This window comes from Rhizobium subbaraonis, from assembly GCF_900220975.1.
GTDB classification, from domain to species: domain Bacteria; phylum Pseudomonadota; class Alphaproteobacteria; order Rhizobiales; family Rhizobiaceae; genus Mycoplana; species Mycoplana subbaraonis.
Window position 1 is genome coordinate 1 of record NZ_OBQD01000010.1, and the last position, 54978, is coordinate 54978.

General features: G+C 63.9%; 66 protein-coding genes, 1 tRNA gene, 1 pseudogene and 1 riboswitch (1 of these 69 only partly in view). Of the genes and pseudogenes, 37 read left to right on the top strand and 31 right to left on the bottom strand.

The annotated features are described in order from the left end of the window. Positions 1-142: 142 nt before the first annotated feature. The 4 genes from CRO48_RS16030 to CRO48_RS33480 form a co-directional block, all read right to left on the bottom strand. A complete protein-coding gene (locus CRO48_RS16030) occupies positions 143-1492 on the bottom strand; it encodes a TRM11 family methyltransferase (RefSeq protein WP_097140877.1) in 1350 nt (449 codons plus the stop codon). Then, positions 1492-1737: a hypothetical protein gene (locus CRO48_RS16035; protein ID WP_097140878.1), complete on the bottom strand. Its 246-nt coding sequence runs from the start codon at positions 1735-1737 to the stop codon at positions 1492-1494. Before CRO48_RS16035 ends, CRO48_RS16030 begins: the two co-directional genes overlap by 1 nt. After that, the gene (locus tag CRO48_RS16040; RefSeq protein WP_245423547.1) at positions 1737-2222 is read right to left on the bottom strand and encodes a hypothetical protein; all 486 of its coding nucleotides are present in this window, start codon (positions 2220-2222) and stop codon (positions 1737-1739) included. Before CRO48_RS16040 ends, CRO48_RS16035 begins: the two co-directional genes overlap by 1 nt. Positions 2223-2558: 336 nt before the next feature. Further along, on the bottom strand, positions 2559-2768 hold the full coding sequence (locus CRO48_RS33480) for a helix-turn-helix transcriptional regulator (protein WP_097140879.1): 210 nt from the start codon (positions 2766-2768) through the stop codon (positions 2559-2561). A gap of 92 nt (positions 2769-2860) precedes the next feature. Here CRO48_RS33480 and CRO48_RS16050 point away from each other — a divergent pair, with 92 nt between their 5' ends. The 18 genes from CRO48_RS16050 to CRO48_RS16120 all read left to right on the top strand — a co-directional run bounded on the left by CRO48_RS16050 (position 2861) and on the right by CRO48_RS16120 (position 9716). Then, a complete protein-coding gene (locus CRO48_RS16050) occupies positions 2861-3499 on the top strand; it encodes an XRE family transcriptional regulator (RefSeq protein ID WP_097140880.1) in 639 nt (212 codons plus the stop codon). Between the two features lie 193 nt (positions 3500-3692). Beyond that, the gene (locus CRO48_RS16055) at positions 3693-3878 is read left to right on the top strand and encodes a hypothetical protein (protein WP_097140881.1); all 186 of its coding nucleotides are present in this window, start codon (positions 3693-3695) and stop codon (positions 3876-3878) included. 15 nt (positions 3879-3893) lie between these two features. Then, positions 3894-4055 (top strand): hypothetical protein, encoded by a 162-nt coding sequence (locus CRO48_RS32225; RefSeq protein WP_176526782.1) that lies wholly within the window; start codon positions 3894-3896, stop codon positions 4053-4055. 4 nt (positions 4056-4059) lie between these two features. Then, positions 4060-4236, top strand: a complete 177-nt coding sequence (locus CRO48_RS32230) for a hypothetical protein (RefSeq protein ID WP_176526783.1) — start codon at positions 4060-4062, stop codon at positions 4234-4236. Between the two features lie 6 nt (positions 4237-4242). Next, positions 4243-4449 (top strand): hypothetical protein, encoded by a 207-nt coding sequence (locus CRO48_RS16060; RefSeq protein WP_097140882.1) that lies wholly within the window; start codon positions 4243-4245, stop codon positions 4447-4449. Then, a complete protein-coding gene (locus CRO48_RS16065) occupies positions 4446-4781 on the top strand; it encodes a hypothetical protein (protein WP_097140883.1) in 336 nt (111 codons plus the stop codon). Before CRO48_RS16060 ends, CRO48_RS16065 begins: the two co-directional genes overlap by 4 nt. Further along, entirely contained in the window at positions 4778-5530 is a 753-nt protein-coding gene (locus CRO48_RS16070) for a hypothetical protein (RefSeq protein WP_176526784.1), read from the top strand. The genes CRO48_RS16065 and CRO48_RS16070 overlap by 4 nt, the downstream gene beginning before the upstream one ends. Next, on the top strand, positions 5530-5688 hold the full coding sequence (locus tag CRO48_RS32235; RefSeq protein WP_176526785.1) for a hypothetical protein: 159 nt from the start codon (positions 5530-5532) through the stop codon (positions 5686-5688). The genes CRO48_RS16070 and CRO48_RS32235 overlap by 1 nt, the downstream gene beginning before the upstream one ends. Then, positions 5685-5909, top strand: a complete 225-nt coding sequence (locus CRO48_RS16075) for a hypothetical protein (protein WP_097140884.1) — start codon at positions 5685-5687, stop codon at positions 5907-5909. The genes CRO48_RS32235 and CRO48_RS16075 overlap by 4 nt, the downstream gene beginning before the upstream one ends. Then, on the top strand, positions 5896-6939 hold the full coding sequence (locus CRO48_RS16080) for a hypothetical protein (RefSeq protein WP_097140885.1): 1044 nt from the start codon (positions 5896-5898) through the stop codon (positions 6937-6939). Before CRO48_RS16075 ends, CRO48_RS16080 begins: the two co-directional genes overlap by 14 nt. A gap of 40 nt (positions 6940-6979) precedes the next feature. Next, positions 6980-7378 carry a hypothetical protein gene (locus CRO48_RS16085; protein WP_245423548.1) on the top strand — a complete coding sequence of 133 codons (399 nt, stop codon included), beginning with the start codon at positions 6980-6982 and terminating at the stop codon, positions 7376-7378. After that, a complete protein-coding gene (locus tag CRO48_RS16090; RefSeq protein WP_097140887.1) occupies positions 7371-8288 on the top strand; it encodes a DUF5131 family protein in 918 nt (305 codons plus the stop codon). Before CRO48_RS16085 ends, CRO48_RS16090 begins: the two co-directional genes overlap by 8 nt. Continuing rightward, positions 8285-8530 carry a hypothetical protein gene (locus tag CRO48_RS16095; protein ID WP_097140888.1) on the top strand — a complete coding sequence of 82 codons (246 nt, stop codon included), beginning with the start codon at positions 8285-8287 and terminating at the stop codon, positions 8528-8530. The genes CRO48_RS16090 and CRO48_RS16095 overlap by 4 nt, the downstream gene beginning before the upstream one ends. Then, entirely contained in the window at positions 8527-8715 is a 189-nt protein-coding gene (locus CRO48_RS16100; protein WP_097140889.1) for a hypothetical protein, read from the top strand. Before CRO48_RS16095 ends, CRO48_RS16100 begins: the two co-directional genes overlap by 4 nt. Then, a complete protein-coding gene (locus CRO48_RS16105; protein ID WP_097140890.1) occupies positions 8705-8911 on the top strand; it encodes a hypothetical protein in 207 nt (68 codons plus the stop codon). The genes CRO48_RS16100 and CRO48_RS16105 overlap by 11 nt, the downstream gene beginning before the upstream one ends. Further along, the gene (locus CRO48_RS16110) at positions 8908-9210 is read left to right on the top strand and encodes a hypothetical protein (RefSeq protein WP_097140891.1); all 303 of its coding nucleotides are present in this window, start codon (positions 8908-8910) and stop codon (positions 9208-9210) included. Before CRO48_RS16105 ends, CRO48_RS16110 begins: the two co-directional genes overlap by 4 nt. Beyond that, positions 9188-9421, top strand: coding sequence for a hypothetical protein (locus CRO48_RS16115; RefSeq protein WP_097140892.1), 234 nt, complete (start codon positions 9188-9190; stop codon positions 9419-9421). The genes CRO48_RS16110 and CRO48_RS16115 overlap by 23 nt, the downstream gene beginning before the upstream one ends. Before the next feature lie 76 nt (positions 9422-9497). After that, positions 9498-9716 (top strand): hypothetical protein, encoded by a 219-nt coding sequence (locus tag CRO48_RS16120; RefSeq protein ID WP_141402063.1) that lies wholly within the window; start codon positions 9498-9500, stop codon positions 9714-9716. Here CRO48_RS16120 and CRO48_RS16125 read toward each other — a convergent pair. Both CRO48_RS16125 and CRO48_RS16130 read right to left on the bottom strand, forming a co-directional pair. Then, positions 9676-11022 (bottom strand): DUF6538 domain-containing protein, encoded by a 1347-nt coding sequence (locus tag CRO48_RS16125; RefSeq protein WP_176526786.1) that lies wholly within the window; start codon positions 11020-11022, stop codon positions 9676-9678. The genes CRO48_RS16120 and CRO48_RS16125 overlap by 41 nt on opposite strands. Before the next feature lie 124 nt (positions 11023-11146). Further along, positions 11147-11231: transfer RNA gene (locus CRO48_RS16130), tRNA-Leu, on the bottom strand. 193 nt (positions 11232-11424) lie between these two features. Between CRO48_RS16130 and lipB the strand changes: the two genes are divergently transcribed. Further along, on the top strand, positions 11425-12141 hold the full coding sequence (lipB, locus tag CRO48_RS16135) for a lipoyl(octanoyl) transferase LipB (protein WP_097140895.1): 717 nt from the start codon (positions 11425-11427) through the stop codon (positions 12139-12141). A 24-nt stretch (positions 12142-12165) separates the two neighbouring features. Here the strand turns inward: lipB and CRO48_RS16140 are convergent, their stop codons facing one another. Both CRO48_RS16140 and CRO48_RS16145 read right to left on the bottom strand, forming a co-directional pair. After that, on the bottom strand, positions 12166-13437 hold the full coding sequence (locus tag CRO48_RS16140; protein ID WP_097141106.1) for a zinc metalloprotease: 1272 nt from the start codon (positions 13435-13437) through the stop codon (positions 12166-12168). Positions 13438-13563: 126 nt separating this feature from the next. Continuing rightward, the gene (locus CRO48_RS16145; protein WP_245423549.1) at positions 13564-14508 is read right to left on the bottom strand and encodes a DMT family transporter; all 945 of its coding nucleotides are present in this window, start codon (positions 14506-14508) and stop codon (positions 13564-13566) included. Between the two features lie 218 nt (positions 14509-14726). On the opposite strand from CRO48_RS16145, the gene CRO48_RS16150 reads away from it, so the two are divergent. The 7 genes and pseudogenes from CRO48_RS16150 to sugE all read left to right on the top strand — a co-directional run bounded on the left by CRO48_RS16150 (position 14727) and on the right by sugE (position 19285). Continuing rightward, positions 14727-15134 (top strand): helix-turn-helix domain-containing protein, encoded by a 408-nt coding sequence (locus CRO48_RS16150; RefSeq protein WP_097140896.1) that lies wholly within the window; start codon positions 14727-14729, stop codon positions 15132-15134. Positions 15135-15216: 82 nt separating this feature from the next. Then, entirely contained in the window at positions 15217-16344 is a 1128-nt protein-coding gene (locus tag CRO48_RS16155; protein ID WP_097140897.1) for an S-(hydroxymethyl)glutathione dehydrogenase/class III alcohol dehydrogenase, read from the top strand. Continuing rightward, positions 16341-16802 (top strand): GNAT family N-acetyltransferase, encoded by a 462-nt coding sequence (locus tag CRO48_RS16160; RefSeq protein ID WP_097140898.1) that lies wholly within the window; start codon positions 16341-16343, stop codon positions 16800-16802. The genes CRO48_RS16155 and CRO48_RS16160 overlap by 4 nt, the downstream gene beginning before the upstream one ends. Beyond that, entirely contained in the window at positions 16799-17272 is a 474-nt protein-coding gene (locus tag CRO48_RS16165) for a YaiI/YqxD family protein (protein WP_097140899.1), read from the top strand. The genes CRO48_RS16160 and CRO48_RS16165 overlap by 4 nt, the downstream gene beginning before the upstream one ends. After that, positions 17269-17929 (top strand): annotated as a pseudogene (locus tag CRO48_RS16170) (DUF1345 domain-containing protein). Before CRO48_RS16165 ends, CRO48_RS16170 begins: the two are co-directional and overlap by 4 nt. Before the next feature lie 23 nt (positions 17930-17952). Beyond that, entirely contained in the window at positions 17953-18786 is an 834-nt protein-coding gene (gene fghA, locus CRO48_RS16175) for an S-formylglutathione hydrolase (protein ID WP_097140900.1), read from the top strand. Positions 18787-18970: 184 nt separating this feature from the next. Then, the gene (gene sugE / locus CRO48_RS16180) at positions 18971-19285 is read left to right on the top strand and encodes a quaternary ammonium compound efflux SMR transporter SugE (protein WP_097140901.1); all 315 of its coding nucleotides are present in this window, start codon (positions 18971-18973) and stop codon (positions 19283-19285) included. A gap of 12 nt (positions 19286-19297) precedes the next feature. On the opposite strand, the gene CRO48_RS16185 is transcribed toward sugE, so the two are convergent. From CRO48_RS16185 to CRO48_RS16210, 6 genes are all read right to left on the bottom strand, one after another. Next, positions 19298-19690, bottom strand: a complete 393-nt coding sequence (locus CRO48_RS16185) for a DoxX family protein (protein ID WP_097140902.1) — start codon at positions 19688-19690, stop codon at positions 19298-19300. A gap of 156 nt (positions 19691-19846) precedes the next feature. Then, positions 19847-20524 (bottom strand): hypothetical protein, encoded by a 678-nt coding sequence (locus tag CRO48_RS16190; protein ID WP_141402064.1) that lies wholly within the window; start codon positions 20522-20524, stop codon positions 19847-19849. 320 nt (positions 20525-20844) lie between these two features. Beyond that, entirely contained in the window at positions 20845-21633 is a 789-nt protein-coding gene (locus tag CRO48_RS16195) for an ATP12 family chaperone protein (RefSeq protein ID WP_097140904.1), read from the bottom strand. After that, positions 21626-22291, bottom strand: coding sequence for an HAD-IA family hydrolase (locus tag CRO48_RS16200; RefSeq protein WP_097140905.1), 666 nt, complete (start codon positions 22289-22291; stop codon positions 21626-21628). Before CRO48_RS16200 ends, CRO48_RS16195 begins: the two co-directional genes overlap by 8 nt. Next, entirely contained in the window at positions 22291-23283 is a 993-nt protein-coding gene (locus CRO48_RS16205; RefSeq protein ID WP_097140906.1) for an RluA family pseudouridine synthase, read from the bottom strand. The genes CRO48_RS16200 and CRO48_RS16205 overlap by 1 nt, the downstream gene beginning before the upstream one ends. A gap of 114 nt (positions 23284-23397) precedes the next feature. Next, entirely contained in the window at positions 23398-23634 is a 237-nt protein-coding gene (locus CRO48_RS16210) for an Lrp/AsnC ligand binding domain-containing protein (protein WP_097140907.1), read from the bottom strand. Positions 23635-23868: 234 nt separating this feature from the next. On the opposite strand from CRO48_RS16210, the gene CRO48_RS16215 reads away from it, so the two are divergent. The 4 genes from CRO48_RS16215 (at position 23869) to gcvP (ending at position 29108) form a co-directional block, all read left to right on the top strand. After that, positions 23869-24153, top strand: a complete 285-nt coding sequence (locus CRO48_RS16215) for a hypothetical protein (protein ID WP_097140908.1) — start codon at positions 23869-23871, stop codon at positions 24151-24153. A gap of 177 nt (positions 24154-24330) precedes the next feature. Then, positions 24331-24419, top strand: a riboswitch (glycine riboswitch). A 143-nt stretch (positions 24420-24562) separates the two neighbouring features. Beyond that, positions 24563-25702: a glycine cleavage system aminomethyltransferase GcvT gene (gcvT, locus tag CRO48_RS16220; RefSeq protein ID WP_097140909.1), complete on the top strand. Its 1140-nt coding sequence runs from the start codon at positions 24563-24565 to the stop codon at positions 25700-25702. Between the two features lie 182 nt (positions 25703-25884). After that, positions 25885-26247 (top strand): glycine cleavage system protein GcvH, encoded by a 363-nt coding sequence (gene gcvH / locus CRO48_RS16225; protein ID WP_097140910.1) that lies wholly within the window; start codon positions 25885-25887, stop codon positions 26245-26247. Further along, positions 26247-29108 (top strand): aminomethyl-transferring glycine dehydrogenase, encoded by a 2862-nt coding sequence (gene gcvP, locus CRO48_RS16230; protein WP_097140911.1) that lies wholly within the window; start codon positions 26247-26249, stop codon positions 29106-29108. Before gcvH ends, gcvP begins: the two co-directional genes overlap by 1 nt. Positions 29109-29254: 146 nt before the next feature. Here gcvP and CRO48_RS16235 read toward each other — a convergent pair whose 3' ends face one another. From CRO48_RS16235 to CRO48_RS16275, 9 genes are all read right to left on the bottom strand, one after another. Further along, complete coding sequence (locus CRO48_RS16235; RefSeq protein ID WP_141402065.1) at positions 29255-31084, bottom strand: PAS domain S-box protein; 1830 nt, start codon at positions 31082-31084, stop codon at positions 29255-29257. Between the two features lie 191 nt (positions 31085-31275). Then, a complete protein-coding gene (sufA, locus tag CRO48_RS16240) occupies positions 31276-31668 on the bottom strand; it encodes a Fe-S cluster assembly scaffold SufA (RefSeq protein ID WP_097140913.1) in 393 nt (130 codons plus the stop codon). A 131-nt stretch (positions 31669-31799) separates the two neighbouring features. Further along, positions 31800-32180 carry an SUF system Fe-S cluster assembly protein gene (locus tag CRO48_RS16245; protein WP_097140914.1) on the bottom strand — a complete coding sequence of 127 codons (381 nt, stop codon included), beginning with the start codon at positions 32178-32180 and terminating at the stop codon, positions 31800-31802. Positions 32181-32190: 10 nt separating this feature from the next. Further along, entirely contained in the window at positions 32191-33432 is a 1242-nt protein-coding gene (locus CRO48_RS16250) for a cysteine desulfurase (RefSeq protein ID WP_097140915.1), read from the bottom strand. Positions 33433-33445: 13 nt separating this feature from the next. Continuing rightward, positions 33446-34720: a Fe-S cluster assembly protein SufD gene (gene sufD / locus CRO48_RS16255; RefSeq protein ID WP_097140916.1), complete on the bottom strand. Its 1275-nt coding sequence runs from the start codon at positions 34718-34720 to the stop codon at positions 33446-33448. Positions 34721-34739: 19 nt separating this feature from the next. Then, a complete protein-coding gene (sufC, locus tag CRO48_RS16260) occupies positions 34740-35495 on the bottom strand; it encodes a Fe-S cluster assembly ATPase SufC (RefSeq protein ID WP_097140917.1) in 756 nt (251 codons plus the stop codon). Positions 35496-35505: 10 nt separating this feature from the next. Further along, a complete protein-coding gene (locus tag CRO48_RS16265) occupies positions 35506-35700 on the bottom strand; it encodes a hypothetical protein (protein ID WP_097140918.1) in 195 nt (64 codons plus the stop codon). Positions 35701-35731: 31 nt separating this feature from the next. Further along, positions 35732-37201: a Fe-S cluster assembly protein SufB gene (sufB, locus tag CRO48_RS16270; protein WP_097140919.1), complete on the bottom strand. Its 1470-nt coding sequence runs from the start codon at positions 37199-37201 to the stop codon at positions 35732-35734. Between the two features lie 135 nt (positions 37202-37336). Next, complete coding sequence (locus CRO48_RS16275) at positions 37337-38506, bottom strand: cysteine desulfurase family protein (RefSeq protein WP_097140920.1); 1170 nt, start codon at positions 38504-38506, stop codon at positions 37337-37339. A gap of 218 nt (positions 38507-38724) precedes the next feature. Here CRO48_RS16275 and CRO48_RS16280 point away from each other — a divergent pair, with 218 nt between their 5' ends. Then, complete coding sequence (locus tag CRO48_RS16280) at positions 38725-39402, top strand: alpha/beta hydrolase (protein ID WP_097140921.1); 678 nt, start codon at positions 38725-38727, stop codon at positions 39400-39402. A 133-nt stretch (positions 39403-39535) separates the two neighbouring features. Here the strand turns inward: CRO48_RS16280 and CRO48_RS16285 are convergent, their stop codons facing one another. After that, positions 39536-40660 (bottom strand): anhydro-N-acetylmuramic acid kinase, encoded by a 1125-nt coding sequence (locus tag CRO48_RS16285; protein WP_097140922.1) that lies wholly within the window; start codon positions 40658-40660, stop codon positions 39536-39538. A gap of 100 nt (positions 40661-40760) precedes the next feature. Between CRO48_RS16285 and tyrS the strand changes: the two genes are divergently transcribed. Further along, positions 40761-42014 (top strand): tyrosine--tRNA ligase, encoded by a 1254-nt coding sequence (tyrS, locus tag CRO48_RS16290; protein WP_097140923.1) that lies wholly within the window; start codon positions 40761-40763, stop codon positions 42012-42014. Positions 42015-42189: 175 nt separating this feature from the next. On the opposite strand, the gene CRO48_RS16295 is transcribed toward tyrS, so the two are convergent. Next, positions 42190-45585, bottom strand: a complete 3396-nt coding sequence (locus CRO48_RS16295; protein ID WP_097140924.1) for a YhdP family protein — start codon at positions 45583-45585, stop codon at positions 42190-42192. Positions 45586-45734: 149 nt separating this feature from the next. Between CRO48_RS16295 and bcp the strand changes: the two genes are divergently transcribed. From bcp to CRO48_RS16320, 5 genes are all read left to right on the top strand, one after another. After that, entirely contained in the window at positions 45735-46202 is a 468-nt protein-coding gene (bcp, locus tag CRO48_RS16300) for a thioredoxin-dependent thiol peroxidase (protein ID WP_097140925.1), read from the top strand. Between the two features lie 31 nt (positions 46203-46233). Continuing rightward, on the top strand, positions 46234-47052 hold the full coding sequence (locus CRO48_RS16305) for a ferritin-like domain-containing protein (RefSeq protein WP_097140926.1): 819 nt from the start codon (positions 46234-46236) through the stop codon (positions 47050-47052). A 90-nt stretch (positions 47053-47142) separates the two neighbouring features. Further along, positions 47143-48450, top strand: a complete 1308-nt coding sequence (locus tag CRO48_RS16310) for a M23 family metallopeptidase (protein WP_097141108.1) — start codon at positions 47143-47145, stop codon at positions 48448-48450. Positions 48451-48628: 178 nt separating this feature from the next. Then, complete coding sequence (locus CRO48_RS16315) at positions 48629-50149, top strand: DEAD/DEAH box helicase (protein WP_097140927.1); 1521 nt, start codon at positions 48629-48631, stop codon at positions 50147-50149. Positions 50150-50157: 8 nt separating this feature from the next. Then, positions 50158-50586: an NUDIX domain-containing protein gene (locus CRO48_RS16320; RefSeq protein WP_097140928.1), complete on the top strand. Its 429-nt coding sequence runs from the start codon at positions 50158-50160 to the stop codon at positions 50584-50586. 24 nt (positions 50587-50610) lie between these two features. Here the strand turns inward: CRO48_RS16320 and CRO48_RS16325 are convergent, their stop codons facing one another. The 6 genes from CRO48_RS16325 to CRO48_RS16350 all read right to left on the bottom strand — a co-directional run. After that, a complete protein-coding gene (locus CRO48_RS16325; RefSeq protein WP_097140929.1) occupies positions 50611-50943 on the bottom strand; it encodes a TfoX/Sxy family protein in 333 nt (110 codons plus the stop codon). Positions 50944-51053: 110 nt separating this feature from the next. Continuing rightward, a complete protein-coding gene (locus CRO48_RS16330) occupies positions 51054-52685 on the bottom strand; it encodes an NTP transferase domain-containing protein (RefSeq protein WP_097140930.1) in 1632 nt (543 codons plus the stop codon). Beyond that, positions 52682-53383 (bottom strand): XdhC family protein, encoded by a 702-nt coding sequence (locus tag CRO48_RS16335; RefSeq protein WP_097140931.1) that lies wholly within the window; start codon positions 53381-53383, stop codon positions 52682-52684. Before CRO48_RS16335 ends, CRO48_RS16330 begins: the two co-directional genes overlap by 4 nt. Further along, complete coding sequence (locus CRO48_RS16340) at positions 53383-53712, bottom strand: XdhC family protein (RefSeq protein ID WP_097141109.1); 330 nt, start codon at positions 53710-53712, stop codon at positions 53383-53385. Before CRO48_RS16340 ends, CRO48_RS16335 begins: the two co-directional genes overlap by 1 nt. An 11-nt stretch (positions 53713-53723) precedes the next feature. Next, complete coding sequence (locus CRO48_RS16345; protein WP_097140932.1) at positions 53724-54974, bottom strand: vWA domain-containing protein; 1251 nt, start codon at positions 54972-54974, stop codon at positions 53724-53726. Positions 54975-54976: 2 nt separating this feature from the next. After that, positions 54977-54978, bottom strand: partial view of an AAA family ATPase gene (locus CRO48_RS16350; RefSeq protein WP_097140933.1) — a 2-nt sliver only. It continues 928 nt past the right edge of the window; a 2-nt sliver of its 930-nt coding sequence is all that appears in the window; its start codon lies beyond the right edge, outside the window; its stop codon straddles the right edge of the window (only 2 of its three bases are visible, at positions 54977-54978).

Genomic DNA, 54978 nt, shown 5'->3' on the forward strand with positions numbered 1-54978 from the left:
GCCGCGACAGGCGGCTTCCGGCTCTTGCCGGTCTGATGCGCGAAATAGGCGACCGCGCCGCACTCCGCGCAGGTGATCTGCAGCGCCTTCGCGCGCCGCCCGCCGGCCTCGATCGTGGCTTCCGGAAAGGTGCGGCCGATGCTCATTCCGCCGCCTCGCTTTCCGCAGCGACGGGCATGAAGTCCGGCCAGTACACACGCTTGCAAACCGTCGTGTTGCCGTAGCTTCCGTCAGGCTGCCGTTCCCAGACGAACCATTCGGTGTTCATCTGGCTGCTGGCCTTTTCGCCGTCCCAGCCGTCGCGATGCATCATCGGCAGGCGCCGGGAGAAAGCGTACCTGCGCGCGGGCGGGCACGTTTCCATGATGTAGGTGCGATCCGGGTCCTCGAAGCCGAAGTAGGCATTCGAGTTCAGCAGCAGCGCCATCTTGCGCGGCCGGTGCACCCGCAGGGCGTGGGCAATGAAGGAATTCAGCGCCTCGCCATAAGGCGGGTTCGTCACGATGTCGTGGCACTCGCCTTCGCCCGGCTTCGTCTCCCGAAAATCGATGACGGCCTGCAGCTCACCGTTCGCATCCGCCGTGCCGTAGTCGACGAGGTCGGAGAGCACGACGGAATAGCCGGCCGCCTCGAGCATGCGGCTGATGGCGCCCCGCCCGCAGGCCGGCTCCAAGACCGTGGGGGAGAATTCTTCCAGCGCCAGCAGCACATGCATCGCCTCGGCGCCCGTCTCGTAGAGATTGTGCCCGCGCTCTTCCTTCGTCGCCGACCGCGTGCCGATCGCAGCCCGCAGCCCGGCGCGCGTGGGGGCGAGACCGGCGGCAACGCGGGCGGCGATGGCCCGCTCGGCGATGCCCGGCGCCTTTTCTTCCGCCGCTACGAGCTTGCGCGCCTCGTGAATCTCCTGCCGCGTCAGCCCCGCGTCGGCCTGTTTGAAAATGTCCTCACCTGCGACATTTTTCGGCCGGCCTTTTTTCGCCGCGGAACCCGCCTGCTGCGCGGCGTCATAGGCGCGGGCCAGCTCCATCTTGCACCGCGTTTCCATCAGCAGCGCATCGCCCTGCAGCTGCCGGAATTTCGGCACCAGCGCCCGCGTCGCGGCGTACTTGGCGGCAAACCGCGCCTCGGCCTGGCTGAGATCATAGGCGCCGTCGGCGATGACGCGTGCCTTCTGGATGTCGCCTTCGTCGAAGAGCCGGGCCGCCGTCACCAGCATCGAGACAATCTCGACAGAGCCGGTGCGCCGCGGCGCATCCGCCTCCGGCTCGGCGACGACGGCGGGCACTGCGGCAACCGGTTCCGCCGCCGCCGGCTTCACGGCCTCGGCGGGATACCACACGTCCCCGTCCTTCGGATCGCGGCGCAGCAGCCCCTTGGCGTTCAGCGCCCGGCATTTGATCCGCTGCCCCTGCGTCTGCGAACGAAAATGGCCGCCCTTGACGGCGGCATCCAGAATGGCGGTCTGGTCGGGGGAAAGCTTCGGCGCGCCCATCAGTGCGCACCCCTCAACTGGGTGAGATAGTCCTCGCCCCGCGCGGTGATCCGCCAGACATCGGCATGCCCGCGCAGGAGCACGAGATATCCGGCCGCGACCGCCTCGGCGATCGGCTCTTCGTCCTCGACGCTGACGCTGAAAAACGTCTTGTCCGCGCTGGCGCCGGCCCGGCGCACGATGTTGCGCGCACGCAGCGAGATCGGCTGCAGGATGGTCGAACGGGAGGCAGAGGCGGCCCGCATCACAGCGCCTCCAGACGGGCCAGCACGCATTCGGCCGCGCGGATGATGCGGCGGATCTGCTGGCTCAGTTCGCGCCGCTCCATCGCGTCGATCCGGCCATCGGCAAAGGCCGAGCGCGCCATCCGCCAGACGTCGGTCGCCTTGTCCATGATGGCGAGCACGTCCGCCTCGGCGAGCGGCGCCTCGATCGCGATGCGATCGGCCAGCGGCTCCAGCCGGAAGCCCAGGTGCCGCGCCATCTCCGAAGTGATGATCGGCGAGCCGGCGCGAAGATCCGCCTCGACGGCGATATCGACCGGGATCAGCGTGGCGCCGTGTTCATGGCTGCCGTCGCCCCGGCGTTCGCCGAGCGTGGCATACTTGACCAGCGTGGAAACGCCGACGCGGGTCAGCAGGGCAAACGAGGCCACCCCGCCGCCCAGCCGGTAGCAGGCATCGGTCACGCCCTTGAGGGACAGGATCATTTCTTCGGAAATCAGGCGCACGAAAACACCCCGCGAAATGCAAGGAAACATTTGGTTGAAAGGATTCACTGCAGCGCCCGCAATGCGCGCTTAGGGTTGAGCCGTCAGATCACGTAGGCCCGCATGCCAATCGAGAAGGAAAACGGAAGCGCCCGGCGGGCATCGAGGTCCGCCGTCCGCCGGGCGCCGGCTTCCGCGCCAAACGCGGGAGCGCACGGAAGAGCAAAGGTTTGGAAAGACGCGCCGGAGCGGCAGGCAACGCCCGCCAGCTCCGGCACGAAGATGCAAGGCGGCTGGGAGGAGCGCTCCAGAGGGGAACTGCGCCTTGCAGAAATGAGACGTGCGAGAGGGCTGCTTTCATTCGGCCGCCTCTTCGAAGACCAAACCATCTTCCCATGGGAGCTCACGCTCCAACGCGGCTTTTCGGATAGCCCGAATGTCGTCGAGAGATGGCGAAACGCCATTCTCCCAACGCGAGACCGTCGCCTGGGTCACACCGGCGATTTCAGCCATCTCGGCTTGGGTGACCCTGAACACTTTTGTTCGGATAAGCTTCAACGTGCACATGCGCGGATAATATGCGCAAACGGATTATCTGCAAGCGGATTTTATCCGGGAACGGATTTTTCTTCTTCGCCTTCTCGTCTTAGCGTGACGCCATGATCAAGATTGCCGATAAAATCCGCGCGATTATGGCTGCCACTGGCAAGACACAGATGCAGCTCGCCGAAGAGCTTAACGTTTCGCAGTCAACAGTGAACCGCTGGCTTGGCTCGGCTGAACCGGAAGGACATCGCCGAGACGCGATCAACGAGCTGTATGAGACGCTCGTCCAAAAGCAGCACGCGACAGATGAGGGAACGGAGATTCCCGTCATGGGCTTCATAGGAGCTGGCGCGGAAATAATGCCTGAATTCGAGCAGGTGCCGCCGGATGGCATCTCTCACGTGATCGTCCCATTCCCCTTGCCAGCCGAGATGATTGCATTTGAAGTCCGCGGAGATTCAATGCTTCCAGTCTATAAGGACGGGCATGTAATTGTCTGCTACCGGGAGCAAAAGCGTCCGATTGAGGCCTTCTACGGGGAAGACGCGGCCGTGAGAACATCCGACGGGCGTCGGTTTATCAAGACGATCATGCGAGGAAACCCAGGCATCAATCTGATGTCGTGGAATGCCGCCCCTATCGAGAACGTGAGCCTTGAGTGGATAGGTGAAATTTTCGCCACTCTTCCGCGCAACGCGCTAAAGTCGATCGAGCGCAAGGGCGGAATCCAAGGGCGCCTTAAGTTGGCATAGCGCGCCCGGCGCGATATTGGGCACAAAGGAATGCGCAACCGATATCCGCTTGCGCATTTTTTTATGTTGACGAATATCCGTTTGCGCATATTATGCGTCTCGTTCAGGCCGTGAGCAGGGCCGCCGCGTCTCCTCCTCCCAGGCGGCGGCCCACCCTTCCCGGCCTCATTCACCCCAACAATGGAGAATGACGATGCAGACCACACGCACCGCAAAAGAGAAGGCCCGCATTACCGCCATCGCTCGCGACCTCGTCGATATCGGCGACGGCGCGATCGCCAGGGATCTCATCCGCCGCGGCCACTCCCCGCAAGACATCGAGAAGTTCGGCGAGGAGGCCATGGCCGAGGCCGCCAACATCTTCGCCCGCGCAGCCTGATCGGAGGCTGCCGCCATGCACCAGCAACCCCGCGACTACGCCATCCGGCCGCGCAGCGCAGAGCGAGACCTGTCCCGCCTGCGGATCAGAAATCTTGAGATCCAGCGCTTCGCCCTTCTGACGGTTGCGGGGCTGCTGGCCTTCGCCCTCACCGGCGTTCTCGTTCTCGGAGCGTGAGCCGATGCGCACACACCGCTTCCCCCATTATCCGATCGAGCGCATCGAGGCCGACTGGTCTCGCATCGACAGCCTGATCGCCGCCCGCGCCCGCGCCGACCGCATCAGCAACCGGCTCATGTACCTCTTCCTGCCGACGCTCGTCGTCGGCCTCTCCATCTTCATCCTCTTCCGGAGCTGAAATCCGATGACACACATCACCTCAAGGCTCGATGCCGCCACCGAGGCGCGCCTGCGCCAGGCAGCCGAGGAACTGGATCGCCGCGTCGAAGATCTTGCCGAGCTGGCGATTGCCGAAGCCGCCGCCGCGTTCTTCGCCAAGCGCGCCGACGACCCTGCCATCGGCATGGGCGTGCTGCACCCCGTCCTGTTCCCTGCGGAGCTGCACGCATGACGAAGACATCCGCAATCCCCTTCGGCGGCCCGAAGCAGATCTATGTTCCCGCCGCCTACGAGCCCGAGATCCGCAACCGCGTCCTCTCCGGCAAGAGCGTCGCCATGATCGCCGCCGAGCTCGGCGCCGACGAGGCTCGCCTGCGCAGCTATGTCGGCACCCGCCTCGAGCGCTGGCGCACCCAGGGCAAGGCACCCGTCAGGCCAGAGGACGGCAAGATCGTCGTCTATCGCAACGTCCGGAGCAACACGGGCGAACTCGTCATCAAGCCGATCCGCCTTCCCTACGTGACGATGCATGCCCGCATGCTGGAAGCGAGGCGCGGCGCATGATTCTCGTTCCCGAATTGAAGACGATCATCATTCTCGTGCCGCGCACCGGCTCCGGCTCGCTGCGGCGGGCGATAGCCGCGCGCTATCCCCGCTCGATCCTTCTCTATCGCCACATGGAGGCCGATGGCGTCCCGGCGGGTTATGACCGCTGGCAGAAGGTCGGCATCGTCCGTCAGCCGGTCGAGCGCCTGTGGAGCCTGTACAAGTTCCTGCGGACCTTCGCTGGCGACCACGATTCCGCCTATGTCGAGGCCATGCGCAAGAGTGTAGCGATGCCCTTCGACGAGTGGATCGTCGAGAATCGTGTGCCTTTCACGACGCCGTACGATTCCGCTGGCTACGGCCGGTTCTGGCCGGAATACACCGTTCGCCACCCGATGGCGGAAAATCGCAAGAGCCAGTTCATGTATCTGCGCCCCGATCTCGGCACGGATATCATGCAGTTCGACGATCTCGATGCCGTTTCGCGTCGGTTCGATATCGAACTCCCCCAGCACAACCGCACCGATGACACGTCCGCGCCAGAACTGTCTGCCGCAGCGCAGGACTATTGCGAGCGCGTCTTTGCCTGGGACTTCGCTGCGACCATGGTCGCGCGCCTCCCCAAGCTCACCGCCGCCTTTCGCGCGGCCGGCGCCGCGCTCGCTCGGGGCGGTCACATGCCAGCAATTGGTGACGGCGCCCCGGCGCCAAGCAGCCGGCACTACGACCGCGACGGTTATTGCGACAATCCGGCGAGGGGCTACTGATGACCGAAACGCTCCCCACCTTCCGCGTTCACTTTCACGACGGCACCAGCATGGACATTGAGGCCGGTAACAGCCTGATTGCCGAGGCCCGCGCCCGCAAAGAACGCCCCGGCAGCTTCGTGAAGAAGATCAAGCTCGTTCGGGAGGTCCGCTCGTGAGCCAGCTCCTGCTGGAAGTCCAGCACGACGTCGCCCGCCACATGGACGAGATCCTGTCGCACTTCAAACCGGGCGCGCTGATCACCGTCCTCGTCCGCACGCCCGGCAATGATCGCGCCGACTTCTGCATGACGAGCGACACCATCGATGATGCCATCGCCCTTCTCGCTCGCCGGAAGGTAGCCGCAGCCAATGAGGAAAACAATGATGCAGGTCAGTGAGAGGACAATCGAGGACGTGCGCGAGGCATTAAGGCACGAGCCGATCAGCGCATACCCCGATTTCGTAGCAGCCGTTTCGGCGGCGCTGGACGATAGGGAAACCCTCCCCGTGGAGCTGGACGGCGTTGCCGATGCTATCGCCTACGGCAAGGGCGTCTGGCGCAGCTGCTCCGGATGCCACGAGACTAACGAAGGAGTGCCGCTTGGCCCTTATAGCAGCATCCTCAAGTGCCACCTCGGCGGCGGTTGCTTTGAGTGCGGCGGCGTCGGCGCAATCTGGGATACGACCGACTATGAGGAGATGGGGCGATTCCTTTCTGGTGAAGCCCTCGCCACCTCCCCGGCATCGTCGGGGGTGGAGGGGGAGAGATGCCCGATCTGCGCCGAGGCCTTCAAGCCCACCGATCTATGCGCCTCCGACATAGAAATGGGCACGTGCCACGCCGCATGCCTTGAAGGATCACCGGTCGTTGATCTTGAAACCGGCGAACCCAGCGACGGGCCGATCAGCACATACCGTTTCGACGAAGACGCACCCGCAGCACCAACGGCGATTGATAGCATCGCGACCGAAGGCCCTTGGCAATGGTGGGCCGGCAGCACCGAGGAGTGGTGCACGGTCGGCCCCGAGGCCAGCCGGGAGGCGATCATTCAGGCCGCCATCAACGACTGCCTTGGCGAGGGCGAGGATGATGTCGGCGCCTGGACGCTCAATTTCCACATCGTCGAGGCGCGCCAAGACCCGCTTCGGCTCGCGGACTGGATCGAAAGCGATCGACTGATTGAGCGCGCAGAGGACAACGTCGCCGACAGCGATCGCGCCGCCGGCGAGTATGACGACGGCCCATTCTTCAGGGTCGCCCCCGAAATCGAGAAGGATCTCGAGGAGCGCATCAAGCGCGCCTGCGACGAATGGCAGCTTGCCAACGGCCTCACCTTCACGTGTCGGACCTTCAGCCACACGCGCAACGACGAGGACGTCGTCGTCGATCACCCCAACGCGACATCCGAGGGTCCGGTCGATGTCTAATGCAAACCCCAGCGTCAATCGCTATCTCAAAGATAAGGCTATGGACCATATCGACCATGCGCTGGGCCGCCCGGTCGAGCCACTGGCCCCCACTTTCCGGAACCACTTCGCGACTGACGCGACCGGACAGCAAGCCGCGGACTTTTTCGCATCTCCTTACTGGGAGCCGGCCGGCCGTACAGGCGACATGGCTTTCTTCGCTGTGAACGAGGAGGGACGCCGCGCACTTTCCGCCCACCTGAAGGCGATCGGCGATCCGCACCGACCCTACGCCGTCACCTATGAAGGCACGACCTCGATCGTCCCGGCCAAGTCTGCAAGCGCAGCGAAGTACGCCCTCTATCTCCAGATCAGCGACTGCTTCTGCGATCTCCGCTTCCGTGACTTCGTCGGGAAAACCCGAGCCGTCCTCGCCGCCAGGAGCAACGTCTATGGCTGACAACACCAAGATCGAATGGACCGACGCCACCTGGAACCCGATCACCGGCTGTTCCATCGTCTCCCCCGGCTGCACCAATTGCTACGCCATGAAGCTCGCCGGCACGCGCCTTCGCCATCACCCGAGCCGCACCGGCCTGACGAAGGACAGCAAGGCCGGCCCCGTCTGGACCGGCGAAGTCCGCTTCAACCGCGAATGGCTGGACCAGCCCCTGCGCTGGAAACGCCCGCGCATGATCTTCGTCTGCGCCCATGGCGATCTCTTCGCCGAAGGCGTGCCCGACGAATGGATTGACCAGATCTTCGCCGTGATGGCGCTCTGCCCGCAGCACACCTTCCAGGTGCTGACGAAGCGGCCGGAGCGCATGCGGGGATATCTCTACGGCGACAGTGCACGCCAGAGAGTGGCATGGGCGGAAGCGGCGTGCGCGATGAACCGCTTTGCTCCGGATTGGCGGAATGAAGACATCCACGGCAGACATCGTAGTCTCGTAATGGCCGCAGGAATGGAATGGCCACTGCCAAATGTCTGGCTCGGCGCATCGGTCGAGGATCAGAAGCGCGCGGATGAGCGCCTGCCCCTCCTGCGCGAGACACCGGCGCAAGTCCGCTGGACGTCCGCAGAACCCTTGCTCGGGTCGCTCGACCTGTCCCGCCACATAGACATACTCGACTGGGTCGTCGTCGGAGGAGAGAGCGGCCACGGCGCCCGGCCGATGCAGCCGGAATGGGCCGAGAGCCTGCGCGACCAGTGCGCCGCAGCCGGCGTACCCTTCCTGTTCAAGCAGTGGGGATCGCACAAGCAGACGTCCGACTGCAACGGCCGCTACATGATCCCGGCCACCAAGAAGGAAGCCGGCCGCCTGCTGGATGGCATCGAGCACAACGGTTTCCCCGAGGTGCGCCGATGACGACGGAGAAGCATCACATCCTGACGCCGCACCAGCAGGAGATCGCCGCCGCCATCTGCGCCGTTCTCAATGGCTGCGAGCACGTAGACGCTTTCGCCGCAATCATCAGCGTTTCCGCCGCAACGATCAATAACCGCGCCGCCAACCGCGCCGAGGCGCTGTTTGTCGCCGAAGCGCTCGCCGACGACCTGGTCGCCATCGTCGAGGCCGGACAGGACGGCTTGCTGGAGATGGCCCCATGAACCGCATCCTCCGCGTCTTTCTGCGACCAATATATTCCCCCTCCGATCTTTTCTGCTACGGGCTCGCCTATGGCCTTTATCAGGAGCACGGTCTCGCCGCGTGCGCCCTTGGCCTGTCGATCTGGATCATCATCAAGTCCTGCCTCACTGTCTACCTTGCCAAGGGAGGAACGCTTGACGATTGAAGCCCTCGACCGCGAGCGCCAGGTTTGCTGCGACGGCTGCCCCGCCTCCTATCCGAACACCTATGGCGCCGATGACTTCGACGTGATGATAGCCGACGCCAAGGCCGCAGGCTGGCACATCACCCGCCGCGCCGGCAAGTGGCTGCACTTCTGCGCAGACTGCAAGCCCGACCAGATGCGAGGGGCGCTGCTATGACCGACGATCCCATCGACTTCGATATCGTCGTGACGCGGAAGCCCCAGCCGGAGCGCGAGATCCTGTTCGTCTGCCTTCTTTGTGAGAAGGAGATCGAAACACCAACGCGCTGGCAACGCGCATCGTTTCGCCCCCACGAGCGCGAGCCCATCTGCAGCGCATGCACGAGGCGATGGGGCTCGGTCTCAAACAGCGGCCCCGTCTTCAACCGCCAGAACTATCACACGCTGAGGCAGTTCTCGGCGATCACCAATTGCCTGACCTGGGAGATCCAGAATGGAAACCGGAGATATCGGTAGCGCCTTCGACGTGCCCGCGATCATTCGCGGGCTGCATCAGGATCTCGTCGAGCTCCGCATGGGCGGGATCACGGTCACGGAGGCGAAAGTTCGCGCGGAGATCGCCAAGCAGATCTTCAGCGGGCTCCGCCTCGTTGTCCAGACGCAGCGTTATCTCTCGGAGAAGGCAAAGACGGTCCCGGCGATCGAAGGTGGCGAGGTGCAGTCGTGACCGATCGACCGATTCTCTTCTCCGCCCCCATGGGCTGCGCGCTACGGGCGGAATTTGACAGATGGAGGAAGCGGAAATGAGCCGTCGCCCTCCCGTCGTCACGGAAAAGCAGATCCGCGAAGGCATGGCCACGCTTGCACGCATCATGCAGGAGCATCCGAACGGAGAGAAGTTCTGGCCGCTGTTCGAGCGTCTGGAACGCGAACTTGCCCTATGCCAGAGCAAGAAGTCCCGCCTTGCCGCAGCACTGGCATTCACGCAAGAATCGACGGATCGTAGCGAAGCGCGATTTTAAGCATCTTGTCGCGGCGCCAGGACAGCGCGCCGCCGTCGCCATACTCCGGCCGGTCGGTGTCATGGCCCAAGATGCGCCGGCGGAATTCGTCATCGAAGCCAGCCTCCAGCATCCGCTTTTCATATGTATGCCGCAGCGAGTAAGCGCGATGATGTTTCGAAGGCAGAAGCTTGCGGTCTTTCAAATGCTTCATCACCGCAGCTGAAAAATTGGTTTCCTTGTCCGCATAGCGCGGGAAGCCTTTCGGAGCCAGCTTCATCGCCTCCAGGGATACCCCGACCAGCGGGATATCGCGCACGCTGTTCTGCGTCTTCACCTTGCGATCCGGACGATAGATGATCTCGAGATAGGGCACCGGCGCATCAAGGTGGATCTGCTCGGGGCGCAGGTTGCAGATCTCGGACGGCCGGCACCCGGTCTCGATCATCGTCAGCAGGATGAGCTTCGCTTCCCGGTTCAGGTTCTTGAACGCCCCGGCGGAGAGGAATTTCTCCTCGACGAAGGAAGCGTCGAAGGGCTTGACCTTCAGCCGCAGGGCCTTGGGATTGCTGAAGGACAGGCCGTCGAAGGGGTTCTTGATGTCGAGCGCGTGGTAGCGCGTATATTCGCGAAAGAGCTTGCGGAGGTCGCCGAAGCGGCGGTTGGCCGTGCTGCCGGACACACCTTCGTTCTCGATCCGGCGCATCCACCATCCATGGAACTTGATCGCATCCGCACGCGTGATGTCGAGAAGCGGCTTGTTGCTGACTGCCTCGACGAACCGGTCGACCGCCGTCAACTTCACCTTGCGCCAGTTGGCGAGCTGTGCCGGGCTCATTCCCCGCGTCTCGTCCTTCCCGATCTCGTCGAGGTAGGTATCCATGGCGCGGCGCACAGTCAGGGCAGGAAGCTCCTCACCGCCCAACAGGGCGTCCTGATCGCGAGCCGAAGAGTTCCCCGCGACCGATATCCGCCGCAGGATCTCGGCCGTGTCGCCGCCTTCAGCGAGATCCGCAACCGCCTTGTATTCGAAGCCGAGGGCTATCGCTCTGGCCTTCGCAGCCTGGTATCGCGCCTGCGATCCGTTGTCCGGATGCTCAAGAGACAGCCCCTGCCACAAAAGCTCGTCGGCCCGCTCCAGCGAATCACGGCGAAGCTGCGCAACATCGAGCGAAGAGGTCTTGAGTGAGATCTGGATCGTGCCGCGCCCGTCGATATGGGCGAAATGCGCCGGCACCCGGCGGACATAATGCCACTTCGCCCCCCGCGCCTTGAGATAGCGCATAGGATCGCGGGCGACCGTCAGTTGCTTTGCCTTGCGCGCCACCGCGTGCCTCTCCAAAAGAGCGTTGCGGTGCATTCTGTAGTGCAAATTTTGGGAGGTCGTCAATTCCCCACGAGGGGGATGATTGTTTTACGTAGGAAAAACAATTGCTTGACCAAAAGCCAAATGGTGCGGTCGAGAAGACTCGAACTTCCACGGGTTGCCCCACAGCGACCTCAACGCTGCGCGTCTACCAATTCCGCCACGACCGCATCGTGGTAGGTGCCGACTTGCGCCGACGGGGGTGCATGTAGCAAAAGCATTTTGGGTGCACAAGGCCATTGCGACAGAAATCTGACGAGAAAAACAACAATTTCAACAGACCCTGTGAATGGCTCGTTTCCCCCCTGAAATCCTTGCATCATCCCGCCTATATTGGCAGAGAAAGGTCGAAGGGATTGCCATATGCAGCGCGCCGAACTCGAAAAATCCATGCTCGCCGTTCCGGGCTCGCCGCCGATCCGCTGGCGGGTGGAATCGGGGCTCGTACCCTACGATGTCGCCGTTGAGACAATGGAGCGCGAGGCCGCCTTGATCGCCGCCGGCGAAGCCGACGAACTTGTCTGGCTCGTCGAGCACCCCCCGCTCTACACAGCCGGCACGAGCGCCGATGCCGCCGATCTCGTCGATCCGAACCGCTTCCCCGTCTTCGATACCGGGCGCGGCGGGGAATACACCTATCATGGCCCCGGCCAGCGCGTGGCCTATGTGATGCTGGATCTCAAGCGCCGCCGTCAAGACGTGCGCGCCTTCGTGGCCGCACTGGAGGATGTCGTGATCGACGCTCTCGACCAGATGAACGTCCGCGGCGAACGTCGGGAGGATCGTGTCGGGGTCTGGGTCCGCCGCCCGGAACGCCCGCCGCTGCCCGACGGTTCGCCGGCAGAAGACAAGATCGCGGCGATCGGCATCCGCTTGCGGCGCTGGGTCAGCTTCCACGGTCTCTCGTTGAACGTCGACCCGGATCTCGACCATTTCAGCGGCATCGTGCCTTGCGGCATCCGCGGCTATGGCGTCACCAGCCTCGTCGATCTCGGCCTGCCGGTGACGATGGACGATGCCGACCTCTGTCTGAAGGCATCTTTCGGTAAAATATTCGGCCCCGTGGCGCCGATCGACTGATTCCGACTGGGACGCGCGCGGCGATCAGCCGAACAAGCGGTCGCAGGCGTGCACGATCGCATAACCATGGATGACAACCGCAGCATAGAGGCCGCATCCCGCCAGCAGACGCTGGTTTCCGGTCATCGGCACCAGCGCGTGACGCGGCCGGACACTGCTGCCGCGACCCAGCATGCTGAGGAGCGTGAACACGGCCAGTCCGGCAACGAGGGCTGGCGCCGGCAGGCCGATGCGCCATCCCACGCAGAGCACGGCCAGAGCCACGCCGAAACTCGCCATGGCGAGCGTTCGACGCGACGAAAAGACCTGCCGAAGCACCTGGCCGCCATCGAACCGCTGCATTGGCAGCAGGTTCAAGAGATTGAATGCTCCCAGAATGACGAGAAACACCAGGGCCGGGTTGGCGAACCCCGCCGCCGCGCCCGATGATTGCGCCAGCAGTCGCTCGATCATCACCACGAGTGGCACAAGCAGTGCCGAAACCCCTGCCCCCATCAGCGCACAGAACGCGATCTCATAGGTGGAATGGTACGGACGTCCGCCAATCGCGATGCCGCCCAGAAGCGGAACGAAGATCATCCGCACGCCGCGATGGCCGAACGCCCGGTAGGCGGCCATGTGCCCGAATTCATGCAGGACGATGACCATCGTCAGCATGGACGACAGCATCAGCCCGTGGACGTCGAGCCCGAAGAAGGGCCAGAGTAGAAGAGTGGAGAGAACGGCCAGCGATGCCTGCACGACAGGCCGTTCGAAGAGGCCATTCGGCTCCGATCGCCCCTGGTTCAGCCATTGCTCCAGCGCGCCGATCTCGCGCCGCAGGGCAAAATAGCGGTAGAGCAGGAAAGCGACGCCACGATAGCGGTCGCTTTGCTCGACGGTCAACAGACTGCCGCCTGCTGCCGCCGACACCGAGCGCCGCTCCTGGAAGTGTTGCCAGAATGAAGGATCGAGCGCGCTGTCGTCGACGACGCGGGTCATGAACCCCATGCGGGTTCCCGCATGAGCCGACACATTCTTCACCTCGAGGGTGCGCTCTATCGGCTGCCCCCTCCGGTCGAGATGGGCAAAGGCCTGCCTGACGCGGCCGGAACCGATACGCTGGCTGGACAGAACGGCGTGGTGCCAGTCGGCATGCGGCCCGAGCGGAAAGACCGCCGACCAGACCCTCATGGGTTCGGCGTCGAATTTCCGGTGCAGCCGTAGCGTCCGCCGACCGAGCGGGGCTGCCATCAGCAGCCAGACGAGACCGAGATTGATCGTTAGCAGGATGATCACGGACAAGGTCGTCGACACGGACACGCTCCATTCCGCCCGATTGGCCCGAGATCACGCTATTGCGTAAATCTTAAGAAAGCGCCGCGCCGGCCATGGCAAAGTGTCGGCCTCGGGGGGCGGTTCTGTGTCGAAACGGTACGGTCGTCAACCGGCCGCCGCAGTCTCGCGCGTCCGCGCCGCCCTCTGTTCGCGCCAGATGATGAAGAGACCGGAGGCGACGATGATGGCGATGCCGACCCATTTCCATGCATTGGGGAAATCGCCGAACAGCGCATAGCCGAGGATCGTCGCGGAGATGATCTCGAAGTACTGGAACGGCGCCAAAAGCGACAGCGGCGCCAGCCGGAAGGCCCGCACCACGAGCAGATGCGCGTAACCCGACAGCGAGCCGAGGATCAGAAGCAGCGTCAACGTAAGCGGCGAATCCGGCAGGGAAACCGCAAAATCCTCGACCCCGCCGAGGTTGCCGACCGCAAGCGCCGCCGCCATGAACATCATGCCGCCGAATCCGGAAATCGTCTGCATCGTCAGCGGGGAATCGCCTTCGCCGACCGCGCGATTGAGAAACATGTAGATGGCATACAGAAAGGCGCAGGCGACCGGCAGCAGCGAGGTGAAGCCGAAGACGGCGAAGCTCGGCTGGATGACGATCAGCGCGCCGCCGAAACCGACCACGATCGCAAGCCAGCGCCGCCAGCCGACCCTCTCCCCGAGAAAGATGGCCGACAGCGCCGTCAGGATGAAGGGTTCGACGAAATAGATGGCGAAGACGTCCGCCAGCGGCATGTATTTCACCGCGATGAAGAAGAGCAGGCTCGCCGCGCCGTGCAACACCCCGCGCAGGATGTTGAGCCAGGGGCGCTTCGCCCGGAAGGCATCCCGTCCCATGACCGTCAGCAACAGCGGCAGCGTGCAGACGAGCTGGAAGAAGAAGCGGTAGAACGTCACCTGCCCCGGCGACATGCCGCCATAGGTCGACAGGTATTTGGCGATCGCATCCATGCCCGGCAGGATGAGCATGGCGAACGCCATTAGCCCCATGCCCTGCATGATATGCTGCCTCAAATGATCCGCCGTGGACGTCTGCATGTGCATCTTCCAGAATTGCTGCCGCAGCCGGCGGCAGCGTCGGTGCGGTCGCAATCGCAGGCCCCCGCTCACTGCGCTCTTCAACAGCACGGCCCGCCACGTGGTCAAGCCCCGGTTTCGAAGGGCCTTCGTCGGCGCCTGTGCCACGCGCGGCGCAATTGGGGTAGAAAAGCAAGGAGCCGCCCCATAAGCTTGTCGTAACGACAACGGAGGCCGTCATGGCAAATACCGGCGACGACCGGCCCATTCCCTTTCGTTCCCGCCGCGCCGATGGGGACACGCTCGGCGGCCGCATCTGGCATGCGCGCGATGCGCTGGACATGTCGCTTGCCGAACTGGCGGCCCGTCTCGGGCTTCCCGAAGACACCGTCGGCAGTTGGGAGCGGGACCACGCCGAACCCCGCACGAGCGCGCTTTTCATGCTGGCCGGCGTTCTGGGAGTGTCTCCGTCCTGGCTGATCGCAGGCATTGGCGACGCACCCTCGCCCAACGACGAACTGGCCAAGCCATTGCTGGAGCAGTTGAACCAGATCCGCATGCTGCACGAGCAGACCGGCCGCGCGATCGAAGCCCTCGAGGCCGAGATTGCCAGTCTTGCGATGCGCAGCCGCCACAAGGAAGATTGATCAATATCGGGCTTGAGTAGCCGTCTGCGCTCTGCAATGGTCCGCGCCCGAGAGATTCCATCGTCATATAAGGAGAAAAATCATGGACGTACGTGCAGCCGTCGCCGTTCAGGCAGGCAAGCCGCTGGAAATCATGACCGTACAGCTGGAAGGCCCGCGGGCCGGCGAGGTGCTGATCGAGGTCAAGGCCACCGGCATCTGCCACACCGATGACTTCACCCTGTCCGGCGCCGATCCCGAAGGCCTGTTTCCGGCGATCCTCGGCCATGAAGGCGCAGGCGTCGTCGTCGATGTCGGCCCCGGCGTCACCTCGCTAAAGAAGGGCGACCACGTCATTCCGCTCTACACGCCGGAATGCCGCGAGTGCTATTCCTGCCTGTCGCGCAAGACCAACCTCTGCACCTCGATCCGCGCCACGCAGGGCCAAGGCCTGATGCCCGACGGCACTTCGCGCTTCTCAATCGGCAAGGACAAAATCCACCACTACATGGGCTGCTCCACCTTCGCCAACTACACGGTGCTGCCCGAGATCGCGCTCGCCAAGGTCAACCCGGACGCGCCCTTCGACAAGATCTGCTACATCGGCTGCGGTGTCACGACCGGCGTCGGCGCCGTCATCAACACCGCCAAGGTCGAGATCGGCTCCACGGCGATCGTCTTCGGCCTCGGCGGCATCGGCCTGAACGTGCTGCAGGGCCTGCGGCTTGCCGGCGCCGACATGATCATCGGCGTCGACATCAATCCGGACCGCAAGGCATGGGGCGAGAAGTTCGGCATGACGCACTTCGTCAATCCGAAGGAAGTCGGCGAAGACATCGTGCCCTATCTCGTCAACATGACGAAGCGCAATGGCGACCTCATCGGCGGCGCCGACTACACATTCGACTGCACCGGCAACACCAAGGTCATGCGCCAGGCGCTCGAAGCCAGCCATCGCGGCTGGGGCAAATCGGTCATCATCGGCGTCGCCGGCGCCGGCCAGGAAATCTCGACGCGCCCGTTCCAGCTGGTCACCGGCCGCAACTGGATGGGCACGGCCTTTGGTGGGGCACGCGGCCGCACCGACGTGCCGAAGATCGTCGACTGGTACATGGAGGGCAAGATCCAGATTGATCCCATGATCACCCACACCATGCCGCTCGAAGACATCAACAACGGCTTCGAACTGATGCACAAGGGCGAAAGCATCCGTGGGGTCGTCGTCTATTGACGGCCACCCTGCCCTATACGGTCGACGTGCGGAGGCTCGACGCGTTCTCCGCACGCGAACTCTATGCCATGCTGAAAATGCGGGTGGACGTCTTCGTCGTCGAGCAGAATTGCCCCTATCCCGAGCTCGACGGCAATGATCCGGACTGCCTGCATCTGCGCCTGCTGGACGGGGAAGAGCTCCTTGCCTGCGCGCGCCTGTGGCGGCCGACGCCGGACGCCCATCCTCGCATCGGCCGTGTCGCCGTCTCGCCCGACCACAGGGGAAAACGGCTCGGCGAAGCCCTGATGCGCGAGGCCATCGCGGAGTGCCAGAAGGCCTATCCGAACGAGACGATCGAGCTGTCTGCCCAGAGCCATCTCCAGCGCTTCTACGCCTCCTTCGGCTTCGAGCCGATTTCCGCGGAATACCTTGAAGACGGCATCCCGCATGTGGACATGTTGAGGCCTGTTCAGTGATTTACGTCGATGCAGATGCCTGCCCGGTGAAGCCGGAAATTCTCAAGGTCGCCGAACGCCACGGCCTGGCCGTGACGCTCGTCGCCAACTCCGGCTTGCGGCCCTCGCGCGATCCGATGGTGAAGAACGTCATCGTCTCGGGAAGCTTCGATGCGGCCGACGACTGGATCGTCGATCACGTACAGGCTGGCGACATCGTCGTGACCGCCGATGTTCCGCTCGCGGGGCGCTGTGTGGCCAAGGACGCGCTCGTGACCGGGCCTACCGGACGGCTTTTCGACAAGGCCAACATCGGCATGGCGACTGCCATGCGCGACCTCGGCCAGCACCTGCGCGAAACCGGCGAGAGCAAGGGCTACAACGCCGCCTTCTCGCCGCGCGACCGTTCGGCCTTCCTCGAGACGCTGGAACGGCTGTGCCGCCGCGCCAAGTCCGCCCAAGGCGGCAGCCAGGAAACCGGCCAGCCATGAGCCCGCCGCCCGTCTCCCCGACCGCACGCGGACGCCACCGCCCCTTCTACATAGCCGCGATCGCCGCACTCATCGTCCTGCCGGCAGCACTCTGGCTGCATGCGGTGATCGCCCCACAACTCGGCGCGATCACCTTCTTCACCCTGTACCTGGCCCTGATCGCGCACCGCCTGCCCTTTCTGACCGGCGCCTATCTGCGCAACCATGCGCTGGACAGCGACGCGCCGGCTCCCATCATCCTTGCGGTGACTATCGGCGCCTTCGCCATCTCGCTTGCCTCCCTCTTCGTCGTTCTCAACGAGGCCGGCGCGGTCGATCCGCTGGATGTCGGCATCCTTCGCTTCGGTGGTGCTCGGCTGGTTCACCATCCACACCATGGCGTCCGTCCATTACGCGCACATGTACTGGCGCCCGCATGGCGGCAGGAAGCTGGAGCCGGTGCAGCGCGGCTTCGATTTTCCGCAGACCGATTCGCCCGGCATCTACGATTTTCTCTATTTCGGCTTCGTCGTCGGCATGACGGCCCAAACCTCGGACGTCGCCATTACCACGACCGAGATGCGCAAGCTCAACGTCGTGCACGCGATCGTTTCCTTCTTCTTCAACACCGTGCTGGTCGCGGCCGCAGTCAATGCGGCCGTCGCACTCGCCTCGTGACTACCCAACATTTCGGAGTTCCCATGAAAGTCCTTTCCCAGAATCAGGCCTTCGGCGGCATGCAGGGCGTCTTCGCCCACGATGCGCTTTCCACCAATTGCGAGATGACGTTCGCCGTCTTCGTTCCGCCGAAAGCGATCAAGGAACCCTGCCCGGTCCTCTGGTATCTCTCCGGGCTGACCTGCACGCATGCCAACGTCATGGAGAAGGGCGAGTATCGCCGCATGGCCGCCGAACTTGGCCTGATCGTCGTCTGCCCCGATACCAGCCCGCGCGGCAATGACGTCCCCGATGAACTGACCAACTGGCAGATGGGCAAGGGCGCCGGCTTCTACCTCGACGCCACCGAGAAGCCCTGGGCCGAACACTACCAGATGTACACCTACATCACCGAGGAACTGCCGGCATTCGTGGCTCAGCATTTCCGTGTCGACATGGACCGGCAGGGCATCTTCGGCCATTCCATGGGCGGGCACGGCGCCATGACGATCGCGCTGAAGCATCCCGACCGCTTCAAGAGCTGCTCGGCCTTCGCCCCGATCGTCCAGCCCTCGACTGCCGACTGGTCCTCCGGTTCCTTCGAAAAATATCTTGGCGCCGACCGGGCGGCCTGGCGGCAGTACGACGCCTGCGCACTGGTCGAGGACGGAGCCCGTTTCCCGGAATTCCTGATCGATCAGGGCAAGGCGGACGGATTCCTGGAAAACGGACTGCGCCCCTGGCTGTTCGAGGAGGCGATCCAGGGCACCGACATCGGCCTGACGCTGCGCATGCACGAGCGCTACGACCATTCCTACTACTTCATCTCAACCTTTATGGACGATCACCTCAAGTGGCACGCCGCCCGTCTTGCGTGAGGCGGCTGCGGCACCTTGACGGAAAGCCATGGCGCCCGCGCATGACCGCATTGCGCGGACGCCTCTTGCCATTCGACACCCGGATGGCGATATAGACGGCCAGCAGACGGCTGCTGCCTCAACGTCGAAGGCGTTGCGGTGACGATCGCGGGGACGGCCCCGCTCCTTTCAAACGGAGCAGGACATGTCCTGGACATTGCTCGTACTCGCCGGCCTCTTCGAAATCGGCTGGGCCATCGGCCTCAAATATACTGAAGGCTTTACCAGGCCTCTTCCCACCGCCCTGACAGTTGCCGCCATGATCGTCAGCATCGTGCTGCTCGGCCTCGCCGTCCGCAACCTGCCGATGGGCACCGCCTATGCGGTGTGGACCGGCATCGGCACGGTCGGCACCGTCATCCTCGGCATCGTACTCTTTGCCGAGCCGGTGACGGCGATCCGTCTCGGCTGCATCGCCCTCATTGTCACCGGCATCATGGGACTGAAGTTCGCAGCCTGACGGTCCAGTCTCTCAGCTTCGCCGGTTGTCTAACGCGAAAGCGCCCGGCCCGGCGAAGACCAGATAAAGGAAAATGAAGCAGAAGGAGATCGCGGCGTCGCCGCGATTGTTCACCGGCCAGAAGTCCGCCGGCATGTGCGCGACGAAATAGGCAACCGCCATAAAGCCGCACAACACGAAGGCGACCGGACGGGTGAACAGGCCGATCAGCAGCAGACCACCGCCGACGATTTCCAGCACGCCCGCAACCCCGATCAGGTTCATCAGGTCCCCGAACGGCTGGGCCGCTGGCGGAAAATTGAAGAATTTCTGCGTGCCGTGCTCGATGAACTGCAGCGCCGTCATGATGCGCAACGCCGCCAGCGCTTGCGGCTGATAGAGGGAAAGGCGTTTCGAAATCGTCATGCTCACCTCCCTGCGCGGATGGCACCGCCAGAAGGCGAATTATCCCGCCTTCACTGGGGAGCGATCAAGAGCGAAAGAGACAGCCATGCCGAGCGGCGCCCCGCCCTCCGACGTGCCCAAGCTGTAATAAGCAGGTCGCCTCTTGTCGAGATCTGCTCAGTTGCAGCGCGTCGTCGCGGTGACGACGCAGGGTGCCGGCACCGCGCCGGCATTCGCATTGGCTTCCGTCTTCGGCTTGCGCACGCGCGGGCGCACCGTCAGCGCCGCCTCGCTCGGAATGATGACCGGCTCGCTCGCGGCTGCGGCAGGCTTTTTCGGAGACGTCGACGCGGCGGCCTTCGAAGAGGCCGTCCGATGCGGACGCTGAGCCTTGGCCGGACGGTTGCGTGCCACCGGTGCCGCCCTGACCGGCGCAAGGCTGTAGGCGATTGCCACGCGCTGCGCGATCGCGTTGGCCAGCGCGCGGTCGGCGGCCTTGTTGCCTGTCATGAAGCTGTTGACCGTAAAGCGTTCGCTCGAAACAGGCGCGCCCGAGCCGTCCCTCAGCACGACGGTGACGTCCGCCGAGTTGCGGCCGACCTGCGCACCGCCGCCACGAACCTCGTTCGACAGTCGAACGTCCATCACGACCCGCGGCACGGCAACCGGCCGGCGCGTCGATCTAGCGGCGCGCTGCAGTTGCTGTGCAGTGAGCTTCCTGACGACCGGCGAAACGGAAGCGTCGGCTGCCACGGAAACCTTGCGGATATCCTTCAGCGTTTCGGCGTGGGCGGTAGCGGAAAATACGAGCATCGCCAGCGCGGCGAACGATGCACGAAGGAAGGGCATCAGCATGAAAATTGCATCCGAATGCTGCAGCATTTCCTGGAAAGGGTAAAGCGGCCTATCCATCGAAAATGCATAAATACAAAGCTTTTGAACGTTGCCAGCGAACCCGTCTTCACCGGAAATGCTCTGGATCAGGCGCAGCTTACGACGAATCGTCCGCCCCATGCCTTTGCACGGATGGCGATGCCGGTGCAATCGCGCCGGGCGTCACCATTCGGCAGAAAACCCTAAAAATGGGTGAATCGTATCGCCGACGATCAAACTGCGGCGAAATGCGGGCCACGGAATGCGGCGGGAACAGCTGCTCCCGTCGCCGCCGGCGCCGCTCAGCGCGCCTTCAACGCCTCGAAGACGGTTGCTGCGACCTGCATTTCCTGCCAGCGGGCCTCGCGCCTGCGAAACGCTTCCTCGTCCGTGCCCCAATGTTCGATCTGCCAGTCTTCATCGACATGGGCGAGCTTCCAGGCCGTCTCGGCATCGAGGCGACCATAGGCAAAGGCGAGCGCCAGAAGCGCCGATCCGGTCAGCGTCGTCACCGTATGGATACAGGCGATCTCCAGCGGTGAGGTGAACCTCGCAAGTGCCGCCGCAAAGGCGGCGATCGCCGGGGCCGGCTGCTCCTGATGGATCACGCCCTCGGCGAGAATGAAGCGTGCGCCAAAGGTATCTGCGGCCCAGGCCAGCACCGGATCCCAGCTCAGGCGCTGGATTTCCACCAGCCGTTCCGGGCCGTCGGCGCGGTAGCAGATCATGTCCGTTCCGGCAAAGCGGACCATTTCCTCGATCACGGCGTCGCGGTTGTCGGCGACACCGTCGAGCGCGGTGTTGACGAGCCGCGTGACCGGCATCTTCGCAGCATCGACCTCTTCGGCCTGCGCGTCCCATTCGTTCTTCAGATATTCCGCCAGCGCCGCCGTCTCAACCGCGAGCGCCCGCTTGGCCGGCGTGCGCACGACACGCCCGTCGAGCTGGACGGCATAGCCGTCGTCCGTCAGGGCCACGACCACGTCCTTGTAGAACCGTTTCGGCAGCGGTCGCTTCATCTGGATCTGCGCCCGTCGCACCGGATCGGGATCGCTCATTGCATTGGAAAGGTCTGAGAGAATGTCACGCATCAGCAAGTTCCAGCCATTCGAGAAGTTCGGCCGGCTCCCTTAGAATATGGTCCGCACCCGCCTCGACGAGCTCGGGCACGCTGGCATAGCCCCAGGCGACGCCAACGGCCTGCGCACCGGCGGCCTTTGCCATCTGCATATCGTAAATCGCATCGCCGATGACAACCGTGCGCGCAGCATCGATGCCCGCTTCGGTGCAGCATTCGGCAACCATGGCCGGATGCGGCTTCGAGGGGCAGTCGTCCGCCGTGCGCGAGACGAAGAAGGTCTTTTCGAAGCCGTGCGTCAGCCGGATCGAATCGAGCCCGCGCCGCGACTTGCCAGTCACAGCCCCCAGCAGCATGTCGTCCTGCCGCTCCAGCCGGCGGATCAGCGGTTCGATGCCGGGAAAGAGCGGCTCCTGGAAGCCGGCCTCGGATCGCACGCCCATGAAAATCTTCTTGTAGTGCGCCGTCATCGCCACGGCCTCCTCGTCGACATGGCTCTTGCCGTGCAGACGGGCGATGGCGATGTCGAGCGTGAGCCCGATGATACTCTTGGTCGCGGCCAGTTCCACCCGCTCGTAGCCGAAATCGGCAAACGTTCGCGCCATAACCTCGTGGATCAGCTTCGCGCTGTCGACCAGCGTGCCGTCGCAATCGAAGAGGACAAGCCGCATCAGTCTTCCTCTTCCGCTGCGTTCTTGTCGAAACCGAAGACGTTCCAGGTCTGCACCATGTGCGGCGGCAGCGGCGCGGTCACGCGCAGCCGCCCGCCCGAGGGGTGCGGAATGTCGATGTGGCGGGCATGCAGGTGCAGCCGGTTCTGCACGCCACCCGGAAAGGTCCAGTTGGTGTCCGCATCGAAATATTTCGGGTCGCCGATGATCGGGTGGCCGATATGGGCGGCATGGACGCGGAGCTGGTGGGTACGGCCCGTATAGGGTTCCATCTCCAGCCAGGCGAAATTCTGCCCGGCCTGTTCGAGGATGCGGTAGTAGGAAACGGCGTGGTCGGCTCCGTCCTCGCCATGCTTGGCGATACGCATGCGATCGCCGTCGGGCGTCTGCTCTTTCACCAGCCAGGTGGAGATCTTGTCCTCGCGCTTGCGCGGCACGCCCTTGACGATGGCCCAGTAGGTCTTCTTGGTATCGCGCTCGCGGAACGCCGCCGTCAGCTTCTGCGCCGCACCGCGCGTCCGCGCGATGACGAGCACACCGGAGGTATCGCGGTCGAGCCGGTGCACGAGCCGCGGCTTCTCGCCCTTCTGGCTCGTCCAGGCCTCCAGCATCTTGTCGATATGCCGCGTCACGCCCGACCCGCCCTGCACGGCAATACCGGCGGGCTTGTTCAGAACGAACACCTTGTCGTCCTCATGCAGGAGCATGCGCGACAGCAGCTCGCCGTCGGGGGAATGCTTCAGGTCCCGGCCGCCGATCGGCCCGGCCTTGATTTCCTTCGCATCCACGTTCATTGGCGGCACGCGCACGGTCTGGCCCGGCTGGACGCGCATGTCGGTCTTGGCGCGGCCGCCATCGACGCGCACCTGCCCGGATCGCAAAAGCTTCTGCAGCTGGCCGAAGCCCAGTCCGGGATAGTGGACCTTGAACCACCGGTCGAGCCGCATGCCCGCCTCGTCGTGGTCCACCTGCCTGTGTTCGATACCTGCCATCTTCGCCTTCTCTCGGTAAGCGCCGTGCTTTAGCGCATAACCGGGAAAAGCGAAAACGGTTTTCCACACCCGCTCATCCATGCGCCATGCGGCGCCGCCAGTTTGGCAACGGGGTCAGAACGCCCGGAAGGTCAGCGTCGTGAGCGAGCGCACGATACCCGGGATCGTCGCGATGTGATCGTTGATGAACTTGCCGATGTCCTCTTCGCTCTCGACATAGATCTTGAGCAGGAGGTCATAGTCGCCGCTGGTCGAATAGAGTTCCGAGATCAGTTCGGTGGCGTAAAGGGCATCGGCGACCTCGTAGGTCTTTCCGGGGGCGCATTGCAGCTGCACGAAGATCGGCTTCATCGGACCACTCCGCCGCCTATCGGCGGCACCTTGTCAACCCGGCCCCGACGCAGGGCCTTCGGCGGCTTTATGACGGAGATCGCACGGATGGCGCAAGAGGGCGGTGTGCTTTTGCCGCAGGCGCCGGGCGGCCAATCGTTAAAACTTGCCTAAATCTCGACGGCCGGTCTTAGCGACCGGGAAATCCGTTCGGGCTAATGAAGCAGGATTGCACAAAAGGTATTGCCGAACGCCATGACACAGATCATCTCCGTTTCCCCCAGCACCGCAGCCTATGCGGCACAAGCTTACAAGACCACGCCTCGATCCGCGACCGCCCTTGAGCAGGAGGTCGCCAACGCAGCAGAGACGGCAAAGGCAGACAACGACCGGCTGAAAGCGGAGCGCCTGGCGATCAAGTCGACGTCCCTGGATCTGGCTCTCCTCACCATGCAGCGACGCCGCGAGACCAATCCGGAATTGGTGGCACGGCTTTATGCCGAAAATGCCGAAGAGGAAGAGGCTGGCGAGGACCGCTGAGGCGCAACTACCGCAATCATCCCCCGTCGAAATCAGCCGCCTGTATCGCCCCGGTATCGTCCGGGGCATTCTTGCTTTCGGGCTCCGTTCGACAGCCGCATGATCGAGGGCGACAAATAATTGTCCATGGACGACGCTACACTCTTGCCAAATCGTCGGGCGCGCCGTTATGTGGCGAAGACCTCGCTGGGAGAAACCGGTTTCGAACCGGTGCCGAAGGAGCAACCGCCCCGGAAACTCTCAGGCAAAAGGACCAGCAAGGTGCCGACAGGACTCTGGAGAGAGGCGCTCACGCGCCCGCCGAAGGGATAACAATCTCAGGCGACAAGGACAGAGGGGGCTCATAAGAACGGCGCGAAAGCGCCAGAGATGGGCCGGCGCGCGAGCGCCAGAAGACTGGAGGGCGGCTTTGAACGTCGCGTCTGACCTCAAGAAAACCCCGCTGCACGACCTCAACGTCTCGCTCGGCGCACGCATGGTGCCGTTTGCAGGCTACGAGATGCCGGTGCAGTTTCCCGCAGGCGTGCTTAAGGAGCACCTGCATACCCGGGCTGCGGCAGGCCTCTTCGACGTGTCGCACATGGGCCAAGTGATCGTCCGCGCGCGCTCCGGCGACAATGCCGACGCGGCGCACGCGCTGGAAAGCCTTGTACCGGTCGATGTCGCAGGCCTGCCCGAAGGCCGCCAGCGCTATGCGCTGTTTACCGGCGAAGACGGCGGCATTCTCGACGACCTGATGATCGCCAACCGTGGCGACCACTTCTTCGTCGTCGTCAACGCCGCCTGCAAGGATGCCGATTTCGCGCACCTGCAGAAGCATCTCAGCGATACCTGCGAGGTGACGATGCTTTCCGACCGTGCGCTGATTGCCCTGCAGGGGCCGCGCGCGGAAGCGGTGCTTTCCGAACTCTGGGCCGACATCGCCGGCATGCGCTTCATGGACGTGCGCGCCTGCGACCTGCACGATGCCGACTGCATCGTCTCGCGCTCCGGCTACACGGGCGAAGACGGATTCGAGATCTCGATCCCCGCGGACAAGGCCGAAAAGGTCTGTCGCCACCTCCTCGACCATCCCGACGTCCTGCCGATCGGTCTCGGCGCCCGCGATTCGCTGCGGCTGGAAGCCGGCCTCTGCCTCTACGGCAACGACATCGACACGACGACGACACCGGTAGAGGCGGCCCTCGAATGGGCAATCCAGAAGGTGCGCCGCAGCGGCGGCGATCGCGCCGGCGGTTTCCCGGGCGCGGATGCCATCCTCGGCCAGTTCGCCTCCGGCGCCACCCGACGCCGCGTCGGTCTCAAGGTCGACGGCAAAGCCCCGGTCCGCCCTCCGGCCAGGCTCTATTCGGACGCAGACGGCAAGGCCGAGGTCGGCCACGTCACCTCCGGCGGATTCGGTCCCAGCATCGAGGCACCCGTTGCGATGGGCTACGTGCCGGTTGCGCTCTCGGCGCCGGGAACGCGGCTGTTCGCCGAGGTACGCGGCAAGTACCTGCCCGTCACCGTCGCCGTCCTGCCCTTTGTCCCCAACACTTTCAAGCGCTGACCGATGATTGCCATCGCATTCCGATCGCCCCTCACCCTGACCCTCTCCCCGCAGGCGGGGAGAGGGAACGGAAAGGGGCGTGCCCAGCCACCTTCGCCTCGCCCGCGGGGAAAAGGTCCCGGCAGGGGGATGAGGGGCAACCGCACAGTTTCACAAACAGACTTTCCCAGAGAGGAACCGAGATGTTGAAATTCACCGCAGAACACGAGTGGCTCAAGATCGATGGCGGCGTCGCCACGGTCGGCATCACCACCCACGCTGCCGAGCAGCTTGGCGATCTCGTCTTTGTCGAACTGCCCGAGGTCGGCTCTAGCTTCGACAAGGGCGGCGACGCCGCCACCGTCGAGAGCGTCAAGGCCGCCTCCGACGTCTACAGCCCGCTCGACGGGGAGATCGTCGAGGTCAACCAGGCGATCGTCGACGACCCCTCCCTTGTCAACAGCGACCCGCAGGGCGCCGGCTGGTTCTTCAAGCTGAAGCTAAAGAACACGGCCGATGCCGAGGCTCTTCTGGACGAGGCCGCCTACAAGGAGCTCGTCGGCTGATGAACCTGCCCAAGGACTTCACCTTCACCGATTACCAGCCCTACGACTTCGCCAACCGCCGCCACATCGGCCCCTCGCCGGCCGAGATGGAGGCGATGCTGAAGGTGATCGGCTATGACAGCCTGGACGCGCTGATCGACGACACGGTGCCGGAGTCGATCCGCCAGACGACGCCGCTCCAATGGGGCGCACCGATGTCCGAACGCGAAGCGCTTGACAAGCTGCGGGAGACCGCCAACAGGAACCGCAAGCTCGTCTCGCTGATCGGCCAAGGCTACTACGGCACCATCACCCCGCCGGTGATCCAGCGCAACATCCTGGAAAACCCGGCCTGGTATACGGCCTACACGCCCTACCAGCCCGAGATCAGCCAGGGCCGGCTCGAGGCGCTGCTCAACTACCAGACCATGGTCTGCGACCTGACCGGCCTCGACATCGCCAACGCCTCGCTTCTCGATGAAGCGACGGCTGCAGCGGAAGCCATGGCCATGGCAGAGCGCGTTTCGAAATCGAAGGCGACCGCCTTCTTCGTCGACGAAAACTGCCATCCGCAGACGATCGCTCTGCTCAAGACCCGCTCCGAGCCGCTCGGCTGGACGATCGTGGTCGGCAATCCCTTCGAGGATCTGGTTCCGGCCGAGGTGTTCGGCGCGATCTTCCAGTATCCCGGCACGTTTGGCCACGTGCATGATTTCACCGGCGTCATCGCCGACCTGCATGCGGCCGGCGCGATCGCCGTCGTCGCGGCCGACCCGCTGGCGCTGGCGCTGCTGAAGTCGCCCGGCGACATGGACGCCGACATCGCCATCGGCACAACCCAGCGCTTCGGCGTACCCGTCGGCTATGGCGGTCCGCACGCGGCCTACATGGCGGTCAAGGACGCCTACAAGCGCAACATGCCCGGCCGCCTCGTCGGCGTCTCGGTCGATGTACGCGGCAACCGCGCCTACCGCCTGTCGCTGCAGACCCGCGAACAGCACATCCGCCGCGAGAAGGCGACGTCGAACATCTGCACCGCCCAGGTGCTCCTCGCCGTCATGGCCTCGATGTATGCTGTCTTCCACGGACCGCAGGGCATCAAGGCTATCGCCCAGCAGGTCCACCGCAAGGCCGTGCTGCTGGCCAAGGGGCTGGAGAAGCTCGGCTATAGCGTCGAGCCGGACGTCTTCTTCGACACGATCACCGTCCATGTCGGCAAGTTGCAGGGCATCATCCTCAAGACTGCGGTCGCCGAAGAGGTCAACCTGCGCCAGATCGGCGACGATCGCATCGGCATCAGCCTGGACGAGCGCTCGCGCCCGGTCACGCTGGAAGCCGTCTGGCGCGCCTTCGGCGGCGACTTCAAGGTATCTGACTTCGAAGCCGACTACCGCCTCCCGGAAGGTTTGCTGCGCACGAGCGCTTACCTGACGCACCCGATCTTCCACATGAACCGCGCCGAAAGCGAGATGACCCGCTACATCCGCCGCCTCGCCGACCGCGACCTGGCGCTCGACCGCTCAATGATCCCGCTCGGCTCCTGCACGATGAAGCTGAACGCGACCGCCGAAATGCTGCCGATCACCTGGCCGGAATTCTCCGAGATTCACCCTTTCGCCCCGGCCGACCAGGCCGAAGGTTACAGGGAACTGATCGACGACCTCTCCGCCAAGCTATGCGCCGTCACCGGCTACGACGCGGTCTCCATGCAGCCGAACTCGGGCGCGCAGGGCGAATACGCCGGCCTGCTGACGATCCGCGACTACCACATCGCCAACGGCAACCCGCATCGCGACGTCTGCCTGATCCCGACCTCCGCGCACGGCACCAACCCGGCCTCGGCGCAGATGGCCGGCATGAAGGTCGTTGTCGTCAAGGTCGGCGACGACGGCGACATTGACATGGATGATTTCCGTGCGAAAGCAGAGCAGTACGCGGAAAATCTCTCGTGCTGCATGATCACCTATCCTTCCACGCACGGCGTCTTCGAAGAAAACGTGCGCGAGGTCTGCGAGATCGTCCACAGGCACGGCGGCCAGGTCTATCTCGACGGCGCCAACATGAACGCCATGGTCGGGCTCGCCCGCCCCGGCGACATCGGCTCCGACGTCAGCCACCTGAACCTGCACAAGACCTTCTGCATTCCGCATGGCGGCGGCGGCCCGGGCATGGGTCCGATCGGCGTGAAGGCGCATCTGGCGCCCTTCCTCCCGAAGGATCCGCGCACCGCCGAAGCCGGCGCGGTCTCCGCGGCACCCTTTGGTTCGGCCTCGATCCTGCCGATCTCCTGGAGCTACTGCCTGATGATGGGCGGCGAAGGGCTGACGCAGGCGACGAAGGTGGCGATCCTCAACGCCAACTACATCGCCGCCCGGCTGAAAGGCGCCTATGACGTGCTCTACAAGTCGGCGAAGGGCCGGGTCGCACACGAGTGCATCGTCGACACGCGCCCGCTGGTCGACAGCGCCGGCGTGACGGTTGACGACGTGGCCAAACGCCTCATCGACTGCGGCTTCCATGCACCGACCATGAGCTGGCCCGTGGCAGGCACGCTGATGATCGAGCCGACCGAATCCGAGACCAAGGCCGAGCTCGACCGCTTCTGCGATGCGATGCTAGCGATCCGCGAGGAAGCCCGCGCCATCGAGGACGGCCGGATGGACAAGCTCAACAACCCGCTGAAGAACGCCCCGCATACGGTGGAAGACCTCGTCGGCGAATGGGATCGCCCCTATTCGCGAGAGCAGGCCTGCTACCCGCCCGGTGCCTTCCGCGTCGACAAGTACTGGTCGCCGGTCAACCGCGTCGACAACGTCTACGGCGACCGCAACCTCGTCTGCTCCTGCCCGCCGCTGGAGAGCTACGCGGAAGCGGCGGAGTAATCTGGATATCGCAGCAATTGACCTCGGTCTGCGGGCCGGGGTCAGCCCCCCTCCCGGCATCCATCGCCAAAGCCATCGATCTTTTTCGGGCGTCGGCCGCAGCCGGCAGTTGCGCCGTCCGGGCACCAAAAAGGTCCGCTCCGCTCCTACCCACGGGGCAGCACAACGATGAAACGGGCCCCGTCTCTGTAGGACGTATCGAGCGCCACGGTGCCGGAATGGCTTTCGACGATCCGCTGCGCCAGCGCAAGGCCGATGCCCGTCCCGTCATAGACCCTCTCGTCCTGATGCAGACGCTGGAACAGCCCGAAAACCGCTTCGGCGTGCTTCGGATCGATCCCGATGCCGTCATCCTCTACAACGATACGCACACTGTCTGCCGTCCCTTCCCCATAGATCCTGACGGTAGGCTTTGAATCCCGGCGCCGATATTTGATGGCATTGCCGATCAGGTTCTGCATCAGGCGGCGCAGCAATTCGGGGTCGCCCCTCACGGGGGGAAGAGCTTTGGCTTCGATCGTCGCACCCGCCTCCCGGATATGCCCCTCCAGCAACGACAGGGCGTCCGCAACGACCGCGTCGAGCGACACGGATTTTACGTGCCGGATCTGGTAGGCGATCTGCGCATATTCCAGAAGGCGATCGACCAGCTTCTGCATCCGGAACGCGGCCCGCCGCATATAGGCGGCGTGCGTCGCAAGATCATCCAGTTGGCCGCGCTCGATGTCATCCAGTATCATCTCGGCAAAGGAGGCAATGTGGCGGATCGGGGACTTCAGGTCGTGGGAGACGGTCGCTGCGAACTGGTTCAGCGCCTCGTTCTTGCGCTGCAATTCCCGCGCCTGTTCGGTCAGACGCTCATGCTGGCGCTTCAACTCGGTCACGTCGCGACCGGCGCCGACAAACTCCGTCGGCAGACCGTTCTCGAAACTGGCCGTTGCAGTCCACAATAACCAACGTTCCTCGCCCGCAGCATTGCGGATTGCAAGCTCCACCGTCGCAAGGGGATTGTCGGGCGTCAGCCGTTCTAGCTCGTCAATGACCGGTTGCTCGGTAGAAACCAGGTCCATCACATGCGTGCCGACGAGCTTCTCGGGCGTCGAGCCGTAAAACGTAGCGTAGTGCTCGTTGCAGAAGCGGATCACCATATCCTTATCGGTCCGGACGATCAGGTCCGGGAGAAGCTCTAGGAGCTTCGTATGCTGCCTGTTCCTGGTTTCAAGCTCATGCTCGATCGCCTTGAGATCGGTGATATCGATTCTCAGGCCGACAACCTCGCCGCTGTCCATCACGTGGCTCTCGGACCGTATCCAACGACCATCGGCACGTTGAACCGTGTGGACCTGTCCGTCCTCACCGCGATGGTCCCTGAGCCGGGACTGGATCATGGCCTCCGCCTCCGGCGTTCCCGGCACAATGCCCCGGTAGATGCCGGCGCCGACATTGGCGCGGATTATGCTCTCGACCGTTGCCCCGACGCGAACGGCATCCTTCGCCGCTCCACACCCATCACGAAAAGCGCGGTTGAAGACCAGGATCTTCTCGTCCCGATCGAAGATCGCGACCCCCTCGGGAATGGTGTCCAGGGCGGAATAGATGCGGCTGCCGAGCAGAACCTGCTCGCCGTGGCTTCCCCCCGTCAAAAGGCTCCTCAGCAGAAGCGCATAGCCTGCCTCGCCGTCGGTGCTTCTGATGGAGATCACATGTGCGGACGCCTCGAAGTCCGATTCGTCCGCCCGGTTGAAGCGAAGGGTGTGGCTGTGCGCCCGGCCCGCGACCGCATAGCCCTGCAACCTGGGCACAAGGTCGGCTTGTCCGAGAACCGCAGCAAGCGGTTCGCTGCCGTCCCCCTTCCACCCGAGCGCCCTGCGTGCCGCATCGTTCAGGAAGAAGCCGGTGCCTGCGGCATCCGTCAGGATTACCGGAAACGGCATCGATTCGTAGAGCGATTCTGAAAAGTCCTGCGGCGATTGCATGTCGGTGAACGCCACCTCCCGGGAGCATAGGCCGATCTTTCCAATGGTCGCGCGGCCGACAGCCCGACACCCATTGCTCGGCAATACCGTCAAGTATCAACGCGGATTGAAAATGAATGCAAGCAAAGCGTGCCGGAAGAAGCGATCGGCCGCTCAAAAGACCTTACGCAAGTGTCTGCAGAGGTCCCTGCTTATCCGACGCGAACGGTGGGCGCACCGGCAGCAGCCAGAGCTGCGAGGTCTGCCGGCTTCAGCTCGACGGATTCACCGCAACCGCAAGCAGACGTCTGGTTCGGATTGTTGAAGGTAAAGCCGGAACGGAGCTTCGTCACCTCGAAATCCATCTGTGTGCCCAGCAGGTAGAGGACCGCTTCCGGGGCAATCCAGACACGGGCACCGGCGTGCTCGACAAGGTCGTCCTTCTCGTTCGGCGCTGTCACGAGGTCGACGGAATATTCCATTCCGGCGCAACCGCCCTTCTTGACGCCGACGCGAATGCCCTTGGCATCGTCGCCTGCATTGTCCACGATCGCCTTCACGCGATCGGCGGCGGCATCGGTAAGCGTCATCACTGCAAAGGCCATCGGCCAGTTCTCCTTCGCCAGCCGGGTTCAAGGCCCGGCGGTTCCGAAACAAATGTAGAGGCGGTCGCCTGCGGGATCAATAGTTTGACACTGTCAAAGTCACGGGGGCGCCTCACCCTTCGGCAACGCGGTCAGTACCAGCCGACCGCCACCTGCGCCTCTTCCGACATGCGGTCCGGCGTCCACGGCGGATCGAATACCATCTTCACCTCGACGCCAGAGACGCCTTCGACGGCGCCGACCGCATTCTCGACCCAGCCCGGCATTTCGCCTGCCACCGGGCACCCCGGCGCGGTCAGCGTCATGTCGATCTTGACCATGCGGTCGTCTTCGATGTCGATCTTGTAGATCAGGCCGAGTTCGAAGATGTCGGCGGGAATTTCGGGATCGTAGACCGTCTTCAGGGCCGAGATGATATCGTCGCTGAGGCGCGCCAGCTCATCTCCGGGGATTGCCGAATTGACGATCCCGTCTCGGGCATCGGTCTTGTCTTCGGTGGCATCGATAGACATTTCGAACTCCTCAGGCGAAGAACTTGCGGGCATGGTCGAGCGCATCGGCCAGAACATCGACCTCGGCGCGGGTGTTGTACATGCCGAACGATGCGCGGCATGTGGAGGTCACGCCAAAGCGTTTCAAGAGCGGCTGGGCGCAATGGGTACCGGCGCGGACGGCGACACCTGCCCGGTCGATCACCATCGACACGTCATGGGCATGGATACCCTCCAGCTCGAAGGAGAAGATCGAGCCCTTGCCGGGCGCGGTCCCGAACATCTTCAGGGAATTGATGGACGACAGGCGTTCGTGAGCGTAGGCCGAAAGGTCCGCCTCGTGCGCCGAGATCGCCGCACGCCCGATCTTTTCCATGTAGTCGAGCGCGTAGCCGAGCCCGATCGCCTGCACAATCGGCGGCGTGCCGGCCTCGAAGCGGTGCGGCGGGTCATTGTAGGTGACGATGTCTTCCGTCACTTCCACGATCATCTCACCGCCGCCCTGGAACGGCCGCATCTGGCGTAGCCGCTCCTTCTTGCCGTACAGCACGCCGATGCCGGAAGGCCCGTAGAGCTTGTGGCCGGTCATCACGTACCAGTCGCAGTCGATGTCCTGCACGTCCACCGGCAGATGCACGGCCCCTTGCGAACCATCGACCAGCACCGGGATGCCGCGCTCGCGGGCGATCGCGCAGATCTCCTTCACCGGCACGATGGTGCCGAGCGCGTTCGACATGTGCGTGATCGCGATCAGCTTCGTCTTTTCGGTGAGGCATTTGACGAAGTCCTCGACGTGGAACGCGCCCGTATCGTCCACCGGTGCCCAGACGAGCTTCGCACCCTGTCGTTCGCGGATGAAATGCCAGGGAACGATGTTGGAATGATGCTCCATGATCGAGATGACGATCTCGTCGCCTTCCCCGATGTTCGGCATGCCATATCCGTACGCCACCGTGTTGATCGCCTCTGTCGAGGACTTGGTGAAGACGATATCGTCAACCGAGGGTGCATTCAGGAACCGCCGCACCTTTTCGCGCGCGGCTTCATAGGCATCGGTTGCCGCGTTCGAGAGGAAATGCAGGCCGCGATGGACGTTCGCATACTCGTTCGAATAGGCATGCGCCACCGCATCGATCACGACCTGCGGCTTCTGCGCGGAGGCGCCGTTGTCGAGATAGACCAGCGGCTTGCCGTAGACTTCGCGCGACAGGATCGGAAAATCCCGGCGGATCGCCTCGACGTCATAGCTGGAAACCGGCTTGATCTGGTTCATCTCGACAATCCCGTCACGCGTGCTTTTCCAGCCAGTCGGAAATGACGCCTTCCAGCGCCTCCACCAGCGTCTCGTCTTCCAGTTCCTCGACGATCTCGGCGACAAACGCGTTGACCAGCATGGCGCGTGCCTTGTTCTCCGGAACGCCGCGCGCCATCAGGTAGAACAGCTGCGTGTGGTCGATGTCGATCACCGTCGCACCGTGTCCGCACTGGACGTCGTCGGCGAAGATCTCCAGCTCAGGCTTGGCCGAGAACTCGGCATCGTCGGAGAGCAGCAGCGTGTTGCAAGACATCTTCGCGTCGGTCTTCTGCGCGTCCTGTGCGACGCGGATCTGCCCCTGGAACACGCCGCGGGCGCGGTCAAGGACGACATTGCGGATGACTTCGGTCGAGGTCGTATGCGGAACGTCATGGCCGACGGTAAAGGTCACGTCCGTGTGGCTCTCGCCGCCGAGAAGGTTGATGCCGCGCAAGGTCAGGTCGGAGCCCTCGCCGGCAACGGCGATATGGATCTCCTGCCGGACGAGCTTGCCGCCGCCATTGATGACATACAGGCGCAGCTTTGCGTTGGCGCCGAGTTCGGCCTTGAACTGTGCGAGATGCGTATCCGCCTCGCCTTCCGACTGGAAGATGATCCAGGTGACCTCGGCATCGTCTGCCAGCCGCATGTCGGTGACGGATGTGACAAGTGCCGCATCCTCGCCGGTCGCCAGATGCCGCTCGATCACCGTTGCCTTGGCGCCGGCACCGAACCGCACCGGAAAGCGCGTGTTGACCTGGCCGCAATTCTGCACCGACTGGATCTCGATTGGCGCTTCGAAAGCAGCACCCTCGGCAATCTCGACGATCAGGCCGTCGCGCACGAACGACCCGTTGATGCGCCCGATGACGTCGTCGGCGTCGCGGGCGACGAGCCCTGCTGCAGCCGATCCGTCAAGCAGCGTATCGGCGTAACTCTTGGCCGTGATGCCCTCCGGCAGCAACCGCGTATGCGCCTTGCCGTTGACGACCGAAAGCACCGTGGAGCCCGGCACGATCGGCTCGACCCTCTGGGCGCTGGCGCCGTGAAGGAATGCCGGCACGGACTTCAGCAGTGCCTTCAGATCCGTATAGTGCCATGCCTCGACGCGACGCGTCGGCAGGCCGGCCTCCTTCAGGTCGCTCAACAGCGTATCGCGGGCAAGAAGCGTTGCGCCGTCGCCCGGCAGTTCGCCGACCTGTTCGTTATAGGATTCGACCAGAGCTGCTTCCGCCGCCGTCAGCTTGATCCCTGCTTGGATGTTCATGGATCGCGTCCTTCCCGGCTCAGGCGGCTGCCCCGATGATATCGGCATAGCCGTTGGCTTCGAGTTCATGCGCCAGCGTCTTGTCGCCCGACTTGATCACCTGGCCCTTGTAGAGCACATGCACGGTATCAGGCACGATGTAGTCGAGCAGGCGCTGGTAGTGGGTGATGACGATCACGGACCGATCCGGCGCACGCAGCGCGTTGACGCCGTCGGCGACGATCTTCAGCGCGTCGATGTCGAGGCCGGAGTCCGTTTCGTCCAGCACGCAGAGCTTCGGCTCGAGAAGTGCCATCTGCAGGATTTCGGCGCGCTTCTTTTCGCCGCCGGAAAAACCGACGTTGAGCGGACGGCGCAGCATCTCGGGCGAGATCTGCAGCTCGGCGGCCGCCTCCTTGACGCGACGCATGAAGTCCGGCGTCGTCAGTTCGTCCTCGCCGCGCGCCTTGCGCTGCTCGTTCATCGCAACCTTGAGGAACTGCATGGTGGCGACGCCGGGGATTTCGACCGGATATTGGAAGGCCAGGAACACGCCCTTCGCCGCGCGCTCCGCGGGATCGAGCTCGAGGATGCTCTCGCCGTTGTAGAGAATATCGCCCTCGGTAACCTCGTAGTCCTCGCGGCCGGCAAGAATGTAGGAGAGCGTCGACTTGCCCGAACCGTTCGGCCCCATGATGGCGGCGACCTCGCCGTCGTTGACGGTCAGGTTCAGCCCACGGATGATCTCGGTGCCGTCCTCGGCGATGCGTGCGTGCAGGTTCTTGATTTCAAGCATTTCGTATCTCTCAATCTTCTTTCTTGCTTCCGAACAGGAAGCGATCACTGGGTTCCAGCCAGAACACAATCGCCAGGACAATTGCGGAAACCAGTCCGATTCCCCTTGCCCATGACCAACCGGCGATCAGTCCGGCGACGCCGAGGAAAAGACCTAAGACCGAGAGGAAGATGGTCAACACCATCAGCTTCAGCCCGAACGTCATATTGTCCCTCGACCCTCAAATGTATCTGCGGCTAGCCGACCGAGCCTTCCAGCGAGATGCTGATCAGCTTCTGCGCCTCGACGGCGAATTCCATCGGCAGTTCCTGGATCACTTCCTTGACGAAGCCGTTGACGATCAGCGCGATCGCCGCTTCCTCAGGGATGCCGCGCTGCAGGCAGTAGAACAGCTGGTCCTCGGAGATCTTCGAGGTCGTCGCCTCGTGCTCGAACTGGGCCGACGAATTCTTCGCCTCGATATAGGGCACGGTATGCGCGCCGCAGCGGTCACCGATCAGGAGCGAATCGCACTGGGTGAAGTTGCGCGCGTTCTCCGCCTTCCGGTGGGTCGAGACCTGGCCGCGATAGGTGTTCTGCGAGACGCCGGCGGCAATGCCCTTCGAGATGATGCGGCTCGACGTGTTCTTGCCGAGGTGGATCATCTTCGTGCCAGAATCGATCTGCTGGTGGCCGTTCGAAACGGCGATCGAGTAGAACTCGCCGCGCGAACCGTCGCCGCGCAGAACGCAGGACGGATACTTCCAGGTGATCGCCGAACCGGTTTCCACCTGCGTCCAGGAGATCTTCGAATTCTTGCCGCGGCAATCCCCACGCTTGGTGACGAAGTTGTAGATGCCCCCCTTGCCTTCCTTGTCGCCCGGATACCAGTTCTGGACGGTGGAATACTTGATCTCGGCATCGTCCATCGCCACGAGCTCGACCACGGCCGCATGCAGCTGGTTCTCGTCGCGCTGCGGCGCGGTGCAGCCCTCGAGGTAGGACACGTAGGCGCCTTCCTCGGCAATGATCAGCGTGCGCTCGAACTGGCCGGTGTTCTTCTCGTTGATGCGGAAGTAGGTGGAAAGCTCCATCGGGCAGCGCACGCCCTTCGGAACGAACACGAACGAGCCGTCGGTGAACACCGCCGAGTTCAGCGTCGCATAGAAGTTGTCGGTCGTCGGTACGACGGAGCCGAGATACTTCTTCACCAGCTCCGGATACTCGCGGATCGCCTCGGAGATCGACATGAAGATCACGCCGGCTTTCTTCAGCTCTTCCTTGAAGGTCGTGACGACCGAGACCGAATCGAACACGGCGTCGACGGCGATCTTCGAGGTCTGCACGCCGGCCAGGATCTCCTGCTCGCGCAGCGGAATGCCGAGCTTCTCGTAGGTCTTCAGAATTTCCGGATCGACGTCGTCGATCGACATCGGGCCGCTCTGGTTCTTCGGCGCGGCATAGTAGTAGAGGTCGTTAAAGTCGATCTTCGGATAATCGACGCGCGCCCACGTCGGCTCTTCCAGCGTCAGCCAGCGGCGATAGGCGTCCAGGCGCCATTCGAGCATCCACTCGGGCTCGCTCTTCTTGGCCGAAATGAAGCGGATGATCTCTTCGGAAAGGCCCTTCGGCGCCTTTTCCATTTCGATCGTCGTCTCGAATCCGTATTTGTACTGGTCTACGTCAATCTGACGGACCTGGTCGATCGTTTCCTGCACCGCAGGCATCTCGTTCTCCAATCTTTCCGGATCCAAGGTCCGGAAGCTTGTCAACGTCTGGCGGGTTTCCGCCGGTTATGTAGGCGCCAGAAGGGGCTTTTCACACCTTTTGGCAAGCAAAATCTTGCGCTTTTGCAACTTTCATCAGGCCGCAGCGACACCTTGCCGCCGCCGGCCCGCAATCCTGCCGAACGCTTCGAGAAAGCGCTCGACATCCGTCTCTGTCGTCGTTGAACCCAGTGAGACGCGCAGCGCCCCGAGCCCCGCATCGAACCCCATGGCCGTCAGCACGTGGCTGGCGCCGACCTTGCCCGAGGAGCAGGCTGAGCCCGCCGATATCGCAATCCCCTCGAGATCGAAGGCGATCTGTCCGGTCTCGGACTTCAGTCCCGGCAGACTGAAAAAGGTCGTGTTGCACAGGCGCGAAACGTCGCGGCCATGGATGATCACGTCGCCTGCCAGCTCGGTCATCCGCGCTTCCATCCCGTCGCGCAGGCGTAAAATCGCAGCCGTGCGCTCCTCCAGCCCGCCTGTCGCCTCGCGCGCCGCTGCGGCAAAACCGGCGATGGCCGTCGCATTCTCGGTACCGGAGCGATGACCCTTTTCCTGCCCGCCGCCATGGATGAGCACTTTCGGCATCAGCACCTCGCCGCGCGAGACGAGCGCACCGGCGCCCTTCGGTCCGGAGAGCTTGTGCGCCGAGAGGATCATGAAGTCGGCATCGAGTTCGATGATCGACAGCGGCAACCGGCCCGCGGCCTGCACGGCATCGACCACGAATATGCCGCCGGCCTTATGGACGATATCCGCAGCCTGCCGCACCGGCTGCACGATACCGGTTTCGTTGTTGGCCAGCATGATGGCGACCATCGGCAGCCCCGCGGCCCTATCGTGGGCTTCGAGAAGAGCCTTCAGCGCGTCCAGATCGACGAGACCGGCCGGCGTGACGGGAATTTCGGTGACGTTTTCCCGATCGAAACGCCCACCCTCGCGCACGGCCGGATGTTCGATTGCCGAGACATAGAGCCTGCCGACCGAAAGAGGTGTCCGTCCCATGCGGAAATCGGGGGTCAGGACCATGTTGGCGGCCTCGGTCGCGCCGCTGGTGAAGATCACATGCGCGGGTTCCGCACCGACCAGCGCCGCAACGTCACGGCGCGCACCGTCGATCAGCGCGCGCACCGCCCGCCCCTCGCCATGCACAGACGAGGGATTGCCCTGCAGGTCGAGCGCGGACAGGACAGACTCGCGCGCCGCAGCCGAAAGCGGCGCGGTCGCGTTCCAGTCCAGATATGTCCTCTTCCGTCCAGACATGATCGCAAATCAGCTCCAATGTGCTCCTATGGCAGCGCGGCGAGCATTTTTCTTGAAATTTCCGCCGGGCTTGCCGTAAGAGACGAACCTCGATACGCGCATAGCGTAGCAAAGTTTCGAATGGTTCTAAACTAGTTTCTAGAAAAGCTGACTGGTTTCGTCAAGACTTCCAGCGCGGTCGAAACGGTTTTTGATCCGCAAAACACGTCGGAGTACGAATGCCCGAAATCATCTTCAACGGACCTGCCGGTCGCCTCGAAGGCCGCTACCAGCCTTCGAAGCAGAAGAACGCCCCGATCGCGATCATCCTGCACCCGCACCCGCAGTTCGGCGGCACGATGAACAACCAGATCGTCTACCAGCTCTTCTACATGTTCCAGAAGCGCGGCTTCACCACGCTGCGCTTCAACTTCCGCGGCATCGGCCGCAGCCAGGGCGAGTTCGATCATGGCGCGGGCGAGCTTTCCGATGCGGCATCCGCGCTCGACTGGGTACAGAGCCTGCATCCGGATTCCAAGAGCTGCTGGGTGGCTGGCTACTCCTTCGGCGCCTGGATCGGCATGCAGCTTCTGATGCGCCGGCCGGAGATCGAGGGCTTCATGTCCATCGCTCCGCAGCCGAACATCTACGACTTCTCCTTCCTCGCCCCCTGCCCGTCCTCCGGCCTGATCATCAACGGCGATGCCGACAAGGTAGCACCGGAAAAGGACGTCAACGGCCTGGTCGAGAAGCTAAAGGCGCAGAAGGGCATCCTGATCACGCACAAGACCGTGCCCGGCGCCAACCACTTCTTCAACGGCCAGGTGGAGACACTGATGGCCGAATGCGAGGACTACCTCGATCGCCGCCTCGCCGGCGAACTGACGCCGGAACCGGCTGCAAAGCGCATCCGGTAATCCCACGCCGCCCGCCGATCCGGGCACACCGCCACCATCCTCGGGGTTGTCCCGGGATGGTGCACTTTAGGAGACCGAGCCGCCCCACCGGGCCATCTGCAAGGGGAAGGAGGCGGGAGCGATCCTGAGGCGCTCAGTCCGGCACAGCCAGCACACCTCCGGTAATCGCTGTCCCCACCCCTGTCGTCCCCGGAAAGGTCAGCGGCAACCCGTCAAGCGAGCGCACCGCGAGATAGGCCCATGCCTCCGCTTCCATGCTGTCGCCGTTCAGGTCCACAGCTTCCGCCGGCATCACCTGCGCACCTTGCGCCGCGGCGAGTTCTTCCAGGTCGCCCATGATGACGCGGTTCAGCCGGCCGCCACCGCAGACGATATAGGTCTTCGGCATCTGCGGCAGGTGCCCCGCGGACTTCAGGATCGCAGCAGCCGTGACGTGAGCCAGCGTCCGCGCGCCATCCTCCAGCGAAGCGTCCGGGCCGGTCGGGGGCGAAAAATCGTTTCGGTCGAGCGACCTGCGCTCTGGCGCGGCGAAAAACGGATGGTCGAGATAGCGTGCGGCAAGGGCCGCGAGCACCCGCCCCTCGCTCGCGATCATCCCGCCCTGGTCGAAGGGGATGCCGGCCTGCACCTCCACCCACTGGTCGATCAGCGTATTGCCCGGCCCGCTGTCGAAGGCAGCGATCTCGCCGTCGGGCCCGACATAGGTGAGGTTGGAAATTCCCCCGATATTGACGAAAACGACCGGAAAGGCGCAAACCGCCGCCAGGTTGCGGGCCAGAGCCGCATGATAAACCGGAATGAGCGGCGCGCCCTGCCCGCCGTGGGCCATGTCGTTCGCTCGCATGTCGTAGACGACGGCGATACCGGTCTGGCGCGAGAGCAGCGCCCCGTCGCCGATCTGCACCGTCAGCCGCTGGTCCGGGCGGTGTAGCACCGTCTGACCGTGAAAGCCGACGACGTCGATATCGCCTGCTGCCAGCCCGTTCTCCGAAAGGAACGCCGACACGGCCTCCGCGTGGCGAAGCGTCAGTTCCCGTTCGAGCGCGGCGAGATCGCCCGGCCGGTCATCGCGCCGGGTGATCGCCTTCGCACTTTCGAGCGCCGCCTGCAACCGCCTGCGGAAGGCGGGATCGTAGGCAAACCCTCTCGCCGGCCCGCGCCCGACCATGTCGGCGCCGTCCGTCCGCAAAAGCGCCACGTCGATGCCGTCCATGCTGGTGCCGCTCATCAGCCCGATCGCCGTTCGTATCTTTTCCATGCCGAAATCCCGGAATCACTTTTGGAGTGATTATGCGCAAAAACAGTGCTAGATGCCGCGCCATTCGTTCACATGAGCTCCCCTACAAGAGAGAAGACCAATGTCGGGTTTCAAGTCAGATTTCCTTCGCACGCTAAGCGAGCGCGGCTTCATCCACCAGATTTCGGATGAGACCGGCCTCGACGACCTGCTCTGCAAGGAAACCGTGACGGCCTATATCGGCTTCGACCCGACAGCACCCAGCCTGCATGCCGGAGGCCTGATCCAGATCATGATGCTGCACTGGCTGCAGCAGACCGGTCACCGTGCCATTTCGCTGATGGGCGGTGGCACCGGAATGGTTGGCGACCCCTCCTTCAAGGACGAGGCGCGCCAGTTGATGACGCCGGATACGATCGCCGGCAACATCGCCGGGATCAAGAAGGTCTTCTCCAACTACCTGACCTACGGCGACGGCCCGAAGGACGCGCTGATGATCAACAATGCCGACTGGCTGCTCGGCATCAACTACCTGGAATTCCTGCGCGACGTCGGCCGCCACTTCTCGGTCAACCGCATGCTGTCCTTCGACAGCGTCAAGATGCGCCTCGACCGCGAGCAGTCGCTGTCCTTCCTCGAATTCAACTACATGATCCTGCAGGCCTACGACTTCGTCGAGCTGAACCAGCGCTACGGCACGCGCCTTCAGATGGGCGGTTCCGACCAGTGGGGCAACATCGTCAACGGCATCGATCTCGGCCACCGCATGGGCACGCCGCAGCTCTACGCGCTGACCTCGCCGCTGCTGACCACTGCGTCGGGCGCCAAGATGGGCAAGTCGCTCTCCGGTGCCGTCTGGCTGAACCCGGAGATGCTGTCGGCCTATGACTTCTGGCAGTACTGGCGCAACACCGAGGACGCCGACGTCACCCGCTTCCTAAAGCTCTACACGACCCTGCCCATGGACGAGATCGCGCGCCTGTCGGCGCTTGGCGGCTCGGAGATCAACGAGGTGAAGAAAATCCTGGCGACGGAGATCACCGCGATGCTGCATGGCCGGGAGAACGCCGAACAGGCAGCCGAGACGGCGCGCAAGACGTTCGAAGAAGGCGCGCTGGCCGAAAACTTGCCGTCGATCGAGGTCGCGAAGGGCGAGCTGGAAAGCGGTCTCGGCCTGCTCGCGCTGATCGTGCGCGCCGGCCTGGCATCCTCGAACGGCGAAGCACGCCGGCATGTCCAGGGCGGCGCCGTCCGCATCAACGACAAGGCCGTCAGTGACGAACGCATGTCCATTGGCAGCGGCGAAATCACCGCCGACGGCGTCATCAAGCTCTCGCTCGGCAAGAAGAAGCACATTCTGGTGCGGCCGGCCTGAGGCGGCCCGGTCTTTCCTTCTCCCCTCGGGGAGAAGGTGGCCAAGACGGCGGGATGAGGCGTACGCCACGTCGGGCGCGCGATTGCGCTCGCGCCGCTTCGCCATGCCACTTCTCGCCAGCAGGCAGAACGCCACAGGCGAACTGCATCCTGGCGCGATGCGGCGGCCAGTCCAGTCAGAACTCGAAAATGTTGCGGAACACGCCCGGCGCGATGACCGACAGCGGGTTGATCATCAGCCGCGGCTGGTCGAACGGGCCGGTCAGCTTGAAAGTGATGCCGATCAGCCCTCGATCGCTGCCGTTGCCGAGGATGAAGCCGATTAGCGGAAGTTCGGCAAACAGCCGGTTGAGTCCGTAGGCCGGCATGAAGGTGCCGGTCAGTTCCATGTTGTCGTTGGCATCGCGCACCATGCCCTGGAACGTCGCACCGACGGTGTCGCCGCGCACGACGCCGTTTTCGACCCTCAGCGTGCCGTCCTTCGACGAGACGAAGGCGAAGCCGCGCTCGAACCGCATCGAGCTGGTGTCGATCTCGCTTCGCACCGCCTGATTGAGGCTGCGCCCACCGGCGGGCGTCGTCACGATCGAGCGCAGTTTTTCCTCACCCGACAGGGTGAACTTACGGATGTCGAGCGGCCCGCGCCAGCCGCCGTCGGCTCCCGCCTTGAGCCGCATGTTCAAAAGCCCGCCTTCCATGTGGCGGTAGAGATTGGCCAGGCGGGCCAACGCGCCCGCGTCGCCCGTTGTCAGTTCCAGCGTGTCCGTGCCCTGCGCATTGGAAAGTTTCGCAACGAGCGCCTGCCCGCCGCCTGTGACCGCCGATAGATCGAGCGCGGATGTCCGCCTTCCGTTCGTCCCATAGGCGAGCTTGACATTGCCCAGCGTCTCACCGTTGAAGCCGATGACACGGTCCAGCGCGGCGCGAACCGTTACCGACACCGGCTTTGCACCGCTCTCGGTCCCCGTAGGATCCGCCTTCAGCTTGGCAAGTACGGGCCGCAGGTCCGCCGAGCTACCGTTGACCTTGACAGCATAGCCGGATTTCACACGGGAAATGTCGAGCGCATAGTCGTCCTGGGCGGACAGCCTGACCTTGTCGAAGCGGGCAGAGCTCAACGCGCCGCCATTGATCGCCACGTCCCCTGAGACGGAGAACCCGTCGCCGGAAAAGCCGAAATCGGAAAGACGCGTCGTCCCCTCCTGACGCTCCAGCGAGAACTGCGCCTTTGCCGGGACGCCGGCCCCCTTCGTCCAGCCGATCCAGGGAAGCGATACGACGCTTCGCCCGAGATTCGTCTCCACCTTCTCGTGACCATCGTCGCCGAGTGTCACGGCAACATCGAGAGGTCCCTGCAGCAGGTCGTTGAGACCGGGGAAGAGCCGCGATCTGTCCGCATCCGATATCGTGCCGGAGACGGAAAGATCGCGCTTCAGCCCGGACGTCGGGCTCACGGGCTCGACGAGAACGATGTCCAGCGGCACGCCGTCGATCTGCGCCTTCGCCTTGAGGTCGGCCCGGACGGGCGTCACGACGAGATTTCCATCGACATTCGTGATCGTGCGTCCGACGATCGGCTTCTTGACGTCTACGCCTTGCAGATCGATGTCGGCGATCCATTCCGGCGGCGGCGGCTGCTGGTCGCGCACCAGCCCGAACTTCGCCTTGACGTTGGCCTCAACCGGACCCGTGAAGTCCGAAGGCGCGTATGGCGTTCGCTTCAGAACGTCGATCGGCTTGTAGGTGATAAGCTCCGCGATCGCGTCGCCCGCGCCGGCGATGTTCAGGTCGATCTCGGCCATCAGCGGTTTCTGGTAGGTGTTCGGCAGCGTGAATGTTCCACTGGACAGCGACACCGAGCGACCGGATCCCATATAGGAGGTGCCGGCCTTGAGCGCGATGTCGACGCGCTCGCCGTTCAGCTGGAAATGGCCGGCAGCGTCCCTGAGTGGCGGGATCTCGCCGGCGATATTGAGGCGCGTATTGGCGATGTCGAACGATATCATCAGCTCGCCCCGCCCGAGTTCGATGCGTCCGTCCGGCTGCGGCGGCCGGTCTGCGGCCATCGACACCTCGATCCGTCCGTTCGTCACCGTGCCACCGTAGATGTTGGCGACAACCCATTGGCGCGCGCGCCGCCCGAGCCAGTAGGGCCAGAGTTGCTTGACCGTCGTCGCGTCGAGCCTGTCGCTGACCATGGCGAAATTCACTTCGGGGCTTTGCCCGCCAAAAGTCAGGCCGAGCGACCCGGCCAGCTGCCCCCGGGGACTGGACACCCCCAACTGATCGAATAGCACCTGCTTCGTGTCCGGCAGGATGCGCCCACTGATCTTGGCATCGAAGCGAACGGGCTCCTCGGTCGTATCTTCCGGCGCGCTGACGGCGTTCTGCACGAGCAGATCGATCGCGTATCCGGCTTGCGCCGGCTGCGCAGCGTTCGGCATGCGATCGAGATCGATCAATCCTCCGGTCAGCGGGAAGGAAGATCGTGCGACATGGATCTCGGAATTCCGGATCTCCAACGAGCGGTTTTCATAGTCGTAGTGGACCGAGACCTTGCTCGGCTTAAGGCTTGTTGCAATACCGCCGAAATAGAGCGCGCCCCCCTGGCTGGAAACGTCGAGCTCGAGTTTCGGATCGACGCCGGTCGTACCCCGCGTTGCCGAAAGCGCGATATCCGCCTGCGCCTCGAGGCCGGTGCGAAGCTCGCCCGCGGCATTGCGCTGAAGCGTGAACAGGCCGAGCGGAATGCCGGAAACATTGCCTCGAAGCTGGTCATTGTCGCCTGCGCCATCGGCAACGAGTGCGATGGTTCCCGTTTTTCCGTCCAGCCCGAAACTGCCCTCGATCGCCAGTTCGTCCGCCTCGGAACGGCTGAAGGTCAGTTGCTCGACGTCGAGCGTGCGCAGCCGTCCCCCGGTTCCCGTCACCGGCAGGGAAAGATTGGTGATACGCACGCGAGACAGCCCGCTGCCTGTGATCATCGACTTGAACTGGTCCAGCCGATCGAAAGCCATGCCCTGGTAGCCCGGCAGGGAATCAAGGCGGATCCTGGACAGGTCGATCGGTGGGCCTTTCGGCAGGAGGGCGGGATTGAACATCGCCCGATCGATATCGAGGCTGGTCGGAGAAACGCGGCCGGTCATCAGGGCCAGCGGGTCCAGCACGATCAGGACGGCGCCGGCATTGGCGACATTCTCTCCGTCGCTGCGCTGGGAGACGGCGACGTTTTCCGCTTTCAGCGCAAGCCCGCCGAGGCCGGAAAAGCGCATCACCGTCTTGGCGACGGAGACCTCGTAGTTCGGCCCGACCGCCCGGTTCAGCGCGGCGAGCGCCCGCGAGTTCAGCGGGCCGTCCACCAGTCCGCTCTCCACGGTGGCGACGATAAGGACGATGAGAAGAAGCGCCACGCCGCCGAATATGGTGAAAAGACGAGCCATCACCGACAGGTGGGTGGGCCGGTCGGTGCAATGCAGGACGACCGGTTCATGGGCGCGGGCGGACGGAAGGTCGTGCAGGGAAACGATGTCCCCCCGGCCAAACTTCACCTTCTCGCCGCGAATTTCGCTCATGTCGCGGTTGTTCCGTTCCTCATGTCGGCCCAGGCATCGTCGGCGCGGCAATCGGATCGATTGATTGTGGCTGGACGATTCCCGCAGGGACTATATACCGGGGATTGGTCCCGCATGACGCAAAATCCTGTCCAAAGAAAGGAAATACCATGGCAGAATTGTCGGAAGGCAAGCAGGCGCCCGATTTCACGCTACCGGCTGATGGTGGCGGCCAGGTGGAACTCGCCGGTCTGCGGGGAAAGCCGGTCGTCCTGTTCTTTTACCCAAAGGACGATACGCAGGGCTGCACTGTCGAGAACGTCGCCTTCTCGGCACTTTTGGACCAGTTCGAAGCCTCGGGTGCAGCAGTTCTCGGCATCTCGCCCGATCCGGTCAAGAAACATGACCGCTTCAAGGTCAAGCACGACCTGAAGGTCAGGCTTCTTTCGGACGAGTCCCATCAGGTGCTCGAAGCCTACGGCGTCTGGAAGGAAAAGAGCATGTACGGTCGCAGCTACATGGGCGTGGAGCGCACCACCTTCCTCATCGACAAGGATGGCCGCATTGCCCGGATCTGGCCGAAGGTTAAGGTCGACGGCCACGCCGAGGCAGTTCTGGAAGCGGTCAAAGAACTTTAAAACAATGCCGCATGCAATTGAAATAAAAGAGATGCCAAAGATCGAAAGCCTGCGTGGAGGCGCCACGCAGGCTATCCTTTCCGCCGATCTCGACATCAAGACCGAACTTGCGCAGGAGACCGCGCGGCGGTGGTTTGCACGCACGCTTTCCGTCCGCTCGCCGCTCGACCCGGCCCTGCCCGAGCGCCCCGGCCGCCCGGACAAGCCGGAGCTGGTACCGCCGAAAAACATGAAGAAGCGCTCGCTTCACACGCTCAGCGGGCGGATCGCGCTGCTGCATGCGCTGGCGCACATCGAACTCAACGCAATCGATCTGGCGCTCGACATCGTCGCCCGGTTCACCACCGAAGGCGTCCCGCATTCCTTCTTCGACGGCTGGATGCAGGTTGCCTTCGATGAGGCCAAGCACTTCCGGCTGATCCGCGACCGCCTGCGCACGCTGGGTGCCGATTACGGCGACCTGCCCGCCCATGACGGCCTCTGGCAGGCGGCCCACAGCACACGCAACGATCTCACTGCGCGGCTGGCCGTCGTTCCGCTGATCCTCGAGGCGCGCGGACTGGATGTGACGCCGGTGCTGCAGGAAAAGATGCGGGAGACAGGCGACATCGAAAGCGCCGACATCCTCGACATCATCTACAACGACGAGAAGGGGCACGTCGCTGTCGGCGCCAAATGGTTCCGCTTCCTCTGCGCGAGGGAGAGGAAGGACCCCTCCGCCACGTTCAGGGATCTGGTGCGGGCGAACTTCCGCGGCTCGCTCAAGGCTCCCTTCAACGACGTGGCGCGCGCCGAAGCCGGGCTGACGCCGTCTTTCTACCGCAGCCTCGTCTCCGTCAGCCAGAGCTAGCGTCGCGCCGGCGTCAAGCCTTTGTTAACCTTAACAGTGTGTAATTTCCGGCAAGTGTGGGACAGACTCATAGGTTGTCGGGGGGTTGTGTTGACGGATCGTCCGGAAAATCGCGTTTTCGGCAAACGTGAAAAGCAACACCTTATCATCCTGGCGAGCGGCGATCGCGTTCGCCACATGACCGTCCGCCCCTGGATGACGGCCATCGCCTTCTCCGTCGCCGCCATGTTTACCGTCGGCTACCTCGCAGCGACCTCCTACCTGGTCCTTCGTGACGGGCTGATCGGCGCGACGATGGCGCGGCAGGCGCGGATGCAGCACGACTACGAGGACCGCATTTCCTCGCTGCGAGCCCAGGTCGACCGGGTCACGAGCCGGCAACTTCTCGACCAGCAGGTCGTCGAGGAAAAGGTCGAAAAGCTCTTCCGGCAGCAACTGGCGCTGAGCGAGCGCAACGGCAAGCTCGATACGCTTTTGAACCGCGCCGGCAACGCCGGCCTCTCCGACGCGCCCCTGGAAGCCGACCCCGCGCCCGATGGGCAGGCGGCGCCGGCTTACGGTCGCCAGGCGTCGGCAGGACAGATGGCCATCGACCGGCTGCTCGGACGCGCCGACGGCGGGGCCAAGCAGGCTTCCCTCGCAGCACTTGCCTACGCAGCACCCTCTGCCGGCACAGGCGAATCGGTCGCCGACCACACCGACCGGATGTTTTCCAAAGTGACACTTTCGCTGAAGGATATCGAACGTCAGCAATTGTCGCGCATACAGGCGCTGACGGCCGGCGCCGAACAGACTGCGGACGCGATCGAATCGATCCTGAACCGGACCGGCATCGAGGTCGCCGATACTGCCGCAGAAACCGCCGACGCTATCGGCGGCCCGTTCGTCGAGCCGGTGGCGACCGACAGTTTCGAACAAACGCTCGGCGGCCTCGACACGGCTCTCAACCGGCTCGACCAGATGCGCGAAACAGCCCGCAGGCTGCCCTTCGCCAACCCCTCGCCCGGCAGCCAGATCACCAGCCGCTTCGGCAATCGCACCGATCCCTTCCTCGGTCGCCTGGCACTGCATGCCGGCATCGACTTCCGCCTGCCGACGGGCAGCGAAGTCCGCGCCACGGGCGCGGGAACGGTGCTGACGGCCGGGCGCAGCGGTGGCTACGGCATTCTCGTCGAGATCGACCACGGAAACGGCATCGTGACGCGCTACGCACATCTGTCCCGCACGCTCGTCAAGGCGGGCGAGACGGTCGATACCGGCGATGCCATCGGACTGTCCGGCACGACCGGCCGCTCGACCGGTCCGCACCTTCACTACGAGGTTCGCCGGAACGGCCGCGCAACCGACCCGGGCCGCTTCCTGTCTGCCGGCATGAAGCTCTCGGATTACATGAATTGACGGAACAGGACGGGATGCGGCGAGCGCAATTCGCACCCGCTTTACTTGCAAATCTTCAATAACCGCGCGTTTCCTTGACTTTCCGGCGCTTTCAGCATATGTGCGCTGCATCCAGCGGCCACGACAAAAGCTGAAACCCCAAGCGTTCGCCAGAACCGGAACGGAAACAGATTTCCCTTTGACCACTTTTTCTGATCTTGGCTTGAGCCAAAAGGTACTTTCCGCAGTCACCGACGCGGGCTATACGATCCCCACCCCGATCCAGGCCGGCGCGATCCCGCCTGCCCTGCAGCGCCGCGATATTCTCGGCATCGCACAGACGGGTACGGGCAAGACCGCATCCTTCGTATTGCCGATGCTGACGCTGCTGGAAAAGGGTCGTGCCCGCGCTCGCATGCCACGCACGCTGATCCTCGAGCCGACCCGCGAACTGGCCGCCCAGGTGGCAGAGAATTTCGACAAGTACGGCAAGAACCACAAGCTCAACGTCGCGCTCCTGATCGGTGGCGTTTCGTTCGACGAGCAGGATCGCAAGCTCGAGCGTGGCGCCGACGTGCTGATCTGCACCCCCGGCCGCCTGCTCGATCATTGCGAGCGCGGCAAACTGCTGATGACCGGTGTCGAGGTCCTCGTCATCGACGAGGCCGACCGCATGCTCGACATGGGCTTCATTCCCGATATCGAGCGCATCGCCAAGCTGATCCCCTTCACGCGGCAGACGCTGTTCTTCTCGGCGACGATGCCGCCGGAAATCCAGAAGCTGGCCGACCGGTTCCTGCAGAATCCGGAGCGTATCGAAGTCGCCCGTCCGTCCTCCACGGCCAAGACCGTCACCCAGCGCTTCGTCGCGTCCCATGCCAAGGACTATGAGAAGCGCTCCAAGCTGCGCGATCTGATTCGCGCCCAGGAAGACCTGACGAACGCCATCATCTTCTGCAACCGCAAGAAGGACGTGGCAGATCTCTTCCGGTCGCTTGACCGCCACGGCTTCTCGGTCGGCGCGCTGCATGGTGACATGGACCAGCGCTCGCGCATGGCGATGCTGGCCAATTTCAAGGACGGCAACATCAAGCTGCTCGTCGCCTCGGACGTTGCCGCCCGCGGCCTCGACATCCCCGCGGTCAGCCACGTCTTCAATTTCGACGTGCCGATCCACGCCGAGGACTACGTCCACCGCATCGGCCGCACCGGCCGCGCCGGCCGCTCGGGCGCCGCCTTCACGCTGGTAACCAAGCGCGACACCAAGTTCTCCGAGGCCATCGAGAAGCTGATCGAGCAAAAGGTCGAATGGCTGGACGGCGACCTTTCGAACCTTCCCGCCCCCATGGAGAGCGACGAGCGCGAGAAGCCACGCAGGGGCCGCGGCCGTGAGCGTGGCGAGCGTGACCGGAGCGAACGTGGTGAGCGGGGCGCCGAACGCGAACGCGGTGATCGCGAACGCACAAACAGTCATAAAAGCGACAACCGTCGCGACGAAAATGGCAAGGAAGCCATTGTGGCGGACAAAGGGAGCGATGCCGTGAAAGCAGAACGCCGGAACGAAAACAGGCCGAGCCAGCCGGTACGCAACCAGCGTCCTGCAAACGACGACAATCGCGACCGCCGTAACCGTTATCGCCGCGACGAGGACGACGGCCCGACGCCGGTCGGCTTCGGCGACGACATCCCCGCCTTCATGCTGATCGCCGGCAAGGCCTGACCCGATCCATGCCCGTGCCCGGAATTGACGTGCCCGGCGTCGGCTGCGGGCTTGCGATCGTGCGCGACGGCAAGGTCTTGCTGTACAGACGCGCGCGCCCACCCGAGCAGGGCCACTGGAGCATCGTCGGCGGGAAGATAGACCACATGGAGCATTCCTCCACCGCCGCCCGCCGCGAAGCGGCGGAGGAGACCGGTCTCGCCATCGGGCGCATCCAGTTCCTCTGCCATGCCGAGCTTATGACCGAACCGGACGGCCAGCACTGGGTGTCGTTGATCTATATGACCGACGACATAACCGGGGAGCCGCAAGTGACGGAACCCGACAAGCTTCCTGAATTCGGGTGGTTCTCGCCGAATGCGCTGCCGGAACCTTTGTCGGCCTTCGCAGCGAAGGCGATTACGGCCCTCGGATCGTCCCGACGCGAACTGGCATAATAGGGCCACTCACCCGCGGATTGGTCAGCGCTTGGACGAATTCGCACGGATTGCCGCTTCCAGCGCCAGCTTCACCCATTCCGCCATAAGGTCCGGATCGTCGAAGGCATCCTCCGGGATGCTCCAATAAGGCATCCTCAGCGGCGCGCCCGTCTTCTTGCCCGAATAGACCCACTGGCGGCTGCCGGAGAGCTCGAATTCGGGGATCGTCACCTCGTCGGCCTTCAGCAGCACTTCGCCATCGACCTCGAGGGCGACGATCAGGTCGCCGGCATAGATGCCCTTGCCGCCGAACATGCGCTTGATCGTGACCGGCCCCAGCGACTGGAACATCTCCTCGATCGCATCATTGTCCATGCCCAGCACCTCCGCCCGTTCCTTCGCTGCGCGGCGGGACCGCGCCCTCGCCCAATCGCTCCAAAGGGCAAGGCTTTGAACAAATCCAGATCAAAGCATGTGTCTTCCGCTCAGTCACGCAACACGCCGCCGGCCCCCGCCACCGCTTCGGGCGTATCCACATCGAAATGCGCCGCCGGACCGATCTCGACGTCGATGACGGGGACGCCGGACGTCTCGATGATCTGGCGCGCGCCGACATCGCCGGAAAGCTTTCGGACCGCTGCAAATGTGGAGTGCGGCAGGATCACCGGATTGCCACGCTTGCCGTCCGAGACAGCCCGGACGATGACGTTCCCGCCGGCTTTACGGAAGGCCGCCAGCAACAGACGCAGGTCCTCGGACGAGACCCGCGGCATGTCGGCCAGATGCACCAGAACGGCGCCACACTCCGTCTCCACGGCCGCCATCCCGGCATTGAGTGAAGTCGACATTCCGTCTTCGTGGAGCGCGTTGCGCACGATCCTGACCGGCAGGCCGGAAATGGCTGCCTCCACCTCCTGCGCGCGATGACCGGTCACGACGACCACGCGCTCCGCGCCGGCCGCAAGGGCTGCATCGACCGATCTGCGCACGAGCGGCCTGCCATCGAATTCCGCAAGCAGCTTGTGCTTGCCCGACGAACCCATCCGCCTCGCCTGCCCCGCGGCAAGGACGAGAATTGCGACCCGGTCGGCCTGCGCTCCGCCCTGTCGGCTCCCTTCCCTGGCGTCGCGCGGCCGGGGCCTTGAGGGAATTTCGGCAAGGAGGCCGCCGACGCCCATCCCCGTCAGCACGCTCCGGTCAGGCTTCTCCCCGGCCAGGATGCGTGCCAGCACCCAGTCGAAGCCGTTCTCCTTCGGGCTGCGCGCGCAGCCCGGCGCCCCGATCACCGGCGTGGCACCGATATATCCGAGCACCAGCAGGTTGCCGGGATCGACCGGCATGCCGACATGCTCGACGCGCCCGCCGGCCCGCTGGATCGCGGCGGGAATGACGTCGTCGCGATCCGATACCGCCGAGGCGCCGAAGACAATAACGAGTTCGTCGGCCAGCGCCGCTTTGACCAGCGCATCGGCAAGCGCGCCCGCTTCGTGTGGAACCCGAACCTCATTGCTTAGCCGGCTACCGGAAGGCGAAAGGCGGCTTTCCAGCAGCAGCCGCGTCTTGTCCATCACGGATGGCTTCAGGTTCGGCAGGACGGTCGCCACCAGCCCGACGCGATGTGGACGAAAGGGACGGACGAGCAACGCGTCGGTACCGGTCAGAGTGGCTGCGGCGCGCTCCACGATCTCCTGCGGCACCGCCAGCGGAATGATCTTTATCGTCGCCACCATGTCGCCGGGCCGCACGGAGGCATGATCGGGCAGGGTCGCCAGCGTGATGGCGGGATCGATCCGGTTGAAGCGGTCGATCACCGTGCGATCGGCCAGGAACAGCCCGTCTGCTGCGGCATGAAGATTGACACGACCCGTCGAAGCAGCACTCAGCCGCATATGATCCCTTCCGATGGCTTCGGCGAGGCGCCGCGCCGCCGCGTCCTCATCGAGATCGCCCGGCTCCAGCCGCACCGCGATGACGGTCTGGACGCCGGCCTGCACCAGACGCCGACAGTCGTCCTCGGAAAGGCGATGCCCTTTGGACAGAGAGACGGCATCTGCCCGTATGCCGTGCGCCAGAATTGCGCCCGCGGCGGACCCTGCAGGCATGTCGCCGAAGATCATGGCTTCGCCTCCGTCCGCAGGTCGCGCCTGCGGAACGCCTGGATGATGTCCGCCATGATCGCCACGGCGATTTCGGCGGGACTGACCGCGCCGATATCGAGCCCAATCGGCGCGCTTATACGGTCCAGCAGCTGTTGCGGCGCGCCCGCGGCAAGCAGCCGCTCCACTCGCTTGGCATGCGTCTTCCGGCTACCCAGCGCGCCGACGTAGAAGCAGCCGCTCTTAAGCGCCTGAAGCAAGGGCAAATCGTCGATCTTCGGATCATGCGTAACCGCCACCAGCGCCGTATAGCGATCGAGCGGGCGAACCTTCAGCACGTCCTCGGGCCAGTCCGCGACAAGATCGACGCCGGCGAAGCGCTCCTCGGTGGCAAACGCCGTACGTGGATCGATGACGGACAGGTCATAGCCGGAGACTTTTGCCACGACTGCCAGCGCCTGGCTGATGTGCACGGCACCGATGACGACGATGCGGGCGGGCGGCAGATGGACGTTGAGGAAGAAATTTTGACCTTCAGCCTCAAAGGTGCCTGACTTGCCCGACCGAAACGCCGCTTCGATCGCCGAGCCCAGCGTACCAGCGACCGTATCGCCCTCGCGCACGATCCGGTCGCGCCCGCCCTCCAGTTCGGTCAAGTGGATCACCGCGCGGCGGGCACGGCGTTCGGCGTTGAGCTTGCGCAGGAGAAGCGGATCCATCAGCCGAGCCGCTCCACATAGACGCGGATTCGCCCACCGCAGGAAAGCCCGACCCGCCACGCCGTCTCGTCGGCAACTCCGAATTCCAGCATCTTCGGCTCGCCGCCGCCGATGACGTCGAGCGCCTCGGTTATGACGGCGCCTTCGACGCAGCCACCCGACACCGAGCCGTGGAAATTCCCCTCGCCGTCGATCACCAGATGGCTGCCCGTCGGGCGCGGCGCCGAGCCCCAGGTCTCCATGACGGTCGCGATCGCGACGTTGCGCCCCTCGTCCATCCATCTCTCCGCCACCATCAGCGGATCAAGCGTTTCGACCCCGTCGCCCATTGCGAACTCCGTCATCCCATCGCGGCAAGATAGCGGCGCGGATCGGCGTTCACGCCGCCATCGCCGGACAAAGCCGCCACCAGCTCTGCCATCGATTCAAGATTGTGTACCGCCCGCAGTTCGTCAACATGCGGCAGCATGGCGCGCACGCCCCGCGCCCGTGCCTCGAAGCCTTCGAAGCGCAGCAGTGGATTGAGCCAGATCAGCCGCCGGCAGGAGCGGTGTAGCCTGTCGATCTCCGCCTCAAGCGTCTCGATCCCCTCGCGTTCAAGACCGTCGGTGATGAGAAGCACCATCGCCCCCTGTCCCAGCACGCGCCGCGACCACAAGCGGTTGAAGTCCTTCAGCGTCTCGCCGATGCGCGTTCCCCCCGACCAGTCTTCGACCGCGCGCGTGCAGTCCTCCACGGCCTCGTCGGGATCGCGATTGCGCATCTGCCGGGAAACATTGGTCAGGCGCGTGCCGAAGAGGAAGGCATGCACGCGCCGCCGCCTTTCCGCAATCGCATGCAGGAAGTGCAGGAAGATGCGGGTGTACTGGCTCATGGAGCCAGAAATGTCGGCGAGCACGACCAGTGGCGGATGCACCAGCTTCGGTTCGCGGTAGCGCGGCAGGATCAGGGCTCCACCGGTGCGCATCGCCCGTCGCATCGTCGCGCGGGGATCGACCATGGCCTGCCCCGTGCTCGGGCGATATCGGCGCGTGCGCACCGCATCCAGCGGCAGGCTGAGATTTGCGATCGCACGTTTGGCCTCGCCCAGCTCGGCCGCCGTCATCTGAGCAAAGTCCGTCTTCCGCAGAAGCTCGCTGCCGGATGCCGTAAAGCGGGCGTCGACCTCGACGTCAGGCTCGCCCCGCGGCCGTTCCCTCTCCCGCTGGCCGGCGAGCAAAGCGTCGGCGATGCGCGAGGCCCCCGCCTTCCTCTTTTCCGTCTCCGCGTCGCGCCGCACAGCCGGAGACATCATCGCGATCATCTTCTGCACCAGGTCGCGCGATCGCCAGAACAGCCGGAACGCCTCGTCGAAGATCGCCTGGTCCTCGTGCCGCGAGACCAGCGTGCAATGAAGCGCGGTATAGAAATCGTCGCGATCGCCGATACCGATCGCCTGGACTGCAGCGATGGCGTCGGCGACACCCGCCGGGCCGATGCGCAGCCCGGCCTTGCGCAATGCACGGGCGAAATGGACGATGTTGTCGGCCAGCCTGCCGTCGCCAGGACGCATGGGCGGAACGACCAGCCCGTCTGAGGCGCCCGTGTCCATGGTC

Coding starts and splice junctions, on each gene's coding strand:
- CRO48_RS16250 (WP_097140915.1), bottom strand. CDS start 33,432: ATGAACCAGATCAAGCCGGTTTCCAGCTATGACGTCGAGGCGATCCGC.
- lipB (WP_097140895.1), top strand. CDS start 11,425: ATGCAGCGCGCCGAACTCGAAAAATCCATGCTCGCCGTTCCGGGCTCG.
- CRO48_RS16110 (WP_097140891.1), top strand. CDS start 8,908: ATGACCGACGATCCCATCGACTTCGATATCGTCGTGACGCGGAAGCCC.
- gcvP (WP_097140911.1), top strand. CDS start 26,247: ATGAACCTGCCCAAGGACTTCACCTTCACCGATTACCAGCCCTACGAC.
- CRO48_RS16030 (WP_097140877.1), bottom strand. CDS start 1,492: ATGGGCGCGCCGAAGCTTTCCCCCGACCAGACCGCCATTCTGGATGCC.
- CRO48_RS16100 (WP_097140889.1), top strand. CDS start 8,527: ATGAACCGCATCCTCCGCGTCTTTCTGCGACCAATATATTCCCCCTCC.
- CRO48_RS16150 (WP_097140896.1), top strand. CDS start 14,727: ATGGCAAATACCGGCGACGACCGGCCCATTCCCTTTCGTTCCCGCCGC.
- CRO48_RS16280 (WP_097140921.1), top strand. CDS start 38,725: ATGCCCGAAATCATCTTCAACGGACCTGCCGGTCGCCTCGAAGGCCGC.
- bcp (WP_097140925.1), top strand. CDS start 45,735: ATGGCAGAATTGTCGGAAGGCAAGCAGGCGCCCGATTTCACGCTACCG.
- CRO48_RS16320 (WP_097140928.1), top strand. CDS start 50,158: ATGCCCGTGCCCGGAATTGACGTGCCCGGCGTCGGCTGCGGGCTTGCG.
- CRO48_RS16285 (WP_097140922.1), bottom strand. CDS start 40,660: ATGGAAAAGATACGAACGGCGATCGGGCTGATGAGCGGCACCAGCATG.
- CRO48_RS33480 (WP_097140879.1), bottom strand. CDS start 2,768: ATGTGCACGTTGAAGCTTATCCGAACAAAAGTGTTCAGGGTCACCCAA.
- sufA (WP_097140913.1), bottom strand. CDS start 31,668: ATGGCCTTTGCAGTGATGACGCTTACCGATGCCGCCGCCGATCGCGTG.
- CRO48_RS16245 (WP_097140914.1), bottom strand. CDS start 32,180: ATGTCTATCGATGCCACCGAAGACAAGACCGATGCCCGAGACGGGATC.
- sugE (WP_097140901.1), top strand. CDS start 18,971: ATGTCCTGGACATTGCTCGTACTCGCCGGCCTCTTCGAAATCGGCTGG.
- CRO48_RS32225 (WP_176526782.1), top strand. CDS start 3,894: ATGCACCAGCAACCCCGCGACTACGCCATCCGGCCGCGCAGCGCAGAG.
- CRO48_RS16200 (WP_097140905.1), bottom strand. CDS start 22,291: ATGCGGCTTGTCCTCTTCGATTGCGACGGCACGCTGGTCGACAGCGCG.
- sufD (WP_097140916.1), bottom strand. CDS start 34,720: ATGAACATCCAAGCAGGGATCAAGCTGACGGCGGCGGAAGCAGCTCTG.
- CRO48_RS16155 (WP_097140897.1), top strand. CDS start 15,217: ATGGACGTACGTGCAGCCGTCGCCGTTCAGGCAGGCAAGCCGCTGGAA.
- CRO48_RS16340 (WP_097141109.1), bottom strand. CDS start 53,712: ATGGGCGACGGGGTCGAAACGCTTGATCCGCTGATGGTGGCGGAGAGA.
- CRO48_RS16190 (WP_141402064.1), bottom strand. CDS start 20,524: ATGCTGATGCCCTTCCTTCGTGCATCGTTCGCCGCGCTGGCGATGCTC.
- CRO48_RS16060 (WP_097140882.1), top strand. CDS start 4,243: ATGACACACATCACCTCAAGGCTCGATGCCGCCACCGAGGCGCGCCTG.
- CRO48_RS16090 (WP_097140887.1), top strand. CDS start 7,371: ATGGCTGACAACACCAAGATCGAATGGACCGACGCCACCTGGAACCCG.
- CRO48_RS16145 (WP_245423549.1), bottom strand. CDS start 14,508: ATGCAGACGTCCACGGCGGATCATTTGAGGCAGCATATCATGCAGGGC.
- CRO48_RS16095 (WP_097140888.1), top strand. CDS start 8,285: ATGACGACGGAGAAGCATCACATCCTGACGCCGCACCAGCAGGAGATC.
- CRO48_RS16215 (WP_097140908.1), top strand. CDS start 23,869: ATGACACAGATCATCTCCGTTTCCCCCAGCACCGCAGCCTATGCGGCA.
- CRO48_RS16185 (WP_097140902.1), bottom strand. CDS start 19,690: ATGACGATTTCGAAACGCCTTTCCCTCTATCAGCCGCAAGCGCTGGCG.
- CRO48_RS16080 (WP_097140885.1), top strand. CDS start 5,896: ATGCAGGTCAGTGAGAGGACAATCGAGGACGTGCGCGAGGCATTAAGG.
- CRO48_RS16275 (WP_097140920.1), bottom strand. CDS start 38,506: ATGTCTGGACGGAAGAGGACATATCTGGACTGGAACGCGACCGCGCCG.
- CRO48_RS16065 (WP_097140883.1), top strand. CDS start 4,446: ATGACGAAGACATCCGCAATCCCCTTCGGCGGCCCGAAGCAGATCTAT.
- CRO48_RS16305 (WP_097140926.1), top strand. CDS start 46,234: ATGCCAAAGATCGAAAGCCTGCGTGGAGGCGCCACGCAGGCTATCCTT.
- CRO48_RS16265 (WP_097140918.1), bottom strand. CDS start 35,700: ATGACGTTCGGGCTGAAGCTGATGGTGTTGACCATCTTCCTCTCGGTC.
- CRO48_RS16120 (WP_141402063.1), top strand. CDS start 9,498: ATGAGCCGTCGCCCTCCCGTCGTCACGGAAAAGCAGATCCGCGAAGGC.
- CRO48_RS16035 (WP_097140878.1), bottom strand. CDS start 1,737: ATGCGGGCCGCCTCTGCCTCCCGTTCGACCATCCTGCAGCCGATCTCG.
- CRO48_RS32235 (WP_176526785.1), top strand. CDS start 5,530: ATGACCGAAACGCTCCCCACCTTCCGCGTTCACTTTCACGACGGCACC.
- CRO48_RS16205 (WP_097140906.1), bottom strand. CDS start 23,283: ATGGCAGGTATCGAACACAGGCAGGTGGACCACGACGAGGCGGGCATG.
- fghA (WP_097140900.1), top strand. CDS start 17,953: ATGAAAGTCCTTTCCCAGAATCAGGCCTTCGGCGGCATGCAGGGCGTC.
- tyrS (WP_097140923.1), top strand. CDS start 40,761: ATGTCGGGTTTCAAGTCAGATTTCCTTCGCACGCTAAGCGAGCGCGGC.
- CRO48_RS16330 (WP_097140930.1), bottom strand. CDS start 52,685: ATGATCTTCGGCGACATGCCTGCAGGGTCCGCCGCGGGCGCAATTCTG.
- CRO48_RS16050 (WP_097140880.1), top strand. CDS start 2,861: ATGATCAAGATTGCCGATAAAATCCGCGCGATTATGGCTGCCACTGGC.
- CRO48_RS16210 (WP_097140907.1), bottom strand. CDS start 23,634: ATGAAGCCGATCTTCGTGCAGCTGCAATGCGCCCCCGGAAAGACCTAC.
- CRO48_RS16335 (WP_097140931.1), bottom strand. CDS start 53,383: ATGGATCCGCTTCTCCTGCGCAAGCTCAACGCCGAACGCCGTGCCCGC.
- CRO48_RS16295 (WP_097140924.1), bottom strand. CDS start 45,585: ATGAGCGAAATTCGCGGCGAGAAGGTGAAGTTTGGCCGGGGGGACATC.
- sufC (WP_097140917.1), bottom strand. CDS start 35,495: ATGCTTGAAATCAAGAACCTGCACGCACGCATCGCCGAGGACGGCACC.
- CRO48_RS16085 (WP_245423548.1), top strand. CDS start 6,980: ATGGACCATATCGACCATGCGCTGGGCCGCCCGGTCGAGCCACTGGCC.
- CRO48_RS32230 (WP_176526783.1), top strand. CDS start 4,060: ATGCGCACACACCGCTTCCCCCATTATCCGATCGAGCGCATCGAGGCC.
- CRO48_RS16115 (WP_097140892.1), top strand. CDS start 9,188: ATGGAAACCGGAGATATCGGTAGCGCCTTCGACGTGCCCGCGATCATT.
- CRO48_RS16345 (WP_097140932.1), bottom strand. CDS start 54,974: ATGGACACGGGCGCCTCAGACGGGCTGGTCGTTCCGCCCATGCGTCCT.
- CRO48_RS16055 (WP_097140881.1), top strand. CDS start 3,693: ATGCAGACCACACGCACCGCAAAAGAGAAGGCCCGCATTACCGCCATC.
- CRO48_RS16325 (WP_097140929.1), bottom strand. CDS start 50,943: ATGGACAATGATGCGATCGAGGAGATGTTCCAGTCGCTGGGGCCGGTC.
- CRO48_RS16195 (WP_097140904.1), bottom strand. CDS start 21,633: ATGCGTGACATTCTCTCAGACCTTTCCAATGCAATGAGCGATCCCGAT.
- sufB (WP_097140919.1), bottom strand. CDS start 37,201: ATGCCTGCGGTGCAGGAAACGATCGACCAGGTCCGTCAGATTGACGTA.
- CRO48_RS16070 (WP_176526784.1), top strand. CDS start 4,778: ATGATTCTCGTTCCCGAATTGAAGACGATCATCATTCTCGTGCCGCGC.
- gcvH (WP_097140910.1), top strand. CDS start 25,885: ATGTTGAAATTCACCGCAGAACACGAGTGGCTCAAGATCGATGGCGGC.
- CRO48_RS16235 (WP_141402065.1), bottom strand. CDS start 31,084: ATGCAATCGCCGCAGGACTTTTCAGAATCGCTCTACGAATCGATGCCG.